Raw genomic sequence first — 51297 nt, 5'->3', positions numbered from 1 at the left:
GCTGTTGAATTAACATCTAAAAAGCCTTATGATTACACCCAAAAGATACAAAAAAAAGAGTAGAAAACTTTTAGCTTCTACTCCTTTAATTAACAATTATTCCTGAAAAGGGCTTTTTCAGTGCCCTCATTTTGAGATTGCAGGCTTTTTATAAAGAAAAATATTTTATTTATCGCCTTCAGTAGCGTCGAAATTGATAGTGTTATATGCTGCCTCGGTTAAGGTTATGTCCGCCTCTTTCTCTTCGTTTAAAGTCTGAATCAATAATGAAACAGCCTGATCTTCACCAAGGGTTTTCGCAAACGAGGCCAAGGTTCCATAAGTAGCAATTTCATAGTGTTCGATTTTTTGCGAAGCAGCAATTATTCCAGCATCGCGAACTGCACCTGGTTCAGTTTCTTCCATAATACCCTCGCCTTCTTTAATAAGTCCTTCCATAGCGTCACATTTTTTTGCAGCTGCCTTTTCTCCAATTGAAGCAAAAACTTCTTCCAATCTTGCGACCTGTCCTTGAGTAACTGCTAAGTGATCGTTGATGGCGTCAATTAAATTTTGAGAAGTAGCATTTTTTGCCATTTTTGGTAGTGCTTTTACAAGTGCTTTCTCAGCCCAGTAGATATCTTTTAATGAATCAACAAACAAATCTCTCAATCCTTCTGCGGCTGATGCCTTAGCTTTCACTGTTGTTTTAGAAGAACCTGATTTTGACTTACTATCAGCTGTTTTTTTAACAACTGTACTTTTAGAAGCTGAACTGCTTTTTGCAGACGTTACTTTTTTAGCGGACGCTTTAGTATTTGAATCTTTCATAATAGATATTTTTTAATTAGAATTTCAAATGTAGCATTGCTGGGTGCCAATTTCTTATACAATTTTCCAGCATTCTTTCATTATTTAAACCTTTAAAAATCAATACATAAGAAATTATAATTGTATAATAAAGTTCAATAATCATATAATTTTACTGTCTCTTGGCAAGCTACTTTTGGGTAAGTTAAAAAATTACAAAATTGTAAATATGATCTAATATTAAATGACTTAAACAAACTTATCGCCATGCAAAGAAATGTACAAACACAAGAGGGAAAATTACAATCAAAAGTTTCTTTCTACAATACCAGGAATCCTCAGAATTATGATATGATCGTTTTTTGCCATTTAATCAGGACTGCCAAGCCTTAAAAAAAACAGATTAAAATAAAAACAAAATGTAACATGAAAATATTCTATAGATCATTCACTTTCCTTATGCTTACTTTCTACTTTCCCTTTATGGCTTCGGCACAGCAAATGCAGACTGACCGCCCTAATGAAACCGAAAGCCCCAATGCTGTTACTTCACATCATCTGCAAGTAGAAAACGGATTTTCATTTGAAAGGCAGCAAAACGAGAAGACTTATGAAATTCCTCAAGTCGTGATGCGATACGGTATTTTTAAAAATACAGAAATTAGAGTTGAAAGTGTTTTAAAAATAAGCGATCAAAATCAACAACATGGTTTTGGTATTATGCCAGTTATAGTGGGTTTTAAATATCACATTCTCGATCATAAAGGCGTAGCTATTCCCGATATCGGTATTTTAGGTCGTGTGAGTATTCCGTGGATGGCAGACAAAGTTTTTAAAGATAAATACTACAGTCCGGAGATTCGTTTGCTGGCGCAGCATACACTTTCAAAAACTACTCATTTAGGATATAATGCAGGAGTTCACTGGCTTTCGCAATCGGCTGATCCTGAATACATCTATTCAATTTCTGCCGACCATTCCCTGAGCCAAAAATTAAAGTTATTTGTAGAAACATTTGGTACGGCCGTTTCACAGCATCATGCGCAAAACAGCGCGGATGTAGGAGTTTTGTTTTTATCCAATAAAAACCTGCAATTCGATTTTATGGCAGGAACAGGAATTATGAATGGATATAATAATAAATTTGCCGAATTGGGGGTGTCTTTCAGAATATAAAATAAGAGTACCTGTTAGCCACAATTTTTTTTATGCACTTTGCTTCAGTTGTGTTTTAAAGGGAGTATAACGGTAAATTTTGCACCTTCACCAGTTTTTCCTTCTGCAAAAATATCTCCACTATGCTTTTGTACTATTTTTTTGCACAGTGCCAGGCCAATACCCGTTCCCGCATATTCAGTCTTATTGTGAAGTCTTTGAAAAATACTAAAAATCTGTTGGCTGTATTGTTGGCTGAATCCAATTCCATTATCAGCAATTTCAATTTTGTAATACGTGTTTCCCTCAATAAGATTTGAGTTAAAGGCAATTTCTTGTAACGTTACCTCTTTGCTGCTAATGGTAATAACTGGAAAAACATCGCTTTTACTGTATTTTAATGAATTGGAGATAATGTTTCCAAACAATTGGGCCATCTGCACAGGATCAGCCTCTATCGTTGGCAGAACTCCATGTTCAATAAAAGCCTTTTTCTGCAGGATTAAAATCTCCAGGTCAGATATGATCTCTCCAATTACATCATTGAGGTCAATAGTTGTATAAGAACTTTCCTGTTTTGCTACTTCACTGTAGCCCAGTAAATCGCGAATCAAATTAACCATCCTGTTAGAACAAATATTTATCTTGCCCAGATAAGTTCTCGAATCATCATCCATCAATCCAACTTTCTGCTCCAAAAGCTGCGAAAAAACACTTATTTTCCTTAATGGCTCCTGCAGATCATGTGATGTAATATGAGCAAATTGCTCCAGTTCTTCATTTGTTTTTTGCAATTTTAAATTTACCTCGTTAAGCTCTTTCGTTCGTGCCTCTACAATCTGTTCAATTTGTTCCTGCGCCAGCACGCGAGCTGTCACGTCAATAACTACCGCATATACTCCAGTTATAATATCATGCTCATTTCGGCAGGGCTCATAAATCAAGCTTACATATACTTTTTTCAGTTTCCCGTCCCTTGGCAGGAAAATTGGGATCTCATGTGCAACATGGGGTTTGCCGGTTTCATATACCTGCTTAAGCAATTTTTCAAACCCCTGGTCCTGGGCCTCGAATACGCCTTCGAAAATAGGTTTGTTCATTATTTCCTCAGCAGTTTTTCCCCACACTTCAATCATTTTTTCATTGGCAATATCTACAACATGGTCAGGACCGGTGAGAATGCACATTCCAATTGGTGCCTTAAGTATAGTATTGCGCAGTTCCGCTTCCTTTTCTTCTATCTGCTTTATTGCCAGTACTTTTTTAGTAGTTTCGGTACAGATCACCAAAACTCCTTCAATTTGTTTATCCAGACCGCGCACAGCACTATAACCAAATGTCCAGTAAACATCCTCAATTTTTCCATTTCTGGAGATCGGAATCAGCTGGTCTTCGCTCCAGGTAGCTTCCCCCCCGGTGTATACCTGATTAATTAAAGGGCCTATCGTTTTCCAGATCTCTTCCCAGCAAGGTTCCCCTTCCTGACCAAGTGCGAGCGGATGTCTTCCCTGATCTCCAAGACTTGGGCGGTAAGCATCGTTATAAAACTGAACTTTTTTTTCTCCCCACCATAAAAACATAGGGAATTTAGAAGAAAGCATGATATCTATTGTGATATGTAGGCTTGCCGGCCAATATAATGACGATCCGATTGAGGTCTTCGACCAATCGAATGCTTTTGTCAGGCGTTCCATTTCTCCATTTCGGTGGTCAGAAATCTGGTCCCTGCTATTTATCATGTCTTTATTCTCCTTATCTAGTGTCTGCATAAATTTTACCCAATTAAAAATTTATTACATATGGCAACCAGGCCATTAAAATCCATAGGTTTAGTAATATAATCATGGGCACCCATATCTTTGGTCCGGTTTTTTAATTCATCTACTGATGAAGTAGAGAACATTATAATTGGGATATCTCTGAGTTCGATATTTTTTTTAATATGCTGCAAGAATTGTATACCATTCATCAGTGGCATATTAAAATCAAGTAAGATGACGTCAGGGACGATTATCTTCTGTTCGAGTTGTATTACTGCCGAAAGTGGATCATTGATCGCTGTGTACCCCACTTTTTCGGACACTTTTCGCAGCGCTAAAAGAAACATTTCACAATCGTCAGTATCATCATCAACATGTAAAATGTGTTGGAATTTCATCTAGCGGTTATTTGTTTGTAAGTAAATATACTCTTATTTTACGGGGTATTTCAAATTAAATTCTCTTAGTTTAAACGAATACTGAGGGTATCTGTGCTCCTGGATCTTTATTTTAATCTTTAAAAATTCAGATTTTCACTGAGAAGTACTTTAAACGAGAGAAAGTTATTTTCGCTTTTTTTGAAAAAAAAGATAATATGTCTATATGTAGGAAAAAGATATTACTGTACAATTTCTTACTTTAATTTATTCCCTGTATGCTATTTATAATACGCAATGATACCGCTTCGCAAAAATCCAGTCCGGAATAATCCGGATTATAACCTCCAATGTACGGAACTGCCATAATAAATATGTTTTCATTGTAGGCTCCGTACTGGTCAATAATTTGAAAATTATCATTTATTGCAATTCCCGATACGTTTAAAAAGTAACTTCCTGTACTGTCACTTTCTACGGAGCCGTTGCCTTCTAAAAAAGCAAGATGCCCTCTTTCACTTGATTTGAATTTTATTTTTGCAGGACTGACTGCTTTTTGTGAAAGTAAACTCTTAAAAGGGAAATCTGCGTAAGATAGATGTGGCTGACCAACACAATCAATAAAAGTTTCATAAAATACGGATTGTGGATTGTTATGCTGATCCAAGAAGTTATACCGGATTCCACCACCATTTTGCGGTTCTACGGTACTTTCTGCACCAACGGGAATAATATCCAGAACTCCTGCGTAGTGAAGCGCCAGTAACTCGATACAGGATTTTTGCGGAACAAATGCAATTACAATTGATATCAATGGCATAAGTACTTTTTGAAGTCGTTGGATATCTTCTGCCGAAAGGTATTTTGCAGGATGATTCATAGCAAAGCTCAAAACTGCCAGCATCTCTTTCCAATACACTGATTCCTGCCTTTTTATCGATTTCTCAGCCTGAATATATTCTGCTTTTAAAAGCTGAAATGGTTCAAGACGTTCTCGGAGTTCCATCATTTCCAAAACAAAATCCTCAATACTGAGATCTTTAATTCTATTGTAAAAATCAGGATCTTTATCGCGGAATATTTCTTTAAAATCTTTTTGAAATACAAAATCCAGTGAGAGAAAACCATCATTCTCTCTTCTGTGCAATTCAATTTCTTTTTCCGTCAGCAGCGAATTATTATTAAGATGAGAATCTTCGAGATGAAATCTTACTGCAGGTAGCATTCCACTTCTGGAATGCATGATCATTTTAAAATCGGGGCTTTCTACATGGCTTTGAAAACTTATATTTCCATTTTCATCTTTTTTAAATGAACCATTTTCTCTGGCAAGAGTTCTTATGGCGTCTATCGCGGTTAAAGACGACCCTTTTATAGCTACTGGGTGATTGAGTTTAAGCAAAAGCTTTGATGGCGGATATGGAGCGTCATAATACCCTTTGACCTTTCCTTCATATCGCAGTGGCCAGTTGTGTCCTGTACAAATAACTACATGGTCAAATTTATCTTTTTCAGTAATTGTTTCTACCCATACTTCATTGTCTTGTTCGTTGTAACTAATATCCACCACATTGCTTTGATAGTGAATTCGTGTTGTTATTCCAGCTTCATCTCCTTTTTGCTGTAAAAGTTTAAACTGGTCGGCGAGATAATATCCAAAAAGTAATCTTGGCACTACTTTATATTCAGTAAATTTATCAGGATCAATTTCAAATCTTTCCAGTAAATCTAATGGTACAGTCAAAATCCATTCTGAAATTGAAGTGGCAATTCCGGGCGTTTCGTTATCTGATACATTGGTTACATGTTCGTCATTTGCTCCTTCTCGACTATAAGGCATTCCTGCGCCAAGGGTAGATTTTCGTTCATAGATGTCTATTTCAAAATTTGTGCTTCCTGATTCAACCAATCTTTTATACATAAACAGTCCGCTTGGTCCTCCTCCTAAAATCGCAATTCTCTTTTTATTTTCCATCATTTTCATTACGTTTCTATTATTGTTTAACTGTAAATTTTCAATTTATAAAATACTATTCTAAAGCCATTTCTTTCTTTTAAACCATAAAAAAATTATTATAGAAACTAAAACCATTACAATTAAAGTAATTGGATATGCCCAATAATAATTAAGTTCAGGCATAAATTTGAAATTCATCCCGTAGATCCCTGCTATAAATGTAAGTGGCATAAAAAAAACAGAAAACACAGTGAGCACTTTCATAACATCGTTTGTTTTCCTGGCAGATAAAGACAAATAAATATTCAATAACTCTTTTGCATCTTCCTGAACCTGATCGTTGAGCATCAAAAGTTTAGTATGCAGATCGTGAACATCTCTAAGTGCCGGTACTTCTTCTCCTTCTGCCCTGATAGAATTTACAACTTCATTACTCAACAAAAGCAGTTTTTTGTATAATCCTGCCCTGTTTTTTAGGTAATAAATTGCCTCTATCATATCAGCAGGGATATTTTTTTTCAAAAATAATTTAGATTCATAACCGTCAATTTTATTCGATAGATTTATAGCGGGCTGTTCAAAAGAATGCAGTGCATCGCGAACAATATGAATGACAATGCCTGTGCTTGTTTTAACTTTCCCAGTATCGACATACGTTTCTTTTATAGTTGAAATTAAAGGCTGGGCTGTACGATGAACTGTAATGATAAAGGATTCGTTATAAAAAACAGCAATTTTACAACTCAGACTCTGGACGGTCTGCAATTTTTCCTTATTTTCACTGACAACTCTTATAATTAGGAAGTGGGTATTATTGTGTTCCTCAAATTTTGGAAGATGATCCGGATCCAGGCAATCTAGTAGTGCGTATGAATTAAGATGAAACTTTTCACTTATGGCTGATAATTCATGATCAGTGGGATCAACAAGATCAATCCATTCAATGTTGGTACCTTTAATACTGCATTGGGTTAAAGCCATCTACTACTTCTTTAAATATTTTATAATTTATTACTGCGCTTTATTAATAATGATAAAGCGACTAAAGATAGTACTCAGAGCATTTAAAAGATTATATAATAAAAGATGAAACTTTCAGAATTATAGTGTTTCAAAATTTTGTATAATGATAGTACAAGGATTAATTGTATAACTATATATGTGTGTAAAATAAAAGCGATTTTTCGACTGGATTTCAATTCGGCAGGGGAATATTAGTCTACTTCTTTTTTAAATGCTGAAGGATATTTCTCGAGAAAGAATTAGCCCTGGATTTAATTTCAAGACATTAATATTTATATAGCTATAAAAATTGCAGAAATAGCCTTGTGTATTTTTATCACGCAGGAAAAATTTCACAAGATTTGAATCTACTGCCTTCAATATAATAGACTTCGGGTAGCAATTGACCTTTCGTATTTATGAGTTTAAGAAATTAAAAAAGGCAAAGATAAAACGTATCCCAAATGCGACAGAACCAAAAGAAGTGGGCATAAACTTTTTATTTAAAGATGTAAAAAAAGTATATATTTGAAAAAAAATACTCTACAAGCTTTGTAATTACTAAAAGTATACTTTGATGTTCTGCACTTCCTTCTTTTGTTTTTTTTTGTATGGCACTATATCGTACCGATAAACTTTTAAAAATAATTCAAAAACATCAATAATTCCTCAGGTAGGATGCCAATTTTAACTCAAAAAAAGCCAGCAGTTTAAGTAGGCAATTCTTGCTGTTATTGTAAACATTAATAAAGTATAAACTAATTGTTATAAATTCAATTCACTCTATAATGTAGTTACAATAAAAGAAACTATTCTAACATTTTTTTTGACATCTTCTCGGATTCTTTTTATAATATAATATAGCGCAGATCCTAGTGTTGGACTGGCATTTTTTAAAATTTTAGAACAACAAATTCTACTAGATTAAAAGACTATCTTTAGTATTATTCTGCAACATATTTGAGTCTGATTTTTGAATTCAAAACCCTAGTTTTCTGGACAAAATTTTTAAATAATTAAGTTCAATTGAAATCCTTTTTAAGTTAATGCCTTGGTGTGTCGAAAATAATTCTCACAGATGTACCTACTAATACTGTACTTGCTATAATTATTCTGCAATTGATCTTTTCCGCCAGAGTCAGAACAAGTCGCAAACCAAGTCCAATGCCCTTTTCATTATTAGTTCCTCTTCTACTGCGATAATTTTGACTCAGAACAGCGTCAAGCATTTCTGTACTCATTCCTATTCCGTTATCGTTAATTATTAATTCATTCTCAAGGGCCTTTATCGAAATTAAACCATTTTCAGAGGTAAACTTAATGGCATTTGAAAGGATGTTTCGCACAATAGTAGTTAGTATTTCCAAATCGTCTTCTATAGCATTAAGCTTCTCTATATCAACAGCAATGGTAATACTTTTGTTCTCATATGTAGCTTTATTCACTTTTAGCGCATTATTTATTAGCTCATCAAAATCAATCCGGACTTTTCTATATTGAATATAGTTGAAATTTAGTCTGGCCCAACTAAACGTAGTATCTAATAATTGCAAAGCCTCTATAGACTCCACTTTTAGAATCTTCATCATTGAAATGAACTCCTGTTGCGAAATTTCCGATTGCTCACCTAGAGATGAGATAGAAATTAGGTTTGCAATAGGACTGCGTAAATCATGGCCTAAGATGGTAAGCATCCTGTCATTATTAAGGTTGTTTTTTCTTAATTTCTCCTGTAACATAACATCAATATCAACAAAAGCAATAATATGTAACTCTTTTACAATGGAACTTTTAATTTCAAACCATTTTTTTTCTCCTGTTTTGCAGCTGAGATGTGCTTTAATTTTCACGTGCCCTTTACCAGTTTCTTTAATTTGCTTTTCTCGGGAAGCCCATTGCTGGGTAATTTCAGTACGCAAGAAATCATCTGGGAAAATTAATTTTAATAAATCCGTTCTTGTTGGTACTTCATCTATAATATAACCTATTTTTTTATTAAAATTTTTATTAAAAAAAAGATGAAAAAATTCACCTCCGACTTTCTCAGAAATTATGATAGGATAGGGTAAAAAATTTACTATTTTTTTGAGCTCAATTCTTGATATCTCAACTTGTTCTTCTGTAGCCATAGTTATTCCCATTTTTATAAAAAACATTGCTTTACTTACTTTCATTTATTTACCGATTAATTATAAAAAATAATGCGTTTTCAAAAACCTGGCTAGAAATACAATTGCTCTTTAATGAAAAAAATAAGAATTGATTAAAACACAATTTTTTAAAAAAAACAGCAGTAAATAAAAATTTACTGCTGCCCAAATAAATCCATTTTTATATAATCTTCCAAAATTATATACTTTCCATTTTCGCCTTATGTGTGTGTTTCTCACACGCATAAGACAGACAATCTAAATTACATTTTCCGGTATTGATTCAATATTCGATAATGTAACTTAATATCACAACTCAAAATTAGCTTATACTCATTATTGGATTGAAACGATAATAAATTCACTTCGTCTGTTTAACTGATGCTCTGCCTCACTACAAGGGACACCATCAGAACATTTGTTTACCAGATGATTCTCTCCATAACCCTTCCCTGTCAATCTACTTGGGGCAATCCCTTTTTTAATTAACCAGTGTATAGTCGATTTGGCTCTTCTTTGAGATAAAGCGAGATTGTATTTAGCGGTCTGACGACTGTCAGTATAGGAACGAACATCAATTTTCATCTTTGGGAATTGGGTCATGACCACCAGGATTTTTTCCAGTTCAAAGGCTGAATCTTTTCGAATAAACGATTTGTCCAAATCAAAATAAATAATCGGAATATTAAGCGTTTTAGCCAGGTCTGTTCCTATTTCTATTGGTTTAATTCGTTTTTCTAATTGCAGCTCTAAGTTGGTTTCTCCACTTTTTCCTTCTATTCTAACTGGAATTTCCCTAGTCTCATATTCTTGTTTTACTCCCCTTACATGATAACTCTTATTGCATTCCACATTAAATTTATAGCTTCCATCCAATCCTGTTACCACTTCGGCTATGGTTTTAAATTGTCCGTCGAGCAAGATTACTTTGGCATTCTCCAGTATTTTTTTAGTTTCAAAATCGACTACAGTCCCTTTTAATACTTGTTCACAAAGTAGTTTTCTGGTTTCGGTAAACATATAAATATCGTCGTTTCCTAGGCCTCCTTCTCTATTGGAGGAGAAGAATCCGTTTCTTGTTTTACTATCGATAATAAAAGCAAAATCGTCTTGTTTTCCATTTACAGGAGCACCAACATTTTGCACTGCCCCAAATGTACCTTCCGCATCTATTTTTGAAACAAATACATCAAGTCCACCTAATCCTGGTCTGCCGTCGCTGGCAAAATACAGTTCATTACCATCAGATATAAAAGGAAATGTTTCTCTTCCTTCGGTATTGATTGTTGCTCCTAAATTTTCGGGGATTCCAAAACTCCCATTACTACTAATCGTTACACTAAACAGATCTGATTGTCCTAATGTTCCCGGCATATCTGATGCGAAATACAGTTTCTTCTCATCCTTGCTTAATGCTGGATGTGCCGTACTGTATTGGTCACTGTTAAATGGTAATTCAGATATATTACTCCACTTTCCATTAACAAAATTTGCTTTATAGAGTTTTAATAATGTAATTTTCTTGTCGTCTTTTCCTCTTTTTCCATCCAGAAAATTGTTTCTTGTAAAATACATCGTTTTTCCATCCCTGGTAAAAACAGGTGTGGATTCATTAAATTTTGAATTGATTTTTTTTTCGAACCTCTCTGGCTTACCCACAGTTCCATCAGCTTTTAATTCTGCCCAATATAAATTTGTGAAAGATTTATTTGTCCATTTGAATGTTTTTTTAGCTACTCCTCCGGTATCTCTGGCTGAAGTAAATACAAGTTTGTTGTTGTAATAGGCACTTCCATAATCCGTTTGAGTGGAGTTAATTCCGGTATCGGTAATTTCAAATCGACCGGAATTTGACTTTATTTGCTCGAGATAGTTTTTATTGTTTTCAAACAATATCCCTCTTTTATCAGTGGCAATTTTTCTGTTGAATGCCTCTAAAATTTTATCCGCTTTGGCATAATCCCCCATAGCTTTTAAGCTTTGGGCGTAACGATAGTAATATTCTGTATCCTGCTCTTTATTCATTAGAAAAAGGGCATCATACCATTTGGCCGCCTGGGGTAATTCACCATTAAAATAATAGGAATTTGCCAATCTCTGGAACACATCTTCATTTTTATATCCTTTGTTGGCTACTCTTTCATAAATATCAATAGCATCAACATAGGCGTATTTGTTATACTCTTTGTCTGCTTTTTCCTGACTTGATGTTTGCGTATTTCCTTTTAATGTCATCAACACTAAAAAAACTGCGGAAAATAGGTGTTTAATTTTCATCTTTTGAGAGTTTTAGAAGAATCTTGGTGAAGTTATTCGGCTGTAGTTATTTAAGAATTCAAATCGGAGAAATATCTCATGTGACCCTGAATTATAATGACTTAATCTGGTAGTCTCATGATCGTAAGCATATCCGATATAAAGCCCGTCGGTAATTTGAAATCCTGCCATAGCACTCAATGCTGCACTCCATCTATAGGTTACTCCTATGACAAATTTGTTATTGAACATAAAGTTTGTCGAAAGATCTACCTGTAATGGAGCTCCTTCAACCATTTTAGTCAATACCGCTGGTTTAAATTTTAGATAAGGATCCAGATCAAATACGTAACCGGCTATTAAATAGTAATTTATTCTGTCCTTAAAAATAGCCACATCATTATCATTGTACCTATTGGTTTCAATAAAATTAGGAACTGATAATCCAATGTAGGCTTTATCAGAATGCCAATAAACCCCTGCTCCGATATTAGGTGTGACTTTGTTGTTTAGATCCTGAAACTGTGGATCTCCCTGATCCTCGGGATGTAATTTATTAACATCCAGATTAAACAAGTTAGCTGTTGCCTTGATTCCAAAAGAGAGTTTAAAGGTCTCAGATGTAGGGACGGTGTAGGATAAATCGGCAGACAACGTGTTCTCATTTGTGGGGCCTATTTTATCATTTAACAATGAAACCCCTATTCCCAAATTACTATTATTAAGTGGTGTATTTACTGAAAAACTACTGGTTTCCGGTGCTCCATCTAGTCCTACCCACTGGGTACGGTACAGTCCGAAGATGCTCATTGCTCCTCTTGATCCTGCATATGCCGGATTTATACTGATAGTATTGTACATATATTGGGTGAACTGCGAGTCTTGCTGCGCAAATCCCACTACGGAAAAAAACATAAAAAATATGGCTGATTTTCTCATTTATTTTTCTTTTAAGAATGACTTAGTTTTTTCAGGACTAAGCCATTACGAATTGTTTTAATGTTATCTATTAAGGTATAAATATCCTGCTTCCTGATGCCCATTGGAATCACTATCCTTATATTTCAAAATATAATAGTAAGTCCCTACAGGTAATCCATCAGATTTCTTAACTGTTGTTCTTCCTTCTGACATTCCTCTAAAAGCACGTTCTTCATTATTATAATGGTCACGCTCGAATACCAACACTCCCCAACGATTATAGATTTCAATAGTATTCTCAGGATAACATTCTAAGCCCTGAATATAGAAGCGTTCATTCTTAGAATCACCGTTTGGAGATATTGCATTAAATACTTTTATAATGCAACCCTCTATAGCTAAAACTGTTGGATTATCTCCGTCAATATTATTGTCATCAGATGCATCCCTTACAGTAATGCCTAAAGGATTTACTGCCGTTACAATAGCCTGATTGGAAACGTTTTTGGCATTGATATCACTTTGTTTCAGAACATAAACTCCTTTAAAAGTAGTACTGTCAGTTTCTCCCGGAGATAAAGATATTGGACCTCCAGTCATTTCAATTCCAGGAAGCGGATCTTTAATTGTAACCTCTTTAAGTCTTACATTTCCAGTATTTATCACAGTAAAACTATAACTAATGGTTTCACCTGCATCAGCACTTCCGTTATTATTTGCATCGTTGAAAATGGCTGTTTTGATTAAAGCAATACTTGATTTTTGTTCCAAAGTAGTAACCGTACATTTAGGACAGGTTGTTTCATAAAATTTATCTTTTGGAGTTAATGGCGCTTCATCCTGAGAATCATTCTCAATATCATTACCATTGGTATCTTTTCCGCTTACAAAAGCTAAATTATATACCGCTCCAAGATCAATATCAGCTTGTGTCATTGTATAACTTGCTGTATAAGTTGTTGCATCAATAACGGCTGGGGATAGCGAGGAAATTGGCCCTCCTGAAACTGCAACCATAGGATCGGATACTTTGATATTGCTGATCGTAACATTTCCTGTATTTATTACTTTGAAAATATAATCAATACGATCTCCTACATTTACAGTTCCATCTTTATCAGTATCATGGTACGTACCCATTTTGTATAATTTTAAACCAGGTTCCTGAGATAACTTTGTTTCGGTTGGATCATCATTTGAATCTGAGGTTCCTGAAGTATCACTTACTGTTGCGTTATCAGGAGCTGTTCCTGTGGCAACAGCTGAGTTGCTCACACTTCCATTATCAATATCAGACTGCTTAATGGTGTATGTAGCAGTGGCAGTACCTGTGGCTCCGGGAACTAAACTCGAAGGACTGGTAGTCAGATTGGCACTGCCCGTCATTGCATCATCAACAACTACTGCGCTAAGGGTAACATTACCTGTGTTTTTAACACTGAACGTATATGTGATTACATCACCTACCGCTCCTGTACCTCCAACACTGCTGGTTTTTACAACGGCAATCTTTGGGGTTTGGGTCAATGTCGTTTCAGTAGCATCATCATTTGAATCTGAGGTTCCTGAAGTATCATTTACTGTTGCGTTATCAGGAGCTGTTCCTGTAGCAACAGCTGAGTTGCTAACACTTCCATTATCAATATCAGACTGCTTAATGGTATAAGTAGCCGTAGCAGTACCTGTAGCACCGGGAACTAAACTCGAAGGACTGGTAGTCAGATTGGCACTGCCCGTCATTGCATCATCAACAACTACTGCGCTAAGGGTAACATTACCTGTGTTTTTAACACTGAACGTATATGTGATTACATCACCTACCGCTCCTGTACCTCCAACACTACTGGTTTTTACAAGCGCGATTTTTGGTGCTTGTCTCAGTGCTGTTTCGGTTGGATCATCATTGGTATCAGAGGTTCCTGAAGTATCATTTACTGTTGCGTTATCAGGAGCTGTTCCTGTGGCAACAGCTGAGTTGCTAACACTTCCATTATCAATATCAGACTGCTTAATGGTGTATGTAGCAGTGGCAGTACCTGTAGCACCTGGAGCTAAACTTGAAGGACTGGTAGTCAGATTGGCACTGCCAGTCATTGCATCATCAACAACTACTGCGCTAAGGGTAACATTACCTGTGTTTGTGACAGTAAAACTATACGTGATCACATCACCTACTGCTCCGGTACCTCCAATAGTACTTGTTTTTACAAGCGCGATTTTTGGTGCTTGTCTCAGTGATGTTTCGGTTGGATCATCATTTGAATCTGAGGTTCCTGAAGTATCATTTACTGTTGCGTTATCAGGAGCTGTTCCTGTAGCAACGGCCGAGTTACTCACACTTCCCTTATCAAGATCAGATTGTTTGATGGTATAAGTAGCAGTGGCAGTACCTGTAGCACCTGGAGCTAAACTTGAAGGACTGGTAGTCAGATTGGCACTCCCCGTCATTGTATCATCAACCACTACTGCGCTAAGGGTAACATTACCTGTGTTTGTGACAGTAAAACTATACGTGATCACATCACCTACTGCTCCGGTACCTCCAATAGTACTTGTTTTTACAAGCGCGATTTTTGGTGCTTGTCTCAGTGCTGTTTCGGTTGGATCATCATTGGTATCAGAGGTTCCTGAAGTATCATTTACTGTTGCGTTATCAGGAGCTGTTCCTGTAGCAACAGCTGAGTTGCTAACACTTCCATTATCAAGATCAGATTGTTTGATGGTGTATGTAGCAGTGGCAGTACCTGTAGCACCTGGAGCTAAACTTGAAGGACTGGTAATCAGATTGGCACTGCCAGTCATTGTATCATCAACAACTACTGCGCTAAGGGTAACATTACCTGTGTTTGTGACAGTAAAACTATACGTGATCACATCACCTACCGCTCCGGTACCTCCAATAGTACTTGTTTTTACAAGCGCGATTTTTGGTGCTTGTCTCAGTGATGTTTCGGTTGGATCATCATTTGAATCTGAGGTTCCTGAAGTATCACTTACTGTTGCGTTATCAGGAGCTGTTCCTGTGGCAACAGCTGAGTTGCTAACACTTCCATTATCAATATCAGACTGCTTAATGGTATAAGTAGCCGTAGCAGTACCTGTAGCACCGGGAACTAAACTTGAAGGACTGGTAGTCAGATTGGCACTGCCCGTCATTGCATCATCAACAACTACTGCGCTAAGGGTAACATTACCTGTGTTTTTAACACTGAACGTATATGTGATTACATCACCTACCGCTCCTGTACCTCCAACACTACTGGTTTTTACAAGCGCGATTTTTGGTGCTTGTCTCAGTGATGTTTCGGTTGGATCATCATTGGTATCAGAGGTTCCTGAAGTATCATTTACTGTTGCGTTATCAGGAGCTGTTCCTGTGGCAACAGCTGAGTTGCTAACACTTCCATTATCAATATCAGACTGCTTAATGGTGTATGTAGCAGTGGCAGTACCTGTAGCACCTGGAGCTAAACTTGAAGGACTGGTAGTCAGATTGGCACTGCCAGTCATTGCATCATCAACAACTACTGCGCTAAGGGTAACATTACCTGTGTTTGTGACAGTAAAACTATACGTGATTACATCATCTACCGCTCCTGTACCTCCAACACTACTGGTTTTTACAAGCGCGATTTTTGGTGCTTGTCTCAGTGATGTTTCGGTTGGATCATCATTGGTATCAGAGGTTCCTGAAGTATCATTTACTGTTGCGTTATCAGGAGCTGTTCCTGTAGCAACAGCTGAGTTGCTCACACTTCCATTATCAAGATCAGATTGTTTGATGGTGTATGTAGCAGTGGCAGTACCTGTAGCACCTGGAGCTAAACTTGAAGGACTGGTAGTCAGATTGGCACTGCCAGTCATTGTATCATCAACAACTACTGCGCTAAGGGTAACATTACCTGTGTTTGTGACAGTAAAACTATACGTGATCACATCACCTACCGCTCCTGTACCTCCAATAGTACTTGTTTTTACAAGCGCAATCTTTGGGGTTTGTCTCAGTGATGTTTCAGTAGCATCATCATTTGAATCTGAGGTTCCTGAAGTATCATTTACTGTTGCGTTATCAGGAGCTGTTCCTGTGGCAACGGCCGAGTTACTCACACTTCCCTTATCAAGATCAGACTGCTTAATGGTGTATGTAGCAGTGGCAGTACCTGTAGCACCTGGAGCTAAACTTGAAGGACTGGTAGTCAGATTGGCACTGCCAGTCATTGTATCATCAACAACTACTGCGCTAAGGGTAACATTACCTGTGTTTGTGACAGTAAAACTATACGTGATCACATCACCTACCGCTCCTGTACCTCCAACACTGCTGGTTTTTACAACGGCAATCTTTGGGGTTTGGGTCAATGTCGTTTCAGTAGCATCATCATTTGAATCTGAGGTTCCTGAAGTATCACTTACTTTTTTGTTATCAGGAGCTGTTCCTGTGGCAACAGCTGAGTTGCTCACACTTCCATTATCAATATCAGACTGCTTAATGGTATAAGTAGCCGTAGCAGTACCTGTGGCTCCGGGAACTAAACTCGAAGGGCTTGTGGCCAGGTTGCTGCTGCCAGTCATTGCATCATCAACAACTACTGCGCTAAGGGTAACATTACCTGTGTTTTTAACACTGAACGTATACGTGATTACATCACCTACCGCTCCTGTACCTCCAACACTGCTGGTTTTTACAACGGCAATCTTTGGGGTTTGGGTCAATGTCGTTTCAGTAGCATCATCATTTGAATCTGAGGTTCCTGAAGTATCACTTACTTTTTTGTTATCAGGAGCTGTTCCTGTGGCAACAGCTGAGTTGCTCACACTTCCATTATCAATATCAGACTGCTTAATGGTATAAGTAGCAGTGGCAGTACCTGTGGCTCCGGGAACTAAACTCGAAGGACTGGTAGTCAGATTGGCACTGCCCGTCATTGCATCATCAACAACAACTGCACTAAGGATTACATCACCCGTATTGGTCACCGTAAATGTATAGGTAATCAAATCTCCTACTGCTACTGTATTGCTAACATTACTTGTTTTTACAAGTGCAATTTTGGGTGATTGCGTTACTGTTAGTAAAGCCTGATCTGTTGTTATAACACAGCCTGCATTACTATCAGGATGGGTCGTTATTATTTTGTAAAGGTTTTTATTACTTACTAACTGTACATCTGTTAGTTCCAGTTTTGAATTGACTTCTTCCTGTAAAGCAGTAAATATAATTCCGTCATCTTTACTTACATACCATTGGTAAGTAAGCTCATTGGTGACATCTGCAACAGTCTTAGGATTTGTATAAAAATTACTTACTTTGGTTGCAGAAATAGCTGATGAAAAAATAGCGGTATCGCCAATATTTACTGTTTGATCAGGCATTAATACATTTACAGTAATTTTTAAAGCAGTGTAAACAGGCACTAAAGTACCGGTATATGTAGCCATTGGATTAAGAACTGTTCCATCAGGTTTAGTTGCTACAGGATCCGGACCTAATCCGTACTGACCTCCGTCTCCTCCGTCTGCATTTGGATCGTTATAATACTCATTAGAATCAGGACAACCATCATTATCGCTATCCAAATCAAATGCATCAATTATCCCATCACCATCTGTATCAAAAACATCGGCTATTCCATCTCCATTTACATCGGTATAATCTGTTTTAGATCCATCACCCGGACCCGGACCTTTGCTGACATCTTGAAAATTTAAAATACCATCTCCGTCTTCATCTCCAAAAATATCATATCCATGAGATTCGTCAGTATCCAAAATACCGTCATTATCTGCATCTAAATCTACTCCATCATCCTTACCATCGCCATCAGTATCCGTTACTTGAACAGGTATAGAAGCTATATTGTTTTCGTAATCACATTCTACTAAACCAGTCGATGGAAAATCTGACCCTAAATCAAAAGGCGTTTGAACTGAACCGTTATCATTAACAACTGCAAACAATTTATAGCTTTGATAAGAAGGGATTGTAATTGTAATAGTTTTTGTAGTACCCGAAGCAATCACTTCTGTTGTATAACCGGTTCCTACAATGGTTGCTGCTGTGGTAGTAGGATTACCATTGTACACTGTTACAGGGCTTCCTGCAGGTAGATCTGATGCTCCTAAAACACTCACTTCAAGTGTCAATTCACCTTTAGGAACATTATAATGTTTCACACTTTTTAATTGCACGTCTGTAGCTGCAACTGTTCCTGGTTCTAATACTAAATTTATGGGATTTAGCTGAACATTATATTGATTTAAAATTCTATATTTTGTAGAATTTACCGGCATAAAGTTCGACATTTTGGTTTCTTGCCTGGTCACGGTCAAATCATCATTGATATTTACGACACGATATCCGCGTTGGTTCCATACTTTTCTTGCCGGTTGCCAAGAAGATCCTGCGCCAGCTTTAAAAATATTTAGACGCCCCTCGCCTGAAGCAGCACGTGGAAGACCAGTAAAAGCAATTATTTCTGCCTGACCATCATTATCAATATCAGCTATCACAGGATGCTCCATCCAGGTTAGCGTCCCGGAACTAAAGGTCGCCAGATTAACAGGAGTTCTGGTGTTTCCATCAATAATACGCACTTGCGTCTCATCATTATAAACAAGTTCCTGAATAGCATCACCATTAAAGTCAAAGGATGTTATTCCTGTTTCGCCTGAACTATCGGTTGTAGCGAGTGACCAAACTACATTTCCGGGAATTTGTAAATTATAGGCAACAATCTTGTTCGTGTATCCTATCAAAATTTCAGGGAAATCTTTACTCATGCCATCATTTGCAACCTCATCATACATATACGAAATTGTAGGCATACTTTGCCTTGCAGCACTTCCTACTGTGGCTATATTTAATAAAATTTGATTCGCGACTGGATCCCAAACATACACGCGGCCACCATTCGAAAATACAATATCTAAATTTCCATCTAAGTTCAAATCCGCTACAGCTGTGGGGCCGTCAATATTTAATGCAATTGAACTGTTAATAGCATTTAAACTCCTTAGTACTGTCAGAACTCCGGTTGTCATATTAACGCCATATACCGTACCTCCCGCCACAATTTCTTTCCCGGGATTTGAAGGTAAGATATCAACTACAACTATATCAGCCCCCCAAGAACCTGTATCTTTTCCATGCGGCCTACTTGTTGGGAGAGAAGTAAATCGTTTTAAGGTTTTATTTATCAAATCAAATTTAAATATGTTGTGTCCTACAATAATTTCCGGGACACCATCTTCATCAATATCTGCTATCCGCGGAGAACCATATATGACGGTAGAAGGCAAGTCAGATTTAAATTTATAGGTTGTTGCATTACCTCCTGTATGACCGAATACGTAAACATATCCATTCACATCAACACTAATAACCTCTGCTTTTCCATCCCTGTCAATGTCAGCTATAGCAGGTTGTACAACAGTACCACTAACAGGCTGGTACAAGGATATTCTAAAATTAATACCCGCATCTACGATTGCTCCTCCAATGACATGATAGGTCATATAACCTGTAGTACTGTTTCCTAAAGGGGCTATAATTTCTGGAATACCATCTCCATCCAGATCTCCAATTGTTGGCGATATCGATACATCTAATGTGTTTGGAGGTCCCTGAAGCGCTAAATCTATTTTAAAATTTGGGGCTGGTGCGGGCACAAAACATGTAGGTGCAAGGGTCGTATAACACTGCGGATCATACTGATCAACATAACCATTGCCATTATCATCAAGCCCGTTATTACAAATTTCCTGAGCCTGCAGCGATAAATGCAATAAAAAAAGAAGCATGCAATAAATGATCTTCTTTTTGTTATTTAAAAAAAAAGTAAAGTTTTTCATAAATGTATGATTTAATTGTCTCGGGTTGTATGCTAATAATTTTTGAATTATTAAAAATGAGGAAGGGTTTTTATAGCGGTATTTTTGAATCTGGTAGCGAATTTTACAACCCGAATTTTGAATACTCACTGTCTAAAAAGGTGTTAAAAAAGGACATTAATAATTGAATAAAGTTTGTCTCTCGTTACTTTTAAATTAAAAAAAAGAAATCAGTTATTTTTTTTAGCACTGTCAACTTCTAATTATTTATTTCATTACTATTTCTCTTGCTAAATTACTTTAATACTATTTTAGAATAAAGCACATAAGTATGCACTATCGTGAAAGTGGATAGGCGAATAAAAACCATTAACAATTGACTATAAGTAATTTAAACCGAAATTAACACGTTAACTTTTCTTTAACAAACAGGGCAAAAAAAGATCCTGTTTTATCTAAAAAACAGGATCTTTTTACCTATTAAAGCCAGTACTAAGTCGTTATACAGCCTTTTTTTTAACTAAATATTCCATAAAAGTAGAAGGAGACATACCTATTGTACTCTTAAAAATCGAAGCAAATTTACTATGTGATGAGAAACCGCATTCTTCTGCCAAATAGCTTATTTTATAACTTAAATATATGGGGTCACTTTCCATCTTTTTTATAATGTAGTAGATTCTAAGTGTGTTTATATAATTATAAAAATCCATTCCTTTGTGTTTGTTGATAACATAGGAAAGGTATTTACTGTTTATATCAAATTTTGACGATAAACTCGAAAGGCTGATATGGTTGTTTGTGAAAGTATTTTTCTCTTCAAATTTTTGTAATTTTTTTAATAGTAACATTTCAGTTTCTTTTGACATTAAATCTTTCTTCCCTACATCCTCTTCATCAGTCAGATAACTTGTTTTCTTGGGCGTAAGAGAAACATTTTCAATTTTATGTATGATCTCTTTAAATTTTCTAATGTCTGCTATTTTTCTCCTGACTATTACAAATATGATAACTAATAATATACTTACGCCAATAATAAAAAGCATTATTATTACTTTTTGTTTCTCAAATAATTTTGTTTGTTTGTCCTGTAATCTATTAATGATATTATTGGCTCCTTCTTTATTGGCATTCATTATCTTAAATTGCACATTTTCATACAATTTACTATAATGCTTATAATTTTCTACATCGTTATTATTTTCGTAATAAACGGCAAAATTATAGTAGATCTCTTCTTGTAAATTCAAAAAATCTGAATTCACAGCCACCACAAGCGCTTTGCTATAATTGAGTTCAGCGTTTTGTAAATCTTTTTTCTCAAAATATATTCTTCCTATATCACTATATATAAAGCCGCTCAAAATTGTCCCTTCTTGTGCTGTGTTGTTCATGTTTAAAATTAGTAAAGCAGCGTCATAATATTTGCGGGCTACTTTATAATTTTTCAATCCTAAAAACGACTGCCCGAGCATATAATTATTGGTTGCAGCATTGAAAAATTTAGCTTTAGAATTCTTCATTCTATCAATATACAGACTTGATTTATCTAAATGAGAGATCGCCTCTAAATAATTTTCATCATCAATAGAATACCTAGCAATCTGCTGATTAACAATTGAATATAATTGATTTTTTGTGTTTGTTTTTTTTATTTTAACTATAATTACCAGCACTTTTTTTAACGACAAAAGACTTTGTTCCTTTAATCCTATTGTACGATATTGAGCAGATAAAAATCCTGATATCCTTACCTGCCACTCATACAGACTATTAGATTCAGCTATAGTATCTGCTGCTATTGCATAATCAATAGCTTTTTTAAAATCCCCTACATTTTTTTGTAAATCAGCCATTAACATAATTGATTTGACTTTCTGTACGGGATCAATTGAATGTGTATAAAGGGAATCTGCAGTTTGCATTGCTTTGGTACTATTTTTACTTGCCAGATCAACTGACGTATGGTAAATAATACTATCAAATGAAACTTTTTTTTGTGCCAGGCCTTTGTTCATTGTTAATGTAAATAGTATTATTACATTAAAAACAATAGGAGACCATTTCACATCTAAGCATGAGAAAATCTTATTCATTTAATAGAAAGTTAGTAGGTTACTTGTTTTTTTAGAGAATACTCAATGAGTATATTTGACAGAGAAATTCAGGAATAAATTTTCTGTACTATTGGTAGAAATAGTAATAATTATGCTAAAATACTGCTACTTATTTTGCTTCTATTAGAATAATTAACAAAAAAAAAATTATTATCAATAGTTTAGAAAAACACCGTTATTTAAGGCTTATCAATTGTATTTTTAATAATAAGCCAACAATAATACGCAGCTTTTTAAGTAGCCACAAACGCAATCAACGAACCATTATTGCGTGAATAAATAAAAATTATTGTTTTGCAAGAAATCACATACCTGAATGTACTATTTGGAAGTGTACTTTATAATTTCAATGTTAAGATTTTGGTCATTACACCATTGCGTTAAAGTGAAAATCTAAATTTTTCATTTTCATAATTTTATATTCAGATATTCCGATTAATAATTGTTTGTTTATTAAATTTTTATAGTGAGATTTCCTGTCTTATTAATTTTACAAGTCAAAACCCATATAAAATTGCCAAACTCTGTTTTGTGCTTTTTGCTGATCATATAAATCACCTAAACCTAAATGGTAACGTGCTCCTAAACTTACACCGGAATTTGTTTTAAATCCTCCGCCAAAGTTTAGTCCCCAATCAAAACTATTAGGTTCATATTCTTGAGAACTATTAAAAAAACCGTCATATTCTTCTTTGTGCGAGACTGCTAATCCAATCTGTGGGCCAGTTTCCAAAAAGAAATTTTTAGAAGGATATACCTTAAGCATTATAGGAGCGTTTATGTAATCTAATTTTTGGGTAAAAGTTCGGTTGGTATTGGTTATTTTATATCCTTGTTGAGAATAAAGCAATTCAAGCTGAATAGAAAAACTTTCACTAATAAATGACTCTCCATAAACCCCTACATGAAAACCGTGTCGTTGGCCTGTTTCTCCATCTCCATCAAAACTTACAGCTGCCAGATTATAACCTCCTTTTAAACCTCCATTTGATTTAGGAAGAGTTTTGTTTTGTGCATTTATTATGGTTATACTGAAGAATAAAGTCATTATTAAAAAAAATACTTTGATCTGTTTCATATTTATATTATTTATTAAAGGTTATTTTCCTCCATTAGCACGGAGGTCTGCAATGCATTGCGCATCTAATTGTGGTGGCGCACCACCTGTAAGCATATTAGAAATACCACTGCCTGTTTCTGAAGACCAATACATTAAACATGTTTTTTCACTACAATGCTTTTGATGTTCTGCATCTTCATGATTGCTTTGCAAGGGAGTACCAAGATTGGTTAATCCTAATACATGTCCAAATTCATGGGTGATTACTGTAGTTTCCAGCTTACTTCTGTTGGTTTGAGAAGGACTGTTACTCAAACCCTGGATCGTTTGTTCGAAAATAACAAAAGAAGTGTTTCTGTAAGCCGTTCCTAAAATAACTGATGTTCCGGTATCACTAGACGACTTACCATCTGCAAAAAATGCCCAAACTGCTATTTCATCCTGGCTGTTGTATTGTGTTCTGTTGGCATCTTCTATACTAGCAATCTTCTCATTACTATACCCTGAATTTCCAGGAGAAGCAATAGACCGTTTGATTACTCTTATGCCATTTGGTTTGTGTGCTCTTGCGGTAAGAAAGCTTACAAAGTTATTTATTGCTGCACTGCCTGGCTCAAAACCTTCTACATAGACGAGTTCTATAACGATACTTTTAAATTTTTTATCTGATAATAAATCGTTGGCAGAATTTCCTGTTGGCTGTTTGTTTGCTTTAATATTAATTGCAGTGGGATGATCAATCGCATCTTCTTCTTTAGAACAAGATGTAATGAAGAGAAACAAGCCAAGGGTTAACAAAGAAATTATATTTTTCATTAGACCTTTATTATACGTTTATATATAGAAGAGCAGCTACCTTGTGTAAAACTAGCTGCTCTTAAAAATTTACTTTCTTAAATTCTACTATATTTGTTTCAGCACTAATGTTAGGGCCGCATTTGTTTTACTTTGCATTGTGATTGTACCATTCGTAAAGCTTGTTACTTTCCAGGTATCATTTAATGCAGTAATCAAGGTATTTCCAGAAAAATTAAGTTGCATAAAAACATCTAATTGTGAGCTTAAAGCATAAGTTCCATTAAAGGTTGTGTTTACCAGATCTACAGCTTTTATGGATAGATTATTTGCAAAATTGATCGTAAAATCTTTGTAATTCGTAGCTGAATTTACTCCTGCATTTACAAATGCATCTACCTTATACTTTCCGTTTACGAGGATAGTTTCTAATTTTTTTCTGCTTTGAACCGCTACGGCAATCTCCCCTTCGATTTTTAATGAGGTATTGATCGCTGCCTGCAATTCTGCATCGCTGGAAATCATCATTTTGGTTCCGTCAGCAATTGTCAGTGCAATAGGGTACTTTACCGAAAATAATTCTGTACTGCTAACATTAGACATGTAGGTGTATAATTGTTGTTCAGACGTTATCAAAACACTTCCTGTTTGTTGTAAACTCAAATTATACGTTAAAACTGTTATCGGAAAAATAATATTTACAGAAGAAATAGCATCCTGACCAGAAGATTCAGCTGATGTACAAGCATTAAGAATCGCATTATACTCCGTTTGATTATTAACCGTTGCATCTGTATAATTGCTTAATTTAACTCTTAGCGGGAATTTTAATACAACACTGTCCTGATCATTATTAGATTCTGCCAAAATAGCAATAACTTGCTGATAGTCTAATTGGCTTAAGATCGAAACCTGAATACCATTTACTGTAGCGCTGGCAGGTAACATAATTGAGGAACATGATGCTCCATCCAAGAAATCATCAAATGAACCATCGTATTGCGATGTGCGTTTTAAATTATTTGTTGTAGCTGAATTGGCTGAATTTGTATTTGGATTTTCTCCTTGCACATCATCAACTTCACTTTGGCATGATGCAAAACCTATTATGGCTAACATAGTAATTCCTATAACAATTTTTAATTTTTTCATAATTTTCAAATTTAGTGTATTTGTGTATTCATAGACGATGTTTTAGCGCCTTTCTAACAGTAAGACAACACTATTTATTTTTACCCTACTTAAAAAATGAAAAAAAATACAAATCTTCATAAATAAAACACAAAACACTACTGCTTAACACATTGTCTTTTATTATGTTATTATAAAATGCATTTGTATTGATCTCCCCATATTTTGCGAAAAAATAGGATACATTTACAGCCTACCAAAAAGAAATAATACTCCATGAGCGACAAAAAAAGTACACTTTGCGACGAGAGTCACTTTCGGGATTTTTACTTAAGGCATGTACAATCAGCAAGTAATTTTGCTTATTATAAATGCGGTGATAATCAAGCAGCATTAGATTTAGTACAGGATGCGTTTACAAAAATATGGGAGAATTGCTCTAAAATCGATTTTAACAAAGTCAAGACCTATTTGTTTACCAGTATCAATAATTTATTTCTAAATACTATAAAGCATCAAAAAGTGGTACTAAGATATGCAAAAGACAGCCCTAACTTAGACACTAATAATCAAAGTCCTGAATACCTATTTGAAGAAGAAGAATTTAAACTTAAACTCACAAAGGCGATTGCATCATTAAGCGAAGTACAGCGCGAAGTGTTTTTATTGAATCGAATAGATGCAAAAAAATACCGCGAAATAGCTGAGTTGCTCAATATCTCTCAAAAAACTGTCGAAAAAAGAATGTCCGGGGCGCTTCAACTCTTAAAAGCTCAAATAGAAAATATATAAATAGTCTTTTTAACTATAGGGTAATCTATAAGTTAATTGTCTTATAAACATAGAGGTATAAAATGAAAAACGAAAAAGAAATCTTAAAATGGTTCAACAATGAGCTTTCAGGCAAAGAAATTGAAGATTTGAAACAATCTGAAGATTTACAAACTCTTGAAAAGATCGCTCATTATGCCACACACTTGAATGCTCCAACAGTAGATACTGATGCGGCTTTTCAAGCATTCAAGGCCAGAGGCCACTCTGAAAAGAAACTAAAAACAAGAACTTTAAACTTCACACCATTTTACAGAGCAGCTGCTATTTTAGTTGTGGCATTGACATCTGCTTATTTTCTTTTTCATGCAACTACTATTTCTTTTGAGACCAAAATAGCAGAAACAAAATCAGTTATACTACCCGATCATTCTGAAGTGATCTTAAATTCTGCTTCTAAACTAAGTTTTAATGAAAAAAAATGGCCTGAAAAAAGAGAGCTGACATTAAAGGGTGAAGCTTTTTTTAAAGTAAAAAAAGGGCAGACTTTTAGTGTAAATACAGCTGCCGGAGTAATTGAAGTTTTAGGAACACAGTTTAACGTAAAAGAACGCAAAAATTATTTTGAAGTAAAATGTTACCAAGGTTTAGTAAGTGTTACTTATCAAAATAAAACGGTAAAATTACCTCCCGGAAAAACATTTAGAGTCCTAAACGGCAATATCGAAACTGTCGACGATTTTGTCGTTCAAAAACCTTCCTGGCTGTTGCAGGAATCAAGCTTTGATAAAATTCCGTTAACTCAGGTTATTGCAGAAATGGAGCGTCAATATAATATAAGCATAAAAGTAGAAGCCGTTGATACTACAAAACTCTTTACCGGAAGCTTTACTCATACCAATAAACAAATTGCGCTTGAGTCTGTTACAATCCCGCTTCAATTAAGTTACAAGATTCAAGGAAACGTTATTATATTTTACAACTATGTTGTTAAATAAATGGGGCATTTATTTGCTGTTATGCATTGGCAATTTTTGTTACGGACAAAATACACCTCAAAAAACTCCGTTGACCGAAGTTATTATTACCGTTGAAAAGCAATTTAATATCAAATTTTCATATGCTGTTGAAGATGTTAAAGCTGTTATGATCCAGATACCTAATGCTGCTTTTACATTACAAGAAACTATAACTTATCTCAACTCGAATACACTTTTAAATTTTAAAATTTTAAATGATCGCTATATTACCATTTCAGTACTCAACAAAACAACCTCTATTTGTGGAGTCATTTTCTCTGATAAAATAAAATCTCCCTTAGTGGGAGCATCAGTATTTGTAAATAATAGTAAAAGCAGTACGATAACAGATGCAAATGGCAGGTTTTCCTTCGGCAGCATTCCAATAACAGCGACACTTACTATTTCGTATGTGGGTTTTGAATCCAGGCAGTTTTCTGCAAACGAATTATTTACTACAGCAGACAAGTGTACTGAAATAGTGCTTTATTCAAAAAATGAAGAGTTAAATCAGGTTTTAATAAATGTTTATTTAACCCCCGGAATCCAAAAATACCTGGATGGAAGCACCGTTTTAAATACTAAAAATTTTACTATTCTTCCCGGATTAATCGAACCCGACATTCTGCAGTCGATACAACTGCTACCCGGTGTTGAAAGCATTAATGAAAGCATTGCCAATCTTAACGTGCGTGGCGGAACTAACGATCAAAATTTGATGTTATGGGATAACATTAAGATGTATCATTCCGGTCATTTCTTTGGGTTAATATCAGCCTACAATCCCAATCTTACCAACAAAGTGGTCGTCAATAAAAATGGTACCAGTGCAGAATTTAGCGATGGAGTCTCGAGTACGATCAACATGTATACAAAAAATTTGCTAACCAATACCTTTTCCGGAGGTGCAGGAATTAACTCTATTAGTGCTGATGCGTTTTTGGAAATTCCAATCACTAAAAAATTAGATTTACATATTTCAGGACGCCGCTCTGTTACTGATTGGGTAAAGTCCCCTACTTATGATAAATATTTTGAACGTAGTTTTGAAGACACTGAAATTAATAAAAGTAGCTACCAACATGATACCTCTTCTGACTTTTACTTTTATGATTATACCGCTAAATTACTTTTTGATTTAAATGAAAAACATCAATTTAGAGTCAATATTATTGGTATTAATAATGCTTTGGATTACTCCGAGCATCTCACAAATTCAAATGAAACACAATCTAAAACCAGTAATTTATTCCAAAAAAATATAGGCTACGGGGGGAATTGGAAAGCAATCTGGAATACAAAATTAAGCACTGATTTTATCTCTTACTTTTCTAAATATACTATTAATGCTAATGATTATCGGGTAGAAACAGATCAGCTTGTAAGCGAAGAAAATCAAGTATTAGATACCGGTATAAAACTAAATACACATTACAAAACAAATGAAAACCTAAATCTCTTATTTGGGTATCAGTTTAATGAAACCGGAATGTTGAACCAAACAATTGTTATAAATCCAAATTATTCCAGTACTATAAAGGGAGTTATGCTCAATCACGCTTTGTTTTCTGAAGTCGAATACCATAAAAATAACACGTATGTGAGAGTTGGGTTGCGTTTTAATTATTTCCAGAAATTTGACAAACTTTTAATCGAGCCGCGAATAAACATTCGCCAAAAATTATCGAACGAATTTGCCTTAAAATTAGAAGGAGAATTTAAAAACCAATCTTCTACACAAATCGTAGATTTTCAGGATGACTTTCTTGGTGTTGAAAAAAGACGCTGGGTTTTAGTGAATAATAAGGACATACCAATCGCTACCAGTAAACAGGTGTCTTTTGGTTTAGAATTCAACAAAAACAAAGTCAATATTGAGGCCACGGGTTTTTATAAAATTGTAGATGGCATTACAGCTTCTAATCAGGGTTTTTACAACAGCTTTCAGTATACGATTGCCAATGGCAGTTATACTGCAAAAGGGCTTGAATTTTTCGCTAATAAAACAGGTTATCAATATAGCATTTGGCTGAGTTACACTTTTAGTATCAACAACTATCAATTTAATACCCTTAAACCTTCTGAATTCCCTAATAATGTAGATATAAGACACTCCTTATCTGTTGGTTTTTATTACACTATTATTAAAAATATAAAAATAGCAGTTGGTGGGAGTTGGAGAAACGGTCAGCCTTATACAAAACCAATTGAAGGTGCACAAACAAAACAAAACGGGAATAATGTTATGGTAAACTATGGTTCTCCTAATAATGATAACCTGGATAATTTCATGCGCTTAGATGCTTCTTTAAATTACAGTTTTAATTTGTCACCGTTAATTAAAGCTTCGATTACTGCCGGTGTAATTAATGTAACCAATCAGGATAATGTTATAAACCGATATTACAAAGTCAATTCAAATGATAAGAACAATGCCCTACAAGTAGATAACAAATCACTTGGTTTAACACCAAATATTAGTTTTAGGATAAATTTCTAAAGCATATTTTGGTGAGCAAATTACTCGTAGACTTGATATTCCGTTTCATTAGTAACTTTCCAACTAAATGAACCCTTTGCAACCCCAAAACTTTTATGATAAATGATCTTATGATTATTTTGAACCAGCACCGTTCCATTGAATAGGTTCGTAACAGCATACTGATTCACCATTTTGCTGATATTGCCTTTTTTGGCATAAAATATGTGCACATAAAAAGTAAAAGTATCAAATTCAAAACATTTTTTATTTTATTAATTTTATTGAAATTCGTAATATTTTTTTCTTTAAAGTTATCCAAATCTACGTGACTACTGTTAAGGAATTTTTTGAAAAGTTAGCCAAATTAGAGTTTATACTGATTCTGTATATTTTAACCAAGGACTTTTTTACTAGAGCCGAAGTTAACCGCTCAACTTAACATCAAAGTAAAAATGTTCAATTGTAAAATCAATAAATTGTAAAAATGCCAAGGTTAAATAATTTTTCATACTAGAATAATTTTCTAATTAAATCAACTTCTGATGTATGTTTTTTTATAAAATTTTTAGTCGCTAAATTTTGATGCAGTTATTTAAGAATTATGAGTTAAATTTTCTTGTGACAATTAGATTTTTATATAGAAAATTATTTATAGTTGAAATTAACGATTTTTACATTTAATCTCTACGATACCTACTTAAATACTAAAAAAGTAATTCCGTCAATATTTAACTATAGTGTTCTTGCTAAAAACTAATCAAAATACAACACACCTCCCTTATTTTTAATCTCTATTACTATGCTTCACCTTAGCCACAGATAATGGTAAAAGTCTGGATGGCAGTTATAAATAAAGAAAATTATAACTTACCAATGTATTTAGCACTAAATTTTAATCTAGACACTTTTCCAATCTTCTTAAATCCAGTATATTTACCCCAAAATAGGCAATAGGTTCGCAGAACTAACCAATTTTGATTTTTAGAGAACTTATCTTAGCAGTAATTTTATGACTACCTTACAGACCTTGGAGAACACTCCCATTGAAAAACTTTTAGAAGTTTTCAATTTGTCATTCTCAGACTACATAGTGCCATTTTACTTAACAAAAGAACAACTCGAAGATAAAATAAAAAGCGACAGTATTAAACTTGAATTTTCAGTAGGTGCTTTCCAGGATAACCAATTGATTGCTTTTATTCTTCACGGCTATGAACTTGTTGACCAATTGAAAATTGTTTATAATGCAGGAACAGGAGTAATTCCAGCAAAAAGGGGAAATAAATTAACGGCAAAATTATACGAATATGTTTTACCCATTTTACACCAAAATAATATTGACAAGTTGTTATTGGAAGTAATAACCAAAAATGAGTGTGCAATAAAAACCTACAAGAATATAGGGTTCAAAATTATCCGGGAATTAAATTGTTATAAAGGTGTAATTAATATAACCAATAGAAAAAGTGATTTTGAAATTCGCAAATTGGAAGAATATAATTGGCAAAAACTTCAATCCTTTTGGGACATAAAACCATCGTGGCAAAATTCAATTACATCCCTTGAAAAGCTGAAAAATTTCAATATTTCTCTAGGTATATATGATAATGAAAAACTATTAGGCTACACGGTTTTTAATCCCAAACTAAAAAGAATTCACCAACTTTCAGTTGATAAAAATTACAGAGGAAAGGGAGCAGGTCGGCAACTTTTACAATACATTGCTACAAATTATGAAAAAGATGTTTCTGCTACAAATATTGAAAATGCTTCAAAAGAAACACTAAGTTTTATGAAAGACATAGGAATGAATATTTTCGTTAAACAATATGAAATGGAATTTCTTTTGAAATAAAACTATCATTTCCTAATACTATTTTATCAGAAATGGTGGACCTGTAATATGCAGAATAACTTTTTCAAATTATTTTAGCTAATCAAATCAATTTGACTTTTCCCTTTAAAATGCAGTAACAAACTCTTAAGAGAATAAGGAAATTTTAAAGGATATTGCAAACCTTTTTTTTTAACACTGCCACTTTATCAAAGATTATTTTAGGCAAGAAATACCAGCCTGATTCACAGAACACTAAATGGAGTCTATTTAAATATAAAATCTTTAAATAGACTCTCGGAAAATACGTTCTTTAAAAAATAATATCTCAATTAAATCTTACTTTTTTTTAACTTTTACTTTACTAAAAACACCAACCATTGTAGAATTGGCTTTAAGAATTATTTTGCAAATCCAATTGAAAATATACAATAAGAGAGTTGTAAAAATCTTGTATAGAATGGTCTGAAAATTATCTAGCAAGACTCCCACAACAACAAGCTTTTAATCCTAGTCTAACCCCAGCTATAATATACTGAGGATTGTACAGCATTTATATCTGAGTTATTTTCGTAGATGTATTTCTGAATGATCAACCCTATATAATATGACTATGAATTTCAGTAACGATCGTCTATCCTTAGACAACATAAAGTCATTGGATATGGTTTCTTATTTACACTCCTTAGGATTTGACCCCTCTAAGGTAGCACATGATGATTATTGGTACCTTTCGCCACTTCGCAATGAGAAGACTGCTTCTTTTAAAATCAACCGAAGAATCAATAGATGGTATGATCATGGTATTGGAAAAGGAGGTAATATTATTGACTTTGGAATACTTTTTTTTAAATGCTCCATTGGAGAATTCTTGAAAGAACATAGTGGAAATAACACCTTATATCATTCGCCAGTTCCTGACAAAGATATCTTGGAGCAAAGGCAGTCAAAAATAACCATAGTTAAAGAAGAGTCCCTTAAATCTGCCGCTCTGTTACAATATCTTAAACAAAGAAAAATTCCCCTTGGTGTTGCCTCTAATTTTTGCTCAGAGATTAGTTATAACATAAGTGATCATCATTATTACGGCATCGGTTTTAAAAACGATCTGGGAGGATTCGAAATTCGAAATCCATATTTCAAATCCAGTAGCTCTCCAAAAGGAGTAACCTCTTACGATTATAACAATAAAGTACTGGTAGTCTTTGAGGGATTCATGGATTTTTTATCCTACAAAGCTATGAATTACGGTCTGAGAGAAAAAAAAGAGAATTTTTTAATTCTAAACTCGCTTTCCTTCCTGGATAAAGCCAGGCCATTTATGGAAAAACACAAATTAGTACAATTATATCTCGATCAGGATCAGCCAGGACAAAATGCTACTAAACGCGCCCTTGATTGGGGTAGTAAATACCTTGACCACAGTTCACTTTACAAGGAGCATAAAGATCTGAATGACTGGATTATAAATTCACCGCAAACAGTTTCAAAAAAGATAAAAACGGCCCCTAAACCATAGGATAAAGTCCTTAATAAATAAATCTGATCCCTAACAAAGAAAATAGTATTGACAAAGCAAAAAATTCTATAGTCAAACACCTCACTGAAAACTTATATTTTTTTATGCTCTACCAACCTTAACCTCTAAATCAATGGCGATGCAAACTGGAGAAAACGAACAGGCACTGAGGAAAATACTAGATATGACAAGGCTCATAAGTATTGCTTTACTGTGTTTGCATTTTTACTATTATACCTATAATGCATTCTCACAATGGCATCTTGTAAACGAGTTCGCCGACACGATTCTGCGCATTATTACCCGTACGGGGTTATTTGATAATTTCCACCTCTCCAAATTGTTTTGCTTCGGCTTTTTGTTCATATCTCTTTTAGGAGCCAAAGGAAGAAAAGATGAAAAACTAGGATATAAGACTGCTTTTCTCTGGCTAGCCCTGGGGTTGCTTCTATTTTTCATGAGTTATCTCTTAATGTTTTTAAAATTACAAAGCACCGATATTGCCCTTCTCTATATTGCCATAACTGCTACGGGATTTATTTTCCTTCTCACAGCAGGTACTATTTTCTCACGTATTATAACCAAAAAGCTCAATTCAGATGATATTTTTAATGAAGAAAACGAGACTTTTCCGCAAGAGGAAAGGCTTCTGGAAAATGAGTATTCTGTGAACCTACCCGCGCAATATCATCTTAAAGACCAAGTGCGAAAAAGCTGGATCAATATTATCAATCCCTTTCGCGCTCTTTTGGTATTGGGTAGCCCTGGTTCGGGTAAATCCTATTTTGTAATTCGCCATGTCATTACCCAGCACATCCGAAAAGGTTTTGCCATGTTTGTTTATGATTTCAAATACGATGATCTTACCATAATTGCCTATAATACATGGCTTGAATATAAAGCACATTATCTAATTTGTCCAAAATTTTACAGTATCAATTTTGATGACCTCTCTCGTTCACATCGCTGTAATCCATTAGTGCCTTCAGCCATGACTGATATTACTGACTCTTCTGAGTCGGCTCGGACTATTTTACTGGGACTCAACAGAGAGTGGATTAAACGTCAAGGAGATTTTTTTGTTGAATCCCCTATTAACTTTTTAACAGCCATAATATGGTACTTAAAAAAATATAAGGAAGGTCAATACTGTACATTACCTCATGTAATTGAGCTCATGCAAATAGATTATGATGATCTCTTTACCCTTCTCAGAACAGAAAAGGAAATAGAGGTCTTGATTAATCCTTTTATCAACGCATACCTAAATGATGTAATGGAGCAACTAGAAGGTCAAATCGCCTCGGCTAAGGTAGCCATGGCAAGACTCTCCTCTCCTCAACTTTACTATGTGCTCTCAGGTAACGACTTTACTTTGGATATTAATAATCCTGAGGATCCAAAAATTATTTGCATGGGAAACAATCCTCAAAAAATACAGATTTACGGCGCAGTACTCTCCCTGTATGTAAATCGATTATTGAAATTGGTAAACCAGAAAGGAAAACAAAAGAGTAGTCTTGTCTTTGACGAATTTCCAACTATTTACCTCAATAATATTGACAGTCTTATTGCGACAGGCAGAAGCAATAAAGTGGCAACATGCTTGGGAATGCAGGATTTTAGTCAGCTACGAAAAGATTATGGTCGTGAACAGGCCGATGTGATTATGAATATCGCAGGAAATATTATAAGTGGTCAGGTAAGCGGTGATACGGCCAAACAATTATCAGAACGAGTGGGCAAAATCATGCAGGATAGGGAAAGCTTTTCAATAAACAGCGGCGATACTTCTGTGAGTCGCTCCAAACAATTGGAATTAGCTGTTCCTGCTTCCAAAATTTCATCTTTAAGCTCTGGCGAGTTCGTTGGAATGGTAGCCGATGATCCAAATTGCAAAATAAAACTCAAGACATTCCATAGTGAGATACTAAATGATCATAATGCACTTGAAAAAGAAGCCAATAATTATAAAGAAATTCCCATTGTACGCAAGTTAAATAACGAGATCATACAGAGAAACTATTTTCAAATAAAACAAGACATCCAGGATATTGTGCATTATGAAATGGATCGTCTTGTAAGTGATCCGGAATTGTCTTACATGGTTCTTAAAAAATAACAATAATCCCAGATAGCATAGCAAAAATTAAGAGGTATAAAAATAGGCATAAGACTTTGCTTGTCCTAAGTATAGTAAATAAAATCACTTAAAATAAAAGATGATGATAAAAGATGATCTAAATCGAATTCGAGCTGTTTATGTAGGGCTTCCAATTAATCAATATTTTGCAATTCAAAATCAATGCAAAAAAAGCACCTGCCATACGGTAAGTGAGTATATTCGAAAGCAATTATCTGATAAGCCTGTAACGATATTCTACAGAAATCAATCCTTAGATGATTTGATAGAAGAAATAGCAGCACTTAACAACCAGATCAATAATGTTAGAAATAATACGTCTCTGGTTCTGGAAAAACTAACACAACACCAACGAATTAATCACGATCTTGAATCACTCCCGGGACTGGAAATAGCAATAAAAAATCTTGATAGAAGAATTGAAGAAATTAAAACTCAAATTGAAAAAATTACAGAAAAATGGTTACAATCATAAAAATAAATAATTCAATACACAGAACTATCACCTACAACGAAAACAAAGTAAAAAAGGGTGTGGCCCAGTGTATAGGAGCAGTGAATTATCCTGTGGACCTCAATAAGCTAAACGCCGCTATAAAATTACAACGTTTTACAAAAAGGATAGCATTAAATGAAATTGCAAAACAAAATACGGTACATATATCGATTAATTTTTCTCCTCTGGAAGACCATCCACGAGAAATGCTTTTACACATTACTAATTGCTACATGCAAAGAATTGGTTTTGATAAGCAACCCTACTTAGTATACGAACATTATGACTCCGGGCATCAACATTTACATGTGATTAGTACCAATATTCAAAGAGACGGAAAGCAGATCAATATGTATAATATAGGGGTCAGAAAATCTGAACCGGCAAGAAAAGATATTGAAAAACTCTTTGATTTGATCCCTGCTAAAACCCAAAAAATAGCAACCGAATTTACTTTGCCTCCCACAAATGTGAGTAAAGTTTGCTATGGTAGGATGGAATCAAAAAAAGCCATATCAAATATCATTAATTTTGTTTTAACTCAATACTCCTGTACAAGTTTCTCTGAACTCAATGCAGTTCTAAGTCAATACAATATTATAGCTGACAGATGCAGAGAGAGTTCAATAATATTCCGCAATGGAGGATTATTATATAAAATATTAAACGAAGAGGGAAAACCTATAGGCATGCCTATTAAAGCCAGTGATATACAAAACAAACCTACATTGAAATTTCTGGAGAACAAATTTAAAATAAATACAATAAAAAGTGCCGGTCAGAGAATAAGGATTAAAAAAATTGCGGATTTGTACTCAATAAGATCCGTATCGATAAACCAACTAATTAAAATGCTACAAAAACAAGGTATTACCGTTGTTTTAGCAAAGCAACATCATAGCTCTAATTATACAATTACTTATATCGATCATAAAACAAAAAGCGTCCTAAGTGATACTACATTCCCTCAAGAATCGATTACAGAAACAATAAAAGAAAATAATGAATTAAAACAGGATTACAAAAACAATAAGATCATTAGAAAAAATTATTACTTAAATAACTTGTGATCGTTAAGATCTGAATCTCTTTTATTGTATTAATTAATGTGCCTTTTTTATAATTTTACCTGCGGAAAAAAAGAAGAATTAAGCACCAAAAAAACAATCTTTATTTGATTGCTTTTTTAAGTTTATCAAAAGAAGCATCCTTTGATTGGTTAATTTGATTGACAACAATTTGTGCAATTGCTCTGGCCCCCTTCAGTGAGAGATGCGTATCATCGGCCTTGTCTTTATCATAATAAGGATTTTCACCTGCTTTAAAGTGTAAATGCAATTGCTTTGACTTTTCAGGTCCATAGGATTCTTCGAGTAATTCGCTGTAATATTCTAGATCTATAAAAGGAACATTATACTGCTGCGCTACTAGTCTGGTCTCTAATGGATACTCTCCATGAGTGGGAACCAGTACGCCCTTTTCATTAAAATTTCGTCTGGCAATAGAGCTCAGCAATACTGGGATTGCTCCTTTTTCACGACTTTCATTTACAAACCGAATAAGATTATATCTATAGGTTGTATGGGGGTTGGTATAACGGGTTGAATCTTCTATTTTTTGATCATTATGCCCAAATTCAATAAAAACATAATCTCCTTTTTTTAGCTTTTTATAAATAGAATCCCAACGTTTTTCATTGATAAAACTCTTAGTGCTCCTACCATTTACAGCTTTATTCTCAACGGTGAAATTATCTTTAAAAAAAGGTTGCAGAACTTGCCCCCAACCGTGTTCTGGATTACGATCTGGATCTTTTTTATTTGCCATTGTTGAATCACCAATGGTATAAATAGTAGTTTTTTGAGCAAAACAACTCACTGAGATTAAGCAGATAATTAACAGGTAATATTTCATTTTTTTGATTTTTGATTTTATTATACTCTCGCATCTTTCAACTTCGCTCAGTACAATAAGTATTGTGGTTAATTTATAGTTTTTATACCTTAGGCTAAAACAGCAACCACAAACTTTTTGTAACTTTTAGTACATTTTTCAGGCTTTGTCTTTTTCAACTTTCCTTAAAAAAAACTATTTTGCAGCTGAGGGAACCGTTGCTTTTTCTCCGATAAAAACTTCGTTCAAAAGTACATTCTCTGCATTGGCGCTTGAAATCGCATTTTTGGCCCATTTGATATCAATATTGTTCAATGAGATATTGGTGACTTTTTTCTCAGCAAATCCCTGAATCACAATTCCTGATGCTGTGGCTTTATTACAGGTAATATCCCAGAATGATATATTGGATATTTCGGACTGAAAACCATTACCTTCCCCATGATAATTTGCCGTGATATACAAACAATCTTCCAGTTCATCCAGCTTGATATTTCGAACAAAAACATTTTTTATAAAACCTCCACGATCAGCATTGGTCTTTAGATAAATCCCTCTTTTCAAATACCCTACGGTTTTGCAATTCTCTACATATATGTTTTGAACCCCAGCTGACATTTCGCTTCCTATAACAACGCCGTGAAGTCCTTTGAAATTACAATTTCTGATCACTATATTCTCACTTGGTGTGGCCGCGTTTGCTCTGCCTTCGTGATCTCTTCCGGCTTTAATGGCCACGTTATCATCTGCGTTATCAAAAGTCACATTTTCTATCAAAACATCCTTAGCATATTCAGGATCAATACCGTCATTATTATGATTTAAGGATTTATAACTAATTCCACGCACAGTAATGCTTTGCGATTTTAGTAGATGCAAACACCAAAAAGGTGAATTTTCTATTCTGATATTTTCCACCAAAATGTTTTTACAGTTAAAGAACTGAATCATTTGGGGACGCAAAAAATATCCTTCTCCAAATTTTCTATCTTTTAAAGGAGTTGCATTATGATTCATGCCACGGCTTAAGTTTTTCCCTGCACCTTCTTTTGCTTTAAAGCTTTTCCAAACCTTGCCTCCTTCTCCATCAATTATACCTTCGCCGGTTATGGCAATATTAGAGCAGTCATAAGCATAAATAAGCGGACTGTAATTGTAGAGCATAGTGCCTTCCCAGCTCGTTAAAACCATTGGTAGATAATCCTTCGGATTATCACTGAATTTGATTTTGGCCCCTTTCTCTATTTTTAAATTTACATTGCTTACAAAATGAATTGGACCATTGATTTTATAAATACCTTTTGGTACCACAATAGTTCCTCCATTGTTCTTTTTACACAATGCCATCGCCTTATCAAATGCTGCTTTATTATTGGTTATAGAATCTCCTTTTGCTCCCAATTTTACCACATTAATCTGATAAGATGGAAAGACAGGAAGCTGAATTCTCTTTACAATAGAATCTACTTTTTGGGATGGAAATTGCTGATTCTGAGCAAAAGAAGTCCATGAAATCAATAGAAAAATGAGAAGTTTAAAATTCATATTTTTTGTTTTTTTTAAATCTATTTTTTTACTTTGAATACCAATTGGCAATTGAATCTTTTAAAATATTCTCGATGGTATATTCTTGAGCTTCTTTCTTTTGAAGTTGGTGTGACCAAAAGACTCTCTTGGTGGGCTGAAATCCTTCACCTTTGCAATTATATTCAGCATAGAAAGCATTCTTTTCAGCTTCGGGTTTCGACCAGTTCTCCCAGCCCTCAGGTCTTATGTGTTTTCCCATATCACAATTCATATAAACCGTTTTTGCATAAATTCGCCATGGTCTGCCTAAGTAAACCGCCGTTGCAGCGGGTTCCCCGGTAAGTTTACAATCTTTGAAAACAAACCCAAAAGCGCTATTTTGGGGAGTTGAAGCAGCCGTAATAAAAGAACTCTTAATACTGTGAATCTCGCAATTTTCAAATAAAGCAGTGGCACCTCCAAAAATAAAATCAGTTGTTCCTTCAATATAACACTCTTTAAAATATTGCTTTGCATTTTTTCCAGAGAGGTATAATGTATCCTGATTTCCAAGAATATTACAGTTTACAAGCTTTGCGCGATTTGAAACAACAGACAAAGCAATTGCCTGACCTTTATCGCCTGAGGCATTTTTAATGGTTAGATTTGAAGCTAGAAAATCATCGGCTTCAACTAAAACTGTAGACGTGTAAAAAGTACTGTTTCTTCCTAAATTGATTCTAGAGAAATTATCATCAAAAGTGATAATGGTATTCTCTTTACTCTCACCAATCAAAGATAGATGCGTATTCCACTCGGGAATTCGCACTTTTTCATTGTAAATTCCATTTTTCACAAACACCGTCACTTTCTCGTACGGAAAAGAAGGGCTTGCATTTATGGCATCCTGAATTTTGGTAAAATCACCCGAACCATCTAAAGCAACTGTAATAAAATTGTTGTTTTTCTTATCTGTTTTTTCTGCCGATGAAACTTTTACTGCGTTTTTTATGGCCCATGCAGGATATTTTTTCAGAACTTCTTTTGGAGCATCCGAATACCATGAATAACCATTTCGTCTTTCAGCACCTATTTCATCCAATGATTTTTTCTTTATTCCGTCACGATCACAAAAGAACGGTTCGTTCGTATTAAGGTCCATAAACCTCGCCCAGAGTGGTGCTGCATTTTGGGTGGGAATCATCTTTTTGTCGATGATCTTTCCGGCATCATTCAAAACACGTTTCTCTTCAAGATTCGTAATTTTAGTTTTTTCAAACCATGCCTGAGCGCTTTTAACTGCCGTAATGATCTGGGTCGAAGGTTTTTCGATTCTCATTAAAAGCAATACAATTTTAGCCGATTCGTATCCGCTAAGCGATGCTAACTCAAAAGCCCTTGCATTTGCCGGCGCTAATGTAACTTCATCATGCTGGGCACACCAGGCGGTTAAAACACCATTTTGTTTGTGCTGCGTTTTCAGTATACAATCAATTCCTTTATCAAAAGATTTCTTTGCTTTTTCAACAATTTCCTTTGATGGTTTTATGCTATAAAAATCAGTTTCTTCACTTACTTGTTCCATGATATTCATAATGTTTATCATCGAATCATCATTGTAAGTAATATGGGTATAATATCCTTTTTTTAACGGATAAAACTGAGGCCATCCTCCGTTTTTATATTGGGCTTCAAATAAATAATTTAATCCTTTTAAGAAGGATTCCCTGTAGCGGTCATCCTTGATCTGTGCATACATTTTCGACATAAAAAGCATTTCCTGAGAGGTTGCTCCATTGTCTGTGGTTGTTTCTGCTGTCGTTTTTTTAAGGGCTAATAAATCCTTTTTTTGAACAGGAGTCAATTCTTGCTGCATCTGGATATTCTTTGGCCATCCTCCAATGTCTCGTTGATAAAGCAATACATTCTCAGCTATTTTTTTAGCTTGGTCGGTACCAAACCAGACAGCATCGTTTTTACGAATGATATCAGGCCAATTTTTATAGGTATTCTGAGCATTTATACTAAAACAAACACTGAAGAAAACGAGAAGTATGTATTTTTTTAATGGAATCATTATTTAAGTTTATTTTGTAATTCTAAACCAATCTACTGCCACATTTCCCGAATCATTTGTCACTTTTTCGCTCAGGGCAAAAAGTCCGACTTTTGCACCAATCCATTTACCTTCTTTGGCAACAAAATCAGTACCTATTGGCTGGTATTTTTTATCATCTGAACTATAAAAAAAACTGCAGATTCCGCCTTTTTTAATTTTAACCCGTAGATAAATTGTATTGTTCGCTACCAGAACCGGTGTTGTTTCTGTCTCTGAAATTTTCTTGTCGAAAGTTCCGGTCTTTTGATTCAAATATAACTTTCCGTTATTATTCTTAAAATTCAAATAGCTATAATCTAATCCCATGATTATAAGTCCTGTTGATTCGCTATTTAATCTTGTATTAAAAGTCAATTTGGTCGTTACAGTAAACTCTTCAGCAGGAAATTTTTGCAGCAATAAATTTGGAGCGTCAAAAATTTTCTGATTGTCTTTTAGTGTGGTTTGACAAAATAAATTCAAATAACCTAAGCTTGTCGGGAAACCCCAATTGATTTGCGAATTCGCCTGCCATTGCCATTGCAGACCTAACCGAGGCTCATTAAACTCATCTGATTCTGCGGGGGTTTCTATTGGATATTTCTTGCCTACATTTGGTTTTTTGAAAGTTGTAACAGGTTCTCCAATTCCGTTTTTATCAAAATCCTGTCCCATAACCGGCCAGTCTTTTTCCCATTTCATAGGTTGAAGATGCACAATTCTGCCGTAAGCTCCTTTGTCCTGAAAATGTATGAACCAATCTTCTCCGGTTTGTGTTTGTACCCACGCGCCCTGATGCGGTCCGTTTATTGCTGTTTTACCCTGTTCGAGTACTTTCTTCTTTTCGTAAGGGCCAAACACATTTTTAGATCTTAAAATAGTCTGCCACCCTGTAGCAACTCCTCCTGCCGGAGCAAAAATGTAATAATAATTATTACGTTTATAGAATTTTGGTCCCTCAATTGTTCCTTCGCTTTCGTGTCCGTCAATGACCATTACTTGGTCATTATTGGCAACTGTTCCTTCAGCATTCATACTGCAAACCACAATCAGACTTTTTATTTGAGCACGGCTTCCCGCAAAAGCATGAACGAGATAAACTTTACCGTCATCATCCCATAACGGACTTGGATCAATAAGTCCTGTTCCTTCTTTTACTAAAAGAGGTTCTGACCAAGGTCCTTCGGCTTTTTTGGCTTTTATCATGTAAATTCCAAAATCAGGATCGGGATAATAAATATAGAATTCATTGTTATGAAAAGTAATACTTGGCGCCCAGACTCCATTTCCATGCTGCACTTTATTAAAAACCTCAAATGGTGGTTGTTTTGGCAAAGCATAACTAACAATCTTCCAGTTAACCAGATCTTTAGAATGCAAAATTGGCAATCCCGGAATACAATTGAAAGACGATGCTGTCATATAAAAATCATCTCCTACACGAACAACATCCGGATCTGAATAATCGGCATGAATTATAGGATTGGTATACGTTCCGTCTCCATTATCAGGTACCCAAACCTGCGCAAAATTCTCTTGTATCGAGAATACTGATAATAGAAAAAAGAGAGCTTTTAAATTTTTCATTTTTTTTGTAATAATTACTTTTTAATTAAACCGGACAGGTTTTAAAAAACCTGTCCGGTTTGTCTATCTAGAAGACAAACTTTAATTATCTGTTCAATTCTAAAGCGGCCAGAATAAAAGGTCCGGTTGCTTTAGGGTCGTTGTCTTTTTTTCTTTCGTTTACATAATATTCATATGAACCATCACGATAAGGTGTTCCTCCTAATCCGGCAACCTGACAGGCGTGGGTTAATGTAATTCCGCCATCAGCATCTACTTTTGTGATCAGTTGAGTTGTTAAACCATCAAAAGCTTTGTTGGCTAATTTTTTATATTTTGCCGGCAAATAACCTTTGTTTGCTCCTTTTGCAAAAGCATAAGCAAACATTGATGATCCTGAAGCTTCAAGATAATTTCCTTCCTTACCTGCTTTGTCGGTTACCTGATACCACAATCCTGATTTGTCCTGATATTTTGCTAAAGCAGCACATGCATTGTTCAAATACTTTACTAATTCTTTTTGTTTTGGATGTTCTTTTGGCATATAATCCAGAACATCAACAAGTGCCATTACATACCATCCTAAGGCTCTTGACCAGAAATTTGGCGAATTACCTGTTTCCTTATTTGCCCATGGCATTTGCTTGCTTTCGTCCCAGGCATGGTACAATAATCCTGTTTTTGGATCTGTGGCATGCAATTGAATCAATTCGAATTGTTTTGCGATATCATCAAAGCTTTTCCCGTTTTCAAACGTAAGGGTATATTGCGCATAAAAAGGTTCTCCCATGTACAAACCATCTAACCACATTTGGTTTGGATAAATTTGTTTGTGCCAGAAACCTCCGCTTGCAGTTCTGGGCTGCTCTGAAATTTGCTTGCGTACTAATTGCATTGCTTTCAAATATTTTTCTTCTTTTGAGGTTGCATAAATATCAAAAAGTAAACGTCCCGGAACCACAAGGTCGATATTGTATTTGTCTAGTTCGTAGGTTTTGATCGTTCCGTCATTTTGTACCAGTTCATCTACATAACCTCTTATGTAAGATTTGTATCTGGGATCAGGATTTTTCTTGTGTAATTCTTCGATCGAGTGCAACACCAACGCGTGGACATAATCCCATTTTGGTTTTTTAGAATCATCGATCATATAAGCTTCCGGATGGCGTTTCATTAAGGTCAAAGCCATTTTATCAGACCATTTTGCATCTTTAGAAATTACGATTTCTTTTTTTTGTGGTTCTTGCGAAATTACTTTACAGCTTGTAAAAGCCATTAAACAAACTAACATCACTGACGTAAAATAACCTTGTCTTTTATTATTTTTCATTTTAAAATATATTTAATTCTACTATTTTTCTAATTCAAGTGCCGCCAAAATAAATGGCCCTAACCCATGTGAGTTATCAATTTTTATTTTCTCTCTGATATAATATTCATAAGAACCATCACGATACGGATTTCCTCCTAGTCCTGCGCTGGCACAAACCTGCGTGATATGAAGTTCTCCATCAGGATCAACAGTAATTAATTTAGTAACGATTGCATCAAAACCTTTTTCTGCCAGTTTTTTATAACTTGCCGGTAAATATCCTTTTTTTACTCCTTTTGCAAAAGCATAAACAAACATTTCTGATCCGGATGCCTCGAGATAATTTCCTTCTTTTGCTCCTGAATCAGTAACCTGATACCACAATCCTGATGGATCCTGATATTTTGCCACTGCCTTTGAGATTTCATTGAGATACTGAATTAATTCTTTTCTCTTAGGATGTTCTTTTGGCATATAATCTAAAACATCTACCAAAGCCATCATGTACCAGCCTATAGAACGTGACCAAAAATTGGGTGAAGTTCCGGTTTCTTTATTTGCCCAGGGCATTTGTTTGCTTTCGTCCCAGGCATGAAAAAGCAAACCTGTTTTTTTATCAATGGTATGCAAATGTATTTGTTCGAATTGTTTCGCCACATCATCCAGATCTTTTCCCTTATCAAATTCTACTGTATATCGGGCATAAAATGGTGTTCCCATATACAATCCGTCGAGCCACATTTGATACGGATAGATTTTTTTATGCCAAAATCCGCCTGAATTTGTTCTTGGATGTGTTGCCAATTGTTTTCTCAAGCTTTGCATCGCAATGAGATACCTATTGTCTTTTGTAGTTTTATACAAGTCAAAAAGTATCTTTCCCGCATTGATATAATCAATATTATAATCTTCGAGTTTATAGTTCATAATTTCTCCTGAACTGCTGATAACCGTTTCTGCGTATTCCTTTACGTAATTTTCATAAACAGGATTGTTTGTTTTTTTATAAAGCTGCTCAAAAGACATCGCGACGAGTCCCAACTTATAATCCCATTTAGGTTTTTCGTTATTGTCAATTTGCCATAATTTAGGATCACGTTTCATGATAGAAAGTGCCATTCGCTCTGACCATTTCAGATCCTTAGAAATAACAACTTCTTTCCTTGCGGTTTGCTGAGCTGTCATTTTACCAACTGAAAATGCAATCAGGCAAACGAGCATAACCGCAGCAGAATGATTTTTTTTTCTATTTTTTATCATATCCTGAATCCTTAATTATTTATTCAATTCGATTGCGCTTAACATAAATGCTGCCAGAGCCGGTGAACTACTGTCTTTTGCTTTACTTTTTATATAATAATCATTTGTACCGTCACGAAATGGTTTTCCTCCTAAACCAACATTCGATGATACATTTGAAATCATTACTTGTCCTTTATCATCTTTTTTGACAAATTCTTTAAGGTAGGCGTCAAATGATTTTTGAGCCACCTTTTTATAGTTTGAAGCTAAATAACCTTTATCTGCTCCTTTTGCCAACGCATAGATAATCATTGCCGAAGAGGAAGATTCAAGATAATTATCTTTCAAATCCGGTTTGTCAGCCACCTGATACCATAATCCAGAAGTACTTTTGTACTGATCTGCACTTTTTGTAATTTGATTCAGATATCCTCTCAGCACTTTATATTTTGGATGTGTCTTTGGATAATAATCTAATGTTTCTACCAGCGCCATCATGTACCAGCCAATGCCGCGTCCCCAAATTGTGGGAGAAGTTCCCGTTTCAGGATTTGCCCATGCAATTTCTTTGCTTTCATCCCAGGCCTGAAAAACCAATCCTGTTTTTTTATCTGCAAGATGATTTTGAACCAGCTCAAATTGTTTGGCAATATCATCTAAAGCTTTACCATTTTCGAACTTCACGGTATATTGCGTGTAGAATGGTTCTGCCATATACAAACCATCAATCCACATTTGGTTGGGATAAATTTGTTTGTGCCAGAATCCTCCGCTTGTGGTTCTGGGCTGAGTCTGGAGTTGGGCTCTTAATTGTTTAATAACTTTAAGATAGCGCTCATCCTTTGTTTTATCATATAGATTAAAAAGTAATTTACCCGGATTTGCACAATCGATATTGTATTCTTTTATATCGTATTTGATGATATTTCCATTTGAATCTATCAATTCATCAGCATATTCTTTGATATAATCAAAATACTTTTTATCATTTGTTTTCTGGTATAATTTTTCAAAAGCTGACAAAACCAAACCCATTTTATAATCCCATTTTGGCTTTTCTGTTCCGTCAATCCGGTACGCTTTTGGGTACTTGCTTAAAATGGTAAGTGCTGTTCTTTCTGACCATTTTAGATTATCAGCAAGAACAGCATTTTGATTCGTCTGAGCCATTATCTTACTACTAAAAATCAATAGCAGAACCATGATACTTTGGGTAAAATTGATTTTTATAAAAGTCGATTTAAACATAAAATTATATTTTAATACTGTTTTTTTATTCTAAATTATTCAAATACTCTGTCTAAAAATTGTGTGGTATAAACCACCGTTTCATCTAGCCAGGGTTTAAAAAACCAAAAAGAATGAGGCGAATTCTGAATTGTTTTTACTTCATTATAAATCTTGTTCTGATTTAAAACTGCAATCATATCGTCTCTTCCGGCATGAAACCGATCAAAACTGCTGTTGATAAACAGTGTTGGCGGTGTATTTTTATTAGCATGATTTAATGCCGATGCCTGTTTCCAGTTTTCCGGATTTTCGTCGTAGGTTCCGCTGAGCCAAAAAGCTGCCATTTGGCCTTCTTCAGATTCGGGATGTTTAAAAGCGAGAATTCCATCTACATCGATAATTGCCTGAACTTTCGAAGAAGATTTACTTTTGTGTTGTAGATCTTCAAAAGCTAAATCTTCATTTGTTGTACCAATCAAAGCTGCCATCTGACCTCCCGAAGAGCATCCCAGAACTGCAATTTTGTTTGGATCTACATTGAATTTTTTCGCATTATCTTTTATAAATTTAATCGCATTTTTTACATCATAAATCCCTTGTGGATATTTTGCCTCAAGTGATAATCTGTATTCTATTGCAAAACAAGAATAACCTTTTGATGTTATTTCTTGTGCCAAAACCTGCATTTGATCTTTATTTCCTGATCTCCATCCGCCGCCATGAATCAGGATCACGCCCGGATTTCTTTTTTTATTTTTATTAAAAAAAGCATCTAAATGTAATGCTCTGTTTTTGTCCTGACAGTAAACTATATTCTTAATATGAGTATCATTTATTGCTTTATTACCTTCAGCAATTTTTATAAAAGGATATTTCTTAATTAGTTTTGCATAGGTACTCTTTACGGTGTACGATGTATCTGTACTATAGTGACTTTGCGCTATAATACCCTTAGAAAAAAGCAATAAAACAATTAATAATCTTTTCATTTCCGGTGCACTGGTATTTCGTTAAGAAAGGAGTCCGATATGACCGAACTCCTTTTTAACTTCTTCAAAAAAACTAAACCTCAAAAATTTTAAAATTACTAATAACCAGGATTCTGAGGAAAATCCTTGTTTTGATTTAAATCAAGCGCTGTTTGTGGAATTGGTCTTAAAATTTTAAGTTTACCATCTACTCCAACAAAATTGGCTGCCTTAATTTTATAATTATAAGCCGAAGCTCTGTCTACTAATGTACCGGTACGTTTTAGATCGAACCAACGTTTGTATTCTCCTACCAGTTCTCTACCTCTTTCATCTAAGATATAATCGATATTAAACTGTCCTATAGTTGCATTTGCTACACCTGCTCTTCTTCTCACTTCGTTTAAACGATCTAAACCAGTTGTAGGATTTCCAGCTTTAAAATAAGCTTCTGCCGCAATTAAATAGGTTTCTCCCAATCTTGATACAATAATATCTCTTGTACTTACAGGACCTGTACTTGAAGGTGTTGTTGGATTTGCATCATCAAATTTCTTAACCGGGATAGTATAACAATCACGATTGTCAATCAGGGTATGATCAGCTCCATATTCTCCCCACGGATGGTATACAAAAGTTGTCGCTCTTCTTGCTGCATTTGCTGTCATCCAGGCTGCTTTATCTGCAGCAGTAAACCATTTTGGCTCATAAAAGTGTCTTACTTTTACTGCACTCGCATTTGCAGGTCTGTAATAAGGAAAATATAGATTTGTCTTCGCTTTACCGTCAACAGTTACTGTTTCTTCCAGAATTTCTGTCATAAAGGTAGCGTCCCATCTTTTATCTCCTTTTTCGTATAAACCTAATGCATAAGTTGTTGGGCATAAATTGTAGCTTCTTAACGGCGCTCCTGTTTCTGCACCTCCTAAGTACGAACTGAAATAGTAAAACTGATTGTTTCCTAATTTTGTAGGATCTGTACTTGTAGAATTTTTATCATACTGCACTGAGAATATTGTCTCTGCATTCAAATCATTATCGCTTGTTGCAGTAGTCACGAATAATTGATTAAAAGGAATATTTAGTGCCTGACCCGCGATTGCAGCATCAGCATAAGCCGCTGCTTTTGTAAAATCTGCAGGAGTACCAAAAGTTTCGTATCCTCTTGTTAAATATACTTTTGCCAATAAATCGTTTACAGCTCTTTTATTTACTTTTCCTGTTGCAGCATATGCACCGGTTCCTACAGCAGCTAAAGAAGCATCCAGATCTGCGATAATTTGTGTGTACACTTCTTGGGCTGTATTTCTTTTGAAAGATAAAACCGCAGAAGTAATGTTATCCAGAACAATTGGAACTCCACCATAAGTCTGAACCAATAAAAAATAAGCATTGGCTCTTAAAAATCGTGCCTCACCAACAAGAGAGTTTAAACTTGCTGTTTGCTCTGTTATTGTCGAATAGTAGACTGTTTTGTTTACAGACTGAATCTGTTGGTAACATGACGTATACAAATCATCGACGTTTGCCGCAGACGGAATCAATAATGTATATTGACTGATACCGGCTGGTTCCGGAGTCCTTCCCTCAGCATACATATCTGTACCGGATTCAAACAACCATGGATTTCCTCCATAAATTCCTTTTAGTCTCGCATAGTCTGAATTTACTAATAACTGAAATCCTGATGCTGTTTTATATGTTTCGTCGGCAGGTACATTCGAAAGACTTTCTTCTTCGATGTAGTCACTACATGAACTGAAAGCAGTAACGATTATTCCTAAAACTAATATTATTTTTTTCATTTTATATCTTATTAAAATTTAACACTTAAACCCAATTGTGTAGTAACAGATGCAGGTCGGTTGATACCAAAATTAGAACCTGCCCATTCCGGATCATATCCGTCAAAATTTGTAAATACAAATGGGTCTAAAACATTTACATAAATTCTTAAATTACTCATTTTTAATCTTTTTAGTAATTCAGAATTAAAAGTATATCCTAGAGAGATATTTTTAATTTTAACATAAGATGCATCTCTATAGTAACCAAATAAAGAAGTCCAATAAGCACCTGCACCAGTTGCAACGGGTCCTGGTCGTGGATTTGTATTGTTTGCATTCGCTTCAATACCTGTTGCGTTTGTTGGAATAAAATAATCCATTTTAATTTTTTGACGGCCTCTGTCACTTACGTCAGCAAAATTTTGATGAAAAGTACTCAATACTGTTTGACCCTGGCTTGTGATTACAGAGAAGTTAAAATCAAATTGACCTACTGTTAATTTAGAATAAAAACTTCCTTGCCACTGCGGATTTGCGTTACCGATTACTTGTCTGTCATCAGCATTAAATTTACCGTCTCCGTTTAGATCTTTGGGTCTCGCTTGTCCCGGTGCCATACCAAAAGCTGCTGCCTGAGCTGCTTCGCTTTCCTGCCAAACACCATCATATACGTAGTTGTAATTTGGATTTATTTCTGAACCTAAAATCAGTTTGTTTCCAATATCACTTACTTTGTCCTGATTGTAGATAGACTCTAACTTGTTTACGTTTTTAGTAAAGGTAAAAGTCGTTTCCCAGTTTACATTTTTAGATTTTATATTTTTTGTAGTTAATAAAACCTCGATCCCTTTATTGCTTACAGAACCCACATTCGAGAAAGTGTTTTTCCATCCTGTTTCCAGTGGCAATTGTTGTTTGTAAATCAAATCGTCTGATAATCTGTCGTAAACATCAACACTACCTGTAATTCTGTTTTTTAAGAATCCAAAATCAATACCTAAATTGATCTCTCTGGTTTTTTCCCATGTTAAATTTTGATTGGCAAGATTTTCAGACTGCCATCCTGATACTACATTTGCTCCGTTAGCATAAAAAGTTTGCTGATTTAATAAAGCTTGTGATGTATAAGGGGCAACATTATCATTTCCTGTATATCCTAAACTCGCTCTCAATTTCAAATCAGAAATTACGGCGCTACTTGATAAAAATGATTCTTTACTAATTTTCCATCCTAAGGCTACAGATGGAAAACTTTGCCACTTATTATCTGCTGATAAAACGGACGAACCATCCCATCTGTTAGAAGCTGTTAATAAATATTTGTCTCTAAAAGTATAGTTCAAACGAACGGCATAAGAACTTAAGGTATTTTTTGCATATCCTGAAGTTATATTATAACTGGTCTGAACTCCTGAACCCATATTATTTGATCCTACATCAAAAGGTTGGTTATTAGAATACATATAAGAGTTTTCATCTGTATTAGAATAAGAACTCTGCAATAATAATAAGCTAAAATCGTGAACATCATTAAAAGTGTGTTTCAAATCAATCTGATTATCCCATGTATAATTAAAATTATTATAGGTTTTAATTGATGCTGAATTTTTTCCGTTTAATGTTACCCCTGCATTAGTCTGTGCTGTATAAGCTGTACTTGTAGTTGTATTTTGAACTCCTGCAGAAAATGTCGTTTTGAACGTTAACCATTTTAATGGCTGGTATTGCATATATGCATTTCCAACGGTCTGCCAGGTTTTTTCAAGCTGAGATGAATTGGCAATCTCCATTAACGGGTTTACAGCACTGGTTTTATTAATTGCCCATGATCCGTCAGGGTAGGTTAATTTACCCGGTAAGAAAAACAAAGAACCTACATTCTCTTTTCCGCTGGCATCTACTGACCAAGGCGACATTAAAGGGCTTAATCTAAATGCATCCTGCATGGCTAAATCACTACCAAATTGTGTATCAACATGTGCTATTGTAACATTTGCTCCTGTAGAAAATTTGTCGTTTATCTTATGGTTTAAACCTAATTTGAACGAGTATTTATCAGTACCGTCATTATCAACTAATCCTTCGTCGCTCTGAATACCGAATCCCATGTTATAACTCAATCCGGATTCTG

Annotated in this window: 32 protein-coding genes (1 of these 32 cut by a window edge); 9 read left to right on the top strand and 23 right to left on the bottom strand. The window is 34.8% G+C overall.

Annotated features, from left to right (window positions below; genetic code table 11):
* Positions 1-165 precede the first annotated feature (165 nt).
* Positions 166-810, bottom strand: coding sequence for a YciE/YciF ferroxidase family protein (locus NJT12_RS12315; protein ID WP_271336216.1), 645 nt, complete (start codon positions 808-810; stop codon positions 166-168).
* Between the two features lie 405 nt (positions 811-1215).
* Here NJT12_RS12315 and NJT12_RS12310 point away from each other — a divergent pair, with 405 nt between their 5' ends.
* Complete coding sequence (locus tag NJT12_RS12310; RefSeq protein WP_271336215.1) at positions 1216-1965, top strand: transporter; 750 nt, start codon at positions 1216-1218, stop codon at positions 1963-1965.
* Positions 1966-2009: 44 nt separating this feature from the next.
* On the opposite strand, the gene NJT12_RS12305 is transcribed toward NJT12_RS12310, so the two are convergent.
* The 12 genes from NJT12_RS12305 to NJT12_RS12250 form a co-directional block, all read right to left on the bottom strand.
* The gene (locus NJT12_RS12305; RefSeq protein WP_271336214.1) at positions 2010-3683 is read right to left on the bottom strand and encodes a sensor histidine kinase; all 1674 of its coding nucleotides are present in this window, start codon (positions 3681-3683) and stop codon (positions 2010-2012) included.
* A gap of 35 nt (positions 3684-3718) precedes the next feature.
* On the bottom strand, positions 3719-4102 hold the full coding sequence (locus tag NJT12_RS12300; protein WP_271336213.1) for a response regulator: 384 nt from the start codon (positions 4100-4102) through the stop codon (positions 3719-3721).
* A gap of 241 nt (positions 4103-4343) precedes the next feature.
* Positions 4344-6059, bottom strand: coding sequence for an FAD/NAD(P)-binding protein (locus tag NJT12_RS12295; protein WP_271336212.1), 1716 nt, complete (start codon positions 6057-6059; stop codon positions 4344-4346).
* A gap of 57 nt (positions 6060-6116) precedes the next feature.
* Entirely contained in the window at positions 6117-7019 is a 903-nt protein-coding gene (locus NJT12_RS12290; protein WP_271336211.1) for a magnesium transporter CorA family protein, read from the bottom strand.
* 1064 nt (positions 7020-8083) lie between these two features.
* Positions 8084-9214, bottom strand: coding sequence for a sensor histidine kinase (locus tag NJT12_RS12285; protein WP_271336210.1), 1131 nt, complete (start codon positions 9212-9214; stop codon positions 8084-8086).
* A 312-nt stretch (positions 9215-9526) separates the two neighbouring features.
* On the bottom strand, positions 9527-11467 hold the full coding sequence (locus NJT12_RS12280; protein ID WP_271336209.1) for an OmpA family protein: 1941 nt from the start codon (positions 11465-11467) through the stop codon (positions 9527-9529).
* 12 nt (positions 11468-11479) lie between these two features.
* Positions 11480-12385 (bottom strand): PorP/SprF family type IX secretion system membrane protein, encoded by a 906-nt coding sequence (locus NJT12_RS12275; RefSeq protein WP_271336208.1) that lies wholly within the window; start codon positions 12383-12385, stop codon positions 11480-11482.
* 63 nt (positions 12386-12448) lie between these two features.
* Positions 12449-20218, bottom strand: a complete 7770-nt coding sequence (locus NJT12_RS12270) for a DUF7507 domain-containing protein (protein WP_271336207.1) — start codon at positions 20216-20218, stop codon at positions 12449-12451.
* 479 nt (positions 20219-20697) lie between these two features.
* Positions 20698-22293: an AraC family transcriptional regulator gene (locus tag NJT12_RS12265; RefSeq protein WP_271336206.1), complete on the bottom strand. Its 1596-nt coding sequence runs from the start codon at positions 22291-22293 to the stop codon at positions 20698-20700.
* Positions 22294-22804: 511 nt separating this feature from the next.
* On the bottom strand, positions 22805-23362 hold the full coding sequence (locus NJT12_RS12260; RefSeq protein ID WP_414655391.1) for a porin family protein: 558 nt from the start codon (positions 23360-23362) through the stop codon (positions 22805-22807).
* 51 nt (positions 23363-23413) lie between these two features.
* A complete protein-coding gene (locus tag NJT12_RS12255) occupies positions 23414-24190 on the bottom strand; it encodes a membrane metalloprotease (protein WP_271336204.1) in 777 nt (258 codons plus the stop codon).
* A gap of 87 nt (positions 24191-24277) precedes the next feature.
* Positions 24278-25321: a hypothetical protein gene (locus NJT12_RS12250; RefSeq protein ID WP_271336203.1), complete on the bottom strand. Its 1044-nt coding sequence runs from the start codon at positions 25319-25321 to the stop codon at positions 24278-24280.
* Between the two features lie 255 nt (positions 25322-25576).
* On the opposite strand from NJT12_RS12250, the gene NJT12_RS12245 reads away from it, so the two are divergent.
* The 8 genes from NJT12_RS12245 to NJT12_RS12210 all read left to right on the top strand — a co-directional run bounded on the left by NJT12_RS12245 (position 25577) and on the right by NJT12_RS12210 (position 36634).
* Complete coding sequence (locus NJT12_RS12245) at positions 25577-26092, top strand: RNA polymerase sigma factor (protein ID WP_271336202.1); 516 nt, start codon at positions 25577-25579, stop codon at positions 26090-26092.
* 62 nt (positions 26093-26154) lie between these two features.
* Positions 26155-27069, top strand: coding sequence for a FecR family protein (locus NJT12_RS12240; protein WP_271336200.1), 915 nt, complete (start codon positions 26155-26157; stop codon positions 27067-27069).
* Positions 27056-29590 (top strand): TonB-dependent receptor, encoded by a 2535-nt coding sequence (locus tag NJT12_RS12235; RefSeq protein ID WP_271336199.1) that lies wholly within the window; start codon positions 27056-27058, stop codon positions 29588-29590. The genes NJT12_RS12240 and NJT12_RS12235 overlap by 14 nt, the downstream gene beginning before the upstream one ends.
* A gap of 991 nt (positions 29591-30581) precedes the next feature.
* The gene (locus NJT12_RS12230; protein ID WP_271336198.1) at positions 30582-31427 is read left to right on the top strand and encodes a GNAT family N-acetyltransferase; all 846 of its coding nucleotides are present in this window, start codon (positions 30582-30584) and stop codon (positions 31425-31427) included.
* 592 nt (positions 31428-32019) lie between these two features.
* A complete protein-coding gene (locus NJT12_RS12225) occupies positions 32020-32925 on the top strand; it encodes a toprim domain-containing protein (protein WP_271336197.1) in 906 nt (301 codons plus the stop codon).
* Between the two features lie 139 nt (positions 32926-33064).
* Entirely contained in the window at positions 33065-35047 is a 1983-nt protein-coding gene (gene mobC / locus NJT12_RS12220) for a conjugal transfer protein MobC (protein WP_271336196.1), read from the top strand.
* A 100-nt stretch (positions 35048-35147) separates the two neighbouring features.
* The gene (locus NJT12_RS12215) at positions 35148-35543 is read left to right on the top strand and encodes a hypothetical protein (protein WP_271336195.1); all 396 of its coding nucleotides are present in this window, start codon (positions 35148-35150) and stop codon (positions 35541-35543) included.
* On the top strand, positions 35528-36634 hold the full coding sequence (locus NJT12_RS12210) for a relaxase/mobilization nuclease domain-containing protein (protein WP_271336194.1): 1107 nt from the start codon (positions 35528-35530) through the stop codon (positions 36632-36634). Before NJT12_RS12215 ends, NJT12_RS12210 begins: the two co-directional genes overlap by 16 nt.
* Positions 36635-36734: 100 nt before the next feature.
* Here the strand turns inward: NJT12_RS12210 and NJT12_RS12205 are convergent, their stop codons facing one another.
* From NJT12_RS12205 to NJT12_RS12160, 10 genes are all read right to left on the bottom strand, one after another.
* Positions 36735-37478: a rhamnogalacturonan acetylesterase gene (locus NJT12_RS12205; RefSeq protein WP_271336193.1), complete on the bottom strand. Its 744-nt coding sequence runs from the start codon at positions 37476-37478 to the stop codon at positions 36735-36737.
* A gap of 174 nt (positions 37479-37652) precedes the next feature.
* Entirely contained in the window at positions 37653-39002 is a 1350-nt protein-coding gene (locus NJT12_RS12200) for a glycoside hydrolase family 28 protein (RefSeq protein ID WP_271336192.1), read from the bottom strand.
* Positions 39003-39030: 28 nt separating this feature from the next.
* Positions 39031-41040 carry a pectate lyase gene (pelA, locus tag NJT12_RS12195; RefSeq protein ID WP_271336191.1) on the bottom strand — a complete coding sequence of 670 codons (2010 nt, stop codon included), beginning with the start codon at positions 41038-41040 and terminating at the stop codon, positions 39031-39033.
* A 9-nt stretch (positions 41041-41049) separates the two neighbouring features.
* Entirely contained in the window at positions 41050-42648 is a 1599-nt protein-coding gene (locus tag NJT12_RS12190) for a glycoside hydrolase family 43 protein (RefSeq protein WP_271336190.1), read from the bottom strand.
* 85 nt (positions 42649-42733) lie between these two features.
* Entirely contained in the window at positions 42734-43957 is a 1224-nt protein-coding gene (locus tag NJT12_RS12185) for a glycoside hydrolase family 88/105 protein (protein ID WP_271336189.1), read from the bottom strand.
* Between the two features lie 21 nt (positions 43958-43978).
* Positions 43979-45199: a glycoside hydrolase family 88/105 protein gene (locus NJT12_RS12180; protein ID WP_271336188.1), complete on the bottom strand. Its 1221-nt coding sequence runs from the start codon at positions 45197-45199 to the stop codon at positions 43979-43981.
* Positions 45200-45214: 15 nt separating this feature from the next.
* A complete protein-coding gene (locus NJT12_RS12175; protein WP_271336187.1) occupies positions 45215-46429 on the bottom strand; it encodes a glycoside hydrolase family 88/105 protein in 1215 nt (404 codons plus the stop codon).
* Between the two features lie 35 nt (positions 46430-46464).
* Complete coding sequence (locus NJT12_RS12170; protein ID WP_271336186.1) at positions 46465-47400, bottom strand: alpha/beta hydrolase; 936 nt, start codon at positions 47398-47400, stop codon at positions 46465-46467.
* Between the two features lie 98 nt (positions 47401-47498).
* Positions 47499-49184, bottom strand: coding sequence for a RagB/SusD family nutrient uptake outer membrane protein (locus NJT12_RS12165; protein ID WP_271336185.1), 1686 nt, complete (start codon positions 49182-49184; stop codon positions 47499-47501).
* 11 nt (positions 49185-49195) lie between these two features.
* Positions 49196-51297, bottom strand: partial view of a SusC/RagA family TonB-linked outer membrane protein gene (locus NJT12_RS12160; protein WP_271336184.1) — the 3' portion only. It continues 1030 nt past the right edge of the window; 2102 of the gene's 3132 nt are visible here — the last part of the coding sequence; its start codon lies beyond the right edge, outside the window — the gene reads right to left on this strand; the stop codon is at positions 49196-49198.

It is taken from the genome of Flavobacterium azizsancarii, from assembly GCF_027980145.1.
Classification (GTDB): Bacteria; Bacteroidota; Bacteroidia; order Flavobacteriales; family Flavobacteriaceae; genus Flavobacterium; species Flavobacterium azizsancarii.
This window is presented reverse-complemented; position numbering and strand designations above follow the sequence as displayed.

Coding starts and splice junctions, on each gene's coding strand:
- NJT12_RS12315 (WP_271336216.1), bottom strand. CDS start 810: ATGAAAGATTCAAATACTAAAGCGTCCGCTAAAAAAGTAACGTCTGCA.
- NJT12_RS12310 (WP_271336215.1), top strand. CDS start 1,216: ATGAAAATATTCTATAGATCATTCACTTTCCTTATGCTTACTTTCTAC.
- NJT12_RS12305 (WP_271336214.1), bottom strand. CDS start 3,683: ATGATAAATAGCAGGGACCAGATTTCTGACCACCGAAATGGAGAAATG.
- NJT12_RS12300 (WP_271336213.1), bottom strand. CDS start 4,102: ATGAAATTCCAACACATTTTACATGTTGATGATGATACTGACGATTGT.
- NJT12_RS12295 (WP_271336212.1), bottom strand. CDS start 6,059: ATGATGGAAAATAAAAAGAGAATTGCGATTTTAGGAGGAGGACCAAGC.
- NJT12_RS12290 (WP_271336211.1), bottom strand. CDS start 7,019: ATGGCTTTAACCCAATGCAGTATTAAAGGTACCAACATTGAATGGATT.
- NJT12_RS12285 (WP_271336210.1), bottom strand. CDS start 9,214: ATGAAAGTAAGTAAAGCAATGTTTTTTATAAAAATGGGAATAACTATG.
- NJT12_RS12280 (WP_271336209.1), bottom strand. CDS start 11,467: ATGAAAATTAAACACCTATTTTCCGCAGTTTTTTTAGTGTTGATGACA.
- NJT12_RS12275 (WP_271336208.1), bottom strand. CDS start 12,385: ATGAGAAAATCAGCCATATTTTTTATGTTTTTTTCCGTAGTGGGATTT.
- NJT12_RS12270 (WP_271336207.1), bottom strand. CDS start 20,218: ATGAAAAACTTTACTTTTTTTTTAAATAACAAAAAGAAGATCATTTAT.
- NJT12_RS12265 (WP_271336206.1), bottom strand. CDS start 22,293: ATGAATAAGATTTTCTCATGCTTAGATGTGAAATGGTCTCCTATTGTT.
- NJT12_RS12260 (WP_414655391.1), bottom strand. CDS start 23,362: ATGACTTTATTCTTCAGTATAACCATAATAAATGCACAAAACAAAACT.
- NJT12_RS12255 (WP_271336204.1), bottom strand. CDS start 24,190: ATGAAAAATATAATTTCTTTGTTAACCCTTGGCTTGTTTCTCTTCATT.
- NJT12_RS12250 (WP_271336203.1), bottom strand. CDS start 25,321: ATGAAAAAATTAAAAATTGTTATAGGAATTACTATGTTAGCCATAATA.
- NJT12_RS12245 (WP_271336202.1), top strand. CDS start 25,577: ATGAGCGACAAAAAAAGTACACTTTGCGACGAGAGTCACTTTCGGGAT.
- NJT12_RS12240 (WP_271336200.1), top strand. CDS start 26,155: ATGAAAAACGAAAAAGAAATCTTAAAATGGTTCAACAATGAGCTTTCA.
- NJT12_RS12235 (WP_271336199.1), top strand. CDS start 27,056: ATGTTGTTAAATAAATGGGGCATTTATTTGCTGTTATGCATTGGCAAT.
- NJT12_RS12230 (WP_271336198.1), top strand. CDS start 30,582: ATGACTACCTTACAGACCTTGGAGAACACTCCCATTGAAAAACTTTTA.
- NJT12_RS12225 (WP_271336197.1), top strand. CDS start 32,020: ATGAATTTCAGTAACGATCGTCTATCCTTAGACAACATAAAGTCATTG.
- mobC (WP_271336196.1), top strand. CDS start 33,065: ATGCAAACTGGAGAAAACGAACAGGCACTGAGGAAAATACTAGATATG.
- NJT12_RS12215 (WP_271336195.1), top strand. CDS start 35,148: ATGATGATAAAAGATGATCTAAATCGAATTCGAGCTGTTTATGTAGGG.
- NJT12_RS12210 (WP_271336194.1), top strand. CDS start 35,528: ATGGTTACAATCATAAAAATAAATAATTCAATACACAGAACTATCACC.
- NJT12_RS12205 (WP_271336193.1), bottom strand. CDS start 37,478: ATGAAATATTACCTGTTAATTATCTGCTTAATCTCAGTGAGTTGTTTT.
- NJT12_RS12200 (WP_271336192.1), bottom strand. CDS start 39,002: ATGAATTTTAAACTTCTCATTTTTCTATTGATTTCATGGACTTCTTTT.
- pelA (WP_271336191.1), bottom strand. CDS start 41,040: ATGATTCCATTAAAAAAATACATACTTCTCGTTTTCTTCAGTGTTTGT.
- NJT12_RS12190 (WP_271336190.1), bottom strand. CDS start 42,648: ATGAAAAATTTAAAAGCTCTCTTTTTTCTATTATCAGTATTCTCGATA.
- NJT12_RS12185 (WP_271336189.1), bottom strand. CDS start 43,957: ATGAAAAATAATAAAAGACAAGGTTATTTTACGTCAGTGATGTTAGTT.
- NJT12_RS12180 (WP_271336188.1), bottom strand. CDS start 45,199: ATGATAAAAAATAGAAAAAAAAATCATTCTGCTGCGGTTATGCTCGTT.
- NJT12_RS12175 (WP_271336187.1), bottom strand. CDS start 46,429: ATGTTTAAATCGACTTTTATAAAAATCAATTTTACCCAAAGTATCATG.
- NJT12_RS12170 (WP_271336186.1), bottom strand. CDS start 47,400: ATGAAAAGATTATTAATTGTTTTATTGCTTTTTTCTAAGGGTATTATA.
- NJT12_RS12165 (WP_271336185.1), bottom strand. CDS start 49,184: ATGAAAAAAATAATATTAGTTTTAGGAATAATCGTTACTGCTTTCAGT.